We start from the raw sequence: 57,671 nt of genomic DNA on the forward strand, positions 1-57,671 counted from the left end.
TGTTTTCGCTTTTCTTTCGGCGCCTGCTTCGCTAGGAAGCTGGCTCATCAGTTCGGCGTGTTCCGCCGTGCTGGTAGGGGCGCATTATAGGGAGCCACGCTGGGATGACAAGAGGAAAACTGCAAAAAATGGCACTTTTTACAGTTTTCCGGTTCAACCGTTGTTTTATTAAACAAAAGCCCCGCATCGGCGGGGCTGTTTCGGGCAAGAAACCCTGAATACACATCACACAGCTACCTTTTCGACCAGAATTCGCGGGCAAAGCTGCGCACCTTTTCCCAATCGGTAAACTCAATGTCCTTACTGGTGTCAGTACTGCCACCGGTAATCTTCATGATCAGCTGGATGATGCGCGTCTGCCACCAGTTATAGCGGGAGTACTGCAGCGCGCCAGCAAACACGCCCAGGGTTTTCGGCTTCCAGGGAGAGAGGCGCAGGAACTTCTTCATATAAGCATTGGTTTGCGGCGTCTGCTTCTCTGGCTTGCGGGCCGTCAGGTTGACACAGAAGAAGGCCGCATTGGCCACCTCCAACTGCTCCTGATGAGCGTGAATAAAGCTGAACAGGCTGGGGTGGAAGTTGCCATAACGGATAGAGGCGCCGATCAAGACCTTGGCATACTTGCTGAGGTTGCACATCGGCAAGGTGTGCAGGTCGTGCATCACCACTTCGCATCCCGGCATCTGCTCCAGCATGACATCGACTATTTTGCGGGTTTGGCCATCCCGAGAGGAATAAAGCACCAGAATCTTGTCCATAACAACCTCAACTACGCCAGAATGCAGGAGTAAACAGTACCAGAAGCGTGAAAATTTCCAATCGGCCAAACAACATAGCCAACACCAGTACCCACTGGGCCGCCGGCGAGATATTGCCGAAGTTGGCTGATACCTCTCCCAAACCCGGGCCTACGTTGGTGAAAGCCGCAGCCACAGCGGTGAATGCGGTCACTTCGTTCAGCCCCGTCATCAGCAACAGCAGCATGAACATAAAGAAGAGAATAATATAGGTGGCGAAGTAGCCCCACACCGCCTCGACGATACGCTCGGGCACAGCCCGATTCCCCAGCTTCAAGGTATAGATGGCTCTGGGGTGAACCAACCGCTTCAACTCGCGCATCCCCTGCATGAACAGGATCATGAAACGCATCACCTTGATACCGCCGCCGGTACTGCCCGCGCAACAACCGATAAAGGCGGAGAACATCAGCAGCATGGGCAGGAACGAGGGCCAGTCGGCATAGGTCGTGGTGCTGTAGCCGGTGGTGGTACCCAGAGAGACCGCCTGGAAAAGGCCGTGGTTGAGCGCCTCTTGCCAGGTGGCGTAGTGTCCGTGGGTCAGCAAGGCGACAAAGCAGATCATCACCAGGGTCGCCTGGATGGCCAGAAACACCTTGAGTTCAGAATCGTAAAGGTAGCGCCCGAGCCGCACCGGGCGGTGGGAGAAGACGGTAAAGTGGAGCGCAAAGTTCACGCTGGCCAGCAGCAGGAACACCACGGTAATCAGGTTGATGACCGGACTGTTGAAGAAACCGATGCTGGCATCGTGAGTGGAGAAGCCACCGACCGACAGCGTCGAGAACGAATGGCAGACCGCATCGAACAGCGTCATTCCGGCGAGCCAGTAGGCCAGCGCACAGAGTGCGGTCAGCAGCAGATAGATGAACCAGAGCGCCTTGGCCGTTTCGGCGATACGCGGCGTCACCTTGGTATCCTTCACCGGCCCCGGGATCTCGGCGCGATAGAGCTGCATGCCCCCGATACCCAGCAGTGGCAGAATGGCCACCGCCAGTACGATGATCCCCATCCCCCCCAGCCACTGCAGCAGCTGGCGATAGAACAGAAACGCCTTGGGCAGATTATCGAGCCCGGTCAGTACCGTTGCTCCTGTGGTGGTCAAACCGGAAAAAGATTCGAAGAAGGCCTCCGAGACCGACATATCCGGCACATCGCTCATGATGAAGGGCACCGCCCCCACACTCCCCAGCACAGTCCAGAACAGCACCACAATCAGAAAGCCCTCTTTCGAGCGCATCTCCTTCTTGTGATAGCGATTGGGAAACCAGAGCACCACACCGAGCAGCAGGGCGATCAGAAAAGAGCTGACGAACTCGGCACCACCACCATCCCGATAGCCAAAAGCTACCAGTGCCGGCAACAGCATGGTCGAGCTGAACAGCGCAACCAGCAGGCCAACAATGCGAATAATGCTCAGAATGTGCATTACAGCTCCCTTTCCCCAATTAAAGAGCGATGGATTCTAGCCATCTAAGGGGCTGAGGGATACCCGCCCATGAGTCCGGTCGGTCAATTCACGGTCCACCTGAGCCCAAACTGAGGACTCCCACGCCACCTGCAAGGTGACCTGCTGACCGTAATCCGCCGCTAGCAATTCGCCATTATGGCTGCTGATCAGCGACTCGACCGTCCCCATGTCACCGTAATCGCAGTGAATGAGAGAGGGTGTGCGCGGCATCTTGAGCAGGGTGGGCAACTGCTTGAGGGCGGCACCGACACCGCCCCCATAGGCTTTGACCAGTCCACCGGTGCCAAGCTGGATGCCGCCGTAGTAACGCACTACCACGGCGCAGATTTCACCGAGCCCCGAGCCCATCAACTGTGCCAGGATCGGCTTGCCCGCCGTACCGGACGGTTCGCCATCATCGCTAAAGCCATAAACCTGACTATCTTGCGGCGCACCAGCCACAAACGCCCAGCAGTGATGGCGCGCGGCCGGATGTTGGCGTTTGATCGCGTTGACCCACCCCTTGGCCGCCTCGACGGTCGGGGTGTGGGCGATCAGGGTAATGAAGCGACTCTTCTTTATCTCTTCGGTCAACTCCAGCGGGGCAGCCGGAATGGAGTACGCTGCCGCCATCAGAGTCCTGCTTGTCTGGTCATGTTCTCCACCCCGTTGGCGTGCAGCACCACGTTGTCTTCGATACGGATGCCGCCGAACGGCCGCAGCGCCTCCACCTTGTTCCAGTTGACCCGTTTGCCCTGTTCGCCCTGACGCAGCGGCTCCAGCAAACTGTCGATGAAGTAGAGACCCGGCTCGATGGTGAACACCTGACCCACCTCCATCACCCGGGTGCAGCGCAGATAGGGGAACAGCTCGGGCGCCGCCAGGTGGGTGCCGCGCTCATCCTGCATGAAACCACCCGCATCGTGTACCTGCAAACCGAGGAAGTGGCCGAGGCCGTGGGGGAAGAAGACGTTGGTCACCCCGGTGTTGATCATCTCGTCCACCGACATATCCACCAACTCAGTCGCTTGCAGCAGGCGCGCCAGCTTGTGGTGCATCTGCAGGTGCAGCTCGCTGTAACGGCGACCCGGTTTGATCTCCTTGATGATTTCCTGCTGCTGCTCGTCGAGGGCTGCAATCAGATCGGCAAACTCGCCTCGCCGCCACGCCCAGGTACGGGTGATGTCGGAGGCATAACCGTGGAAATCGACACCGGCATCGATCAGGAAGGAGTGGCGCTCCGCATCGGGCACCCGCACGGCGGACAAATGGGTGTAGTGAAGGATGGCTGCATTGCGGTTGATGGCGACGATATTGCCGTAGGGCGCCTCATTGGCCCCCTGCCCGACCGCCTTCATGTAGGCCAGATTGATCTCGAACTCGCTCGCCCCCGCCATAAAGGAGTCCTTGGCGGCGATATGGCCGCGCCCCCCAATCCGGTTCGCCTCGCGCAGACACTCCAGCTCGTAGGGGGTTTTGTAGGCGCGGTGATAGTGCAGGTAGTTGAGTACCGCCTCCGGATTGGGCTGGGTCAGCCCCAGCAGCTCGGCCACTTCCAGATGACCCCCCAGATAGGCCCACTCCTGCTTGTTGGCTGGTAGATGGTCGGCCACCTGTTCCGGCCGGGTCAGGAAACGGATATCGAAGAACTCGACCCAGAAGGCATTGGGCAGATCCGCTACTTTGTGCCAGAAATCCACCGGGCGGTAGAACAGCAGGATTGGTTTGTTCACCCCGTCCACCAGCAGCCAGCAGTGGGGATTGTCCAGCACCGGCAACCAGGCCTTGAAGTGCGGGTTTACCTTGAACGGGTAATCCTGATCATCGAGAAAGATGCGGTGGGTCTGGCCGGAGTGGATGGCAAGTCCGCTGAGCCCCTGTTGTTGCAGAATGTCGCGGGTGCGCTGCTGCAAGGTATCGAGGTGCTGGGCAAAAAGTTGGCTGTAGCTGCTCATGGCGTCCTGCTCCGAGGTGAATGTGATTGCAGCATAACATCAAGCGCTTGGCGGCTCGACCCGTCAAGCTGCCGCTTCGTGAGGTAACGCATACGTTACAAACGTGTTTGTTATCAACACAAAACCAATTATTAACAAATCAAAAACAATTCAATACACTGCCGGTAGATACATGAAGTCAGGGATTACTCATGGACAACCTCTGCCTGTGGCAACCGGATCCGCTCGGGATGCAGCAATCCAACCTCTACCGTTTTATGGCGGAGGTGAACCGTTTCCACGGCTTGCAGTTGCAGAACTACCCGCAGCTTTATCAATGGTCGGTGGAGAAGACCACCCGTTTCTGGCCGCTGGTATGGCAGCACTGCGGCGTCAAAGGCGAGCTCGGCAACATAGTGGCGGAGAACCGTCAGGATATGCAGCGCACCCGCTGGTTCCCCGATAGCCGCCTCAACTTCGCCGAAAACCTGCTGCGCCGTCAGGACGAGAGCCCGGCCATCATCTCCCGTATCGAAGGGGGTCCAAGTCGCACTCTGAGCTGGGGTGAACTGGGGGAACAGGTTGCCCGGCTGGCTCAGTGGCTGCGTCATCAGGGGATTGGTCGTGGCGATGTGGTCGCCGCCTATCTGCCCAATATTCCGGAAACCGTGGTTGCCATGCTGGCAACCACCAGCCTCGGGGCGATCTGGACCTCCACCAGCCCCGACTTCGGTGAAGCCAGCGTGGTGGAGCGCTTCGGCCAGACCCAACCACGGGTGCTGTTTGCGGTGGATGGCTATCGCTACAACGGCAAAGCTATCGACATTCAACAGAAGGTCGCCAGCGTGGTGAGCCAGATCGGCAGCATAGAGCAAACGGTGATGATCCCCCTGCTCGGCAACCCGCTGCAGCTTGGCCAAAACTGGCAGCAACTGCTGGCGAGCCAGCACGATGCCCAGCTCACCTTCGAGCCGATGGCTTTCAACGACCCGCTCTATATCCTCTACTCCTCCGGCACCACCGGCAAACCCAAGTGCATCGTGCACGGCATTGGCGGCACCCTGCTGCAACATTTGAAAGAGCACCAGCTGCACTGCGACATCAAGCCGAGGGAGCGGATCTTCTACTTCACCACCTGCGGCTGGATGATGTGGAACTGGTTGGTGAGCGCCCTCGCCTCCGGCGCCACCCTGGTGCTCTATGACGGCTCGCCGTTTTACCCGGATGGCAACGTGCTGTGGGATCTCGCCCGTGACGAGCAGGTCAGCTTGTTCGGTACCTCGGCCAAGTATCTCGACGCACTGCACAAGCAGGGTTACGCCCCCATCAAGAGCCACGACTTGCCGCACTTGCGGCTGATCTGCAGCACCGGCTCTGTGCTGTCGCCGGAGGGGTTCGACTACGTCTATCAGCAGATAAAGCAGGATGTGCAGCTCAGCTCCATCTCAGGTGGCACCGATATCTGCTCCTGCTTTGTCATCGGCAACCCGCTCAGCCCTGTCTATCGCGGCGAGAGTCAGGGGCGCGGCCTCGGTCTTGCGGTGCAGGTATTCAACGAGGCGGGCCAGCCAGTGCAGGGGGAGAAGGGCGAGCTGGTCTGCACCAAGCCGTTCCCGGCCCAGCCCATCTACTTCTGGGGCGACGAGAATGGCGACAAGTACCACGCCGCCTACTTCGAACGGTTCGACAACATCTGGTGCCACGGCGACTGGATCGAGCTGACCCCGACCGGTGGCATTCTGTTCTACGGCCGCTCCGACGCCACCCTCAATCCGGGCGGCGTGCGGATCGGCACCAGCGAAATTTACCGCTATGTCGAGCAGCTCGACGAGGTGGAGGAGAGCATCGTCATCGGCCAGCAGTGGCAGCAGGACGAGCGGGTGGTGCTGTTCGTCAAGCTCAAGGCGGGTTGCAAGCTTGATGAGCCGCTGCGCGAGCGGATCCGCCAGCAAATAAAGCAACATTGCACCGCCCGCCACGTGCCCGCCCGCATCCTGCAGGTGGATGCCATCCCCCGCACCAAGTCCGGCAAGATCGTCGAACTGGCGGTGCGCGAAGTGGTACACAACCGGCCGGTCAACAATACCCATGCCCTCGCCGATCCCGAGGTGCTGAACCAGTATCGCAACCGGCCGGAACTGGCCAGTTGATAACAAACTCACATCTATCCGGGGCGCCGCAAGGCGCCTCTCTTGTACCTGTTCTGTGATGAAGAGCTTTTACTCGAGATCTGTTAAACAAATGTTTTAAATAGGTGTTGAAAATGTCTCCTTTTGGATCAATAGTGAGCCTCGCCCCCTGCTGGGGATTAAGGAGCACCACTCCCCACTGAGTGGGAACAAGGAGACACTCTCATGATCTACCAAGGCGAAACCCTGTCGGTCAGCTACCTCGAAAACGGCATCGCCGAGCTGAGGTTTGATGCCCCGGGTTCAGTCAACAAGCTGGATCGCGCTACCCTGCTCTCCCTGAGCGAAGCGATCGCCGCATTACAACAAGAACGTGAACTAAAAGGTCTGATCCTCACCTCTGGCAAAGACGCCTTTATCGTCGGTGCCGACATTACCGAATTCCTGGAACTGTTCGATCTGCCGCAAGAAGATCTGCTCGGCTGGCTGAAAAAGGCCAACGACATCTTCAATGCCATCGAAGATCTGCCGGTTCCAACCCTCTCCGCCATCAAGGGACACGCTCTGGGCGGCGGCTGCGAGACCATTCTCTCCACCGACTTCCGTCTGGCTGACACCAGCGCCAAGATTGGCTTGCCCGAGACCAAACTCGGCATCATGCCGGGCTTTGGCGGCACCGTCCGTCTGCCGCGGGTGATCGGCGCTGACAACGCGCTCGAGTGGATCACCACCGGCAAGGATTACCGTGCCGATGACGCCCTCAAGGTGGGCGCCATAGATGCCATGGTCGCACCCGACGCGCTGCAGAGCGCTGCGCTGCAGATGATTAAGGACGCCATCGCGGGCAAGCTGGACTGGCAGAGCCGCCGCGCCGCCAAGAAAGCCCCGCTGCGCCTCTCCAAACTGGAAGCCATGATGAGCTTCACCACCGCCGCCGGCATGGTTGCCGCCGTGGCGGGCAAACACTATCCGGCGCCGATGACTGCGGTGAAAACTGTCGAGGCCGCCGCAGGTATGGGCCGTGACGAGGCACTGGTCGTCGAGGCACAGGGCTTTATCAAGCTGGCCAAAACCGACGTGGCCAAGGCACTGGTCGGGATCTTCCTCAACGATCAGCACATCAAGGCACTGGCCAAGAAGGCTGCCAAGCAGGCGAGCAAGGCCACTGGCCACGCCGCCGTACTGGGTGCCGGCATCATGGGCGGCGGCATCGCCTACCAGTCTGCCAGCAAGGGCATTCCGGCGGTGATGAAAGACATCAACGAGAAGGCGCTGGCACTTGGCATGGGCGAAGCCACCAAGCTGCTCAACGGCCAGCTCGAAAAGGGCCGCATCGACGGCATCAAGATGGGCCAGGTACTCTCCGCCATTACCCCGACCCTCAGCTATGACAACGTCAAAAGCGTGGACGTAGTGGTCGAAGCCGTGGTCGAGAATCCCAAGGTGAAAGCCGCCGTACTGGGCGAAGTAGAAGGGATCATTGGTGAAGACGCCGTGCTCGCCAGCAACACCTCCACCATTCCCATCTCCCTGCTGGCCAAGGGGCTGAAGCGCCCGCAGAACTTCTGCGGCATGCACTTCTTCAACCCGGTGCACCGCATGCCACTGGTGGAGATCATCCGCGGCGAGCAGACCTCCGATGAAACCATCAACCGCGTGGTGGCCTACGCCGCCGCCATGGGCAAGTCCCCGGTAGTGGTCAACGACTGCCCGGGCTTCTTCGTCAACCGGGTGCTGTTCCCCTACTTCTTCGGCTTCAACAAGCTGGTCGCCGATGGCGCCGACTTCGCCGCCGTCGACAAGGTAATGGAGAAAGAGTTTGGCTGGCCGATGGGCCCCGCCTACCTGCTGGATGTGGTCGGCATCGACACCGGTCACCATGCCGGTGACGTGATGGCGCAGGGCTTCCCGGCGCGCATGAGCAAGGAAGGTCGCACCGCCATCGACGTGATGTACGAAGTGAACCGCTTCGGTCAGAAGAACGGCAAAGGCTTCTACGCCTACGAGCAGGACAAGAAGGGCAAGCCGAAGAAGGTGGCTGACGCAGCTAGCTACGAGCTGCTGGCCCCCATCGCCAAGCCGAAACAGGATTTCGACAAGGACGCCATCATCGCTCGCATGATGATCCCGATGATCAACGAGGTGGTGCTCTGTCTGGAAGAGGGCATAGTCGCCACGCCAGCCGAAGCCGACATCGCACTGGTCTACGGTCTGGGCTTCCCTCCCTTCCGCGGCGGCGTGTTCCGCTATCTGGACACCATTGGTCTGGATCGCTACGTGGCCATGGCCGACCAGTATGCCGACTTGGGCCCGCTCTACCGCGTCAGCGACCGCTTACGCGAGATGGCAGCCCAGGGCAAAACCTTCTACTGATTGCGGAAAGGAGATACATTCATGAAAGACATAGTCATTGTCGACTGTATCCGGACCCCGATGGGCCGGTCCAAGGGCGGCGCCTTCCGCAACGTGCGTGCAGAAGATCTGTCCGCGCACCTGATGAAATCCATCCTGCTGCGCAACCCCAACCTCGACCCGAACGAGATCGAGGATATCTACTGGGGCTGCGTGCAGCAGACCCTGGAGCAGGGCTTCAACATCGCCCGCAACGCCGCGCTGCTGGCCGGCATTCCGAAGCAGGTAGGGGCGGTCACCGTCAACCGTCTGTGCGGCTCCAGTATGCAGGCGCTGCATGACGCCTCCCGCGCCATTCAGGTGGGTGATGGGGATATCTTCATCATCGGCGGCGTCGAGCACATGGGCCACGTGCCGATGAGCCACGGCGTCGACTTCCACCCCGGCATGGCCAAGTCGGTGGCGAAAGCCTCCGGCATGATGGGACTGACCGCCGAGATGCTCGGCAAGCTGCACGGCATCAGCCGCCAGCAGCAGGACGAGTTTGCCGCCCGCTCCCACCGTCGCGCCCACGCGGCCACAGTGGAAGGGCGTTTTGCCAAGGAGATCGTCGGGCTGGAAGGCCATGACGCCAGCGGCGCGCGCTTCTTCTACGACTACGACGAGGTGATCCGCCCGGAGACCACGGTTGAAACCCTGAGCCAGCTGCGCCCGGTGTTCGACCCGGTCAACGGTACCGTCACCGCCGGCAGCTCCTCGGCCCTGTCCGATGGCGCCGCCGCCATGCTGGTGATGAGCGCGGATCGCGCCAAGGCCCTCGGCCTCACGCCGCGCGCCAAGGTACGTGCCATGGCCATCGCCGGCTGTGACGCCGCCATCATGGGTTACGGCCCGGTGCCGGCCACCCAGAAGGCGCTCAAGCGGGCCGGTCTGACTGTCGGTGATATCGACCTGTTCGAGCTGAACGAGGCGTTTGCCGCCCAGTCCCTGCCCTGCGTGAAAGATTTGGGTCTGCAGGATCAGGTGGACGAGAAGGTGAACCTCAACGGCGGCGCCATTGCGTTGGGTCACCCGCTCGGCTGCTCCGGCGCCCGCATCTCCACCACCCTCATCAATCTGATGGAGGAGAAGGATGCCACCCTGGGGGTTGCCACCATGTGTATCGGTCTGGGTCAGGGCATCGCCACCGTATTCGAACGGGTGTGATAACCAGCCGGATCGACGGGATGCACTACTGAGAGTTGTCCCTTTTCGGGGCCAGTCTGACTGGCCCCTTTTCAAGTCTGTGACGATCGCCACACGGGGTGCTCGTCAGTGGTCAGAAGCTGTCTGTTGGCCGTCCCGTTTGGGTCGGCCTTTTTTCGTTTTAATCTTATCAATAGGCTGTTATTGCCTTAAACCTCACATTAGATAGGGGGCTTGCTTGCTTTTTACTCCCCCGACAGGTTCAATCTGCACAAAAAAATGGGTGGATGCACATACATATGTCAATGAGCAAACAACTGCTGATCGTCGATGACGACCAAGAGATCCGCGAGCTGCTCAATGAGTACCTGACCCGGGCGGGCTTTCAGGTATTGACGGCGGCGGAGGGCAACGAGATGCGCCAGCAACTCGCCCAGCACAGCCCGGACCTGATTATTCTGGACATCATGATGCCCGGCGAGGACGGTTTTACCCTCTGCCAGCAGATCCGTCGTGACTCCCAGGTGCCCATCATCATGCTGACCGCCGCCTCCGACGAAGCGGATCGGGTAATCGGTCTGGAACTCGGTGCCGACGACTATATCGCCAAGCCATTCAGCCCCCGCGAACTGCAGGCACGCATCAAGGCGCTGCTGCGCCGCGCCGAATTCCGCCAGCCGGAAAAAGAGAAAGAGCCGAGCCGCCGCCTGCGTTTTGCCGAATGGACCCTCGACACCCTGAGCCACCAGCTGACCCATGACGATGGCAGCCTGCTGGACCTCTCCGGCAGCGACGCCATGCTGCTCGGCATGTTCCTGCAACAGCCCGGCGTGGTGCTGGATCGGGACACCATCTCGGATGCCACCCGCGGCCGCGAAAGCCTGCCGATGGAGCGCGGCATCGACGTACAGATCAGCCGTCTGCGCCAGAAGCTGGGCGACAACGGCAAGAGCCCGCGCATCATCAAGACCATTCGCGGCAGTGGCTACATGCTGATTGCCGAGGTGCACGAGCTGCCATGAGCAACAAGTGGTCCTGGGGGGCGCTGGTGCCCCGCTCCCTGTTGTCACGGATGATCCTGCTGTTGTTGCTGGCCATCCTGCTCTCCCAGACCATTCTGACCGGCATCTGGATGCAGCAGATCCAGAAGCGGGAGCTGGAGGGGATGCTCAGCACCACCCGCAACCTCGCCATGTCTGCCGCTTCCACCGTCAACTTCTTCAAATCCCTGCCGCTGCAGTATCGCCATATCGCGCTGGACCAGCTGCGCAACATGGGGGGCAGCCGCTTCTTCGTCTCGCTCAACGAGGAAGAGATACACATCAACGCCATCCCCGACAGCGAACGCAAGACGCAGGTGCTGGAGGAGGTTCAGGGAGTGCTGACTCGCAAGCTCTCCGACGCCATGGCGATCAAGGTGGACTTCTCCCGACCCGATGACCTCCACGTCTTCAACAACGACACCCTGCTGGCGGATCTCCCCTCCTCCTGGGCCCGCTACACCCTGTCGCTGGAGCCGCTCAATCCGCCGGTACTGGTGACCCAGATCGAGATTGAAAAGGGGGAGTGGCTCTATCTGGCGGCCCTGCTGCCCGCCCCCTACATGACCCTCGACGATACCGTGATGCCGAGCAATCAGGTGCGTTTCATCGCCCTGATGACGGTGTTCCTCTGCTTCTTCACCTTTATGCTGGTGCGCTGGCAGACTCGCCCGCTACGCCGTCTCGCCAAGGCGGCGGTGAATCTGGGCAAGGATATCGACCAGCCTTCACTCAAGGAGGAAGGAGCATCGGAAATCGTGGCGGCGACCCGCGCCTTCAACATCATGCAGCACCGCATTCGTCGCTATATCGATGATAGAGAGCGGCTGTTCAGCTCGATTTCCCACGACCTCAAGACCCCCATCACCCGACTGCGACTTCGGGTCGAACTACTCGACGACGAAGTGCAAATCGCCAAGTTCAACAAGGATCTCGACGAACTGGAGCTGATGGTGAAAGGGGCGCTGCAGACGGTCAAAGAGACCGACATTCACGAGAATATCGAGGAGATCGACATCAACGCCCTGCTGGAGCAGATGGCGGAGTCGATGAACCTGCACGACGAGCGGCTGACCATCGAAGGCCACTGCAAGTGGCCCTATCGCGGCAAGCTACTGGCGCTCAAGCGCTGCATCGGCAATCTGGTAGACAACGGCATCAAGTACGGTCAGAAGGTGCGCATCATCATCATGGATGACGAGGAGATGCTGATCCTCTTCATCATGGATGAGGGCCCCGGTCTGCCGGACGATCAGTTCGAGCGCATCTTCGAACCCTATTACCGGCTCAGCACCGATCAGGCCGGCACCGGCCTCGGCCTTGGCATCGCCCGCAACATAGCCCACGCCCACGGCGGCGATCTGGTGCTGGAAAACCGTCCGCAAGGTGGCCTGCAGGCCACGCTCTCCCTACCAAGGCAGTAACCTTATGAAGTGGTTGTCTTTTTCTGTCATCGCCCTGCTCTCTGCTCCCGTTGCAGCCTCCCAGGTGGAAGTGCTGCACTGGTGGACCTCTGGCGGCGAAGCGAAAGCGGTCGAAGTGCTCAAATCCGAGTGGACCAAACAGGGCAACCAGTGGAACGACTTTGCAGTGCAGGGCGGCGGCGGCAAGAGCGCCATGACGGTATTGAAGAGCCGGGCACTGGCGGCCAACCCGCCAGAAGCGGCCCACCTCAAGGGCTATGAGCTCAAGGAGTGGGCCGGGCTGGGCTTTTTGCGCGATCTCACCCCCATGGCCGAACACCTCGGCTGGTACAGTCAGATGCCGCCCATGGTGCGCGCCACCCTCAGCCAGAATGGCGCCCTGATGGCGGTGCCCACCGGCATCCATCGGGTCAACTGGCTGTGGCTCAACCGTAAGATCTTCGAGCGCAACAAGCTGACTCCGCCCACCGACTGGGCCCAGTTTGTCACCGTCGCCGACCAGCTTAAAAAACGGGGCATCACCCCGCTCGCCATAGGCAACGAGCCCTGGCAACTGGCGGTACTGTTTGAAACGGTGGCACTCGGTGAGGGCGGAAAAGAATTCTATCGCAAGGCGTTCCTCGAGCAGGACAGCGCCACCCTGACCGGCCCCGACATGGTGCGGGTGCTGACCCGCTTCCAGCAGCTGCGCGCCTACGTGCCGCAAAAATACGCCGGTCTGAAGTGGCATCAGGCCACCAATCTGCTGGAGAGCGGTGGCGCCGCCATGCAGCTGATGGGGGACTGGGTGAAGGGTGAACTGAGTGCCGGCAACTACCGGCCGGGTGAGGATATCGCCTGTCTGCCAAGCCCGGGCAGCGCCGGACTGTTCAGCTACAACCTCGACTCTATCGCCATGTTCAAACAGCGGGATCCGGCCCAGCTGCAGGCGCAGGGGGATCTGGCCCAGCTACTGATGACGCCGAAATTCCAGGAAGAGTTCAATCGGGTGAAGGGGTCTATTCCGGCGCTGACCAACCCCGACATGAGCAAGTTCGACCGCTGCGCCGTCCGCTCCTATCAGGATTTCCTGCTGGCGGAAAAGCAGGACAACCTGCTGCCCAGCATGGCGGAAGGGATGGCGACGCCGACCAATATGCGGCAGGCGATCCTCGATGTGCTGAGCAACTTCTTCAACGACCCCAAGGCCAACCCGGAGCAGACGGCGCTGCATCTGGAGCGGGCGATGCGCTCGACCCGCTGATCCGGGCACATTGCCAAACGGCAGAAATGACAAAGGCGGAATTGCTCCGCCTTTGTTGTTGAATCGTCATCCGATTCAGGATTGATCGTTCTCGTCCTCATCCTCGTCATAGTAATCGCTGAGCTCGATCCAGAGCCCCAACCCGACCATCACCATGGAGCCGAACCAGGTACCGGTATTCCCGATCGGGCTGCCCATCACTATCATGGCGAAGGACAAGAACCCCATGCCTGCATAGGCTTGTAATCTGCCGTAGGAGACCTGCATATTCACCTCCTTGTTGAATATGGTTCAATTTTTATATTACTCGTCCGGCGCAAGCTGGATAGGGTTGAATAACATTTCGGTTACATATGCTGGTGAATGGGTCGTTTGTTTGATTATTTTTTAGCCCTGAGTATCATTGGCAGCCGAATAGGTTGAAGGTTGATAATAGATGAGTGATTTATTCTGCGGCGCAACTCACGAGTTGGACGCAATCGGGCTTCGTTGCCCGGAACCCGTTATGATGGTTCGCAAGAAAGTGCGGCTGATGGCGGATGGCGAGACCCTGCTGGTCAGTGCCGACGATCCTTCAACCACCCGCGACATCCCCAGTTTCTGCCGCTTTATGGATCACACCCTGGTCGCCAGCGAGACAGAGCAGGCCCCCTACCGCTATCTGATCCGCAAGGGTCAATAAGCCCCCGTACCGGAGCACTCCATGACAACCATTACCCGAATCGGCACCACCCAGCGTTGGTCTGACGTCGTCATCCACAATGGCACCCTCTACGTGGTGGAAGTGCCCGTCAGCGAAGAGGCCGACATCCACCAGCAGACCCGCGAAGTGCTTGAGAGCCTGCAACGCCTGCTGGAAGCCAACGGCTCCGGCGTCGACAAGATCCTGATGGCCAATATCTATCTGAAAGACATTCAGGACATCGCTGCCTTCAACGAGCAGTGGGATGCCTGGATCCCGGCTGGCACCGCGCCGGTTCGCGCCTGCGTACAAGCCCGCTTAGCCCATGAAGGCTACAAGGTGGAAGTGCAGCTGACTGCCGCTGTCTAAGAGGCGCTTATCCCCCTCATCCCCGCCCCTTCTCCCACGAGGGGAGAAGGGAGCAAGGCGTCATTGCTCGCCACGCGCCAATAGAAAGGCCCCGCCATTACTGGCGGGGCCTTTTCGTTATCGAGACCTGAACGACTTAGGCGGTCGGGGTCAGGGTAATGGTCACGCGGCGGTTCTGGGCTTTGCCAGCGGCGGTGCTGTTGGTAGCAACCGGCTGATCCGGGCCCACGCCGGTGGTGGAGATGCGGCTGCCTGCTACGCCCTGACCAATCAGCTGGGCGGCAACGGCATCGGCACGATCGCGGGAGAGCTTCATGTTCAGATCGCGGGAACCAGTGCTGTCGGTGTGACCGACCACGTTCAGGCGGGTCTTGTCGAACTCGGCAACCACCATGGCCACACCGGAGAGGGTGTTGGCACCGGCCGCTTTCAGCTGGGAGCTGGAGCTGTCGAAGGTCACGTTGTTCGGCATGTTGAGGATCAGCTCATTGCCATTGCGGGTCACGCTGACGCCGGTGCCCTGCAGTTTCTCGCGCAGCTTGGCTTCCTGCACGTCCATGTAGTAGCCGATACCGCCACCCAGGGCCGCGCCGGCAGCAACGCCGGTCAGGATGCCCTTCTTGCGGTCACCCTTGCTGGAGGAGAGCGCACCTACGGCCGCACCGGCAGCGGCGCCAGCCAGCGCGCCCCAGGCACCTTTGGAGGTCTGGGATTCACCTGTGTAGGGGTTGGTGGTACAGCCGCTCAGGGCAACGGTCAGTGCCAGAGCTGGCACCAGGATCTTGGCTCGCATGAAAAAACCTCTGTGAAAACAATCCGGCACCATGCCGGGGGCCGGATTGTAACGCGCTGGCACGCCATTGTCTGACGCAAGCCTGAACAGATGGCGAGAGTGGTGTTTTTTTGGCCAATCGGCGGGCTGTCAGCGCGGTAACTGACACTCGGCATGGCAAGGACAGCTGACCAGATGATCGTTCACCATTCCCACCGCCTGCATAAAGGCGTAACAGATGGTGCTGCCGACGAAGTTGAAGCCGAGCTTCTTGAGCGCTTTCGACATGGCATCCGACTCCGGTGAGGTCGCCGGAATATCGCCGTTGCCCTGCCGCTGGTTGACGATGGGGGCGCCGCCAACAAAGCCCCACAGGTAGTCGGCGAAGTCGATCCCCTGCTCCTGCAACGCCAGATAAGCGCGGGCATTTCTGATGATCGACTGCACCTTGAGCCGGTTGCGGATAATGCCGCTGTCCTGCATCAATCGCTCCACATCCTGCTCGTCGAACCGGGCAATCTGCACCGGATCAAAGTCGGCATAGGCGCGGTAATAGCTTTCGGTGCGCTTGAGGATGGTGATCCACGACAGCCCAGCCTGCTGGCCGTCGAGGCAGAGCTTGGCAAACAGCTCGCGGGCGTCATAGACCGGCCTGCCCCACTGTTTGTCATGGTATTCAATGTATTCCGGGTCTTTGGTCACCCAGGCGCAGCGCAGTTCCATTTCCTCTCCCTCGTTATTTCAGCGGTTTGCCCGACCCTGCCCACTCTGCAGGCGGCACTGCTCACATCATATACCGGACATCCCGCCCGACCAGCCAGGGCGCAGCACCATCCCGCGAATCCGCTGCAATTTCGCCTATTATCCGACCATGCCAGACGGTATACTCCCTCGGTTCACATTCAGCAAATCTTGCTCTGATTTTCACTTCGCGCGAAAAAAATTATGCAAAAATTCGATGTCAAAACCTTTCAGGGCCTGATCCTGCAGCTGCAGGACTATTGGTCCCGCCAGGGCTGTACCATCATTCAGCCGCTGGATATGGAAGTGGGTGCCGGTACTTCCCACCCCATGACCTGTCTGCGTGCCCTGGGCCCGGAGCCCATCGCCTGCGCTTACGTGCAACCGTCCCGCCGTCCGACTGACGGCCGCTACGGTGAAAACCCGAACCGCCTGCAGCACTACTACCAGTTCCAGGTGATCATCAAGCCTTCCCCCGACAACATTCAGGAACTCTATCTGGGCTCCCTGAAAGAGCTGGGCATGGATCCCGAGATCCACGACATCCGCTTCGTGGAAGACAACTGGGAAAACCCGACTCTGGGTGCCTGGGGTCTGGGTTGGGAAGTGTGGCTGAACGGCATGGAAGTGACCCAGTTCACCTACTTCCAGCAGGTTGGCGGCCTCGAGTGCAAGCCGGTCACCGGCGAGATCACCTACGGTCTCGAGCGTCTGGCCATGTACATTCAGGGCGTGGACAGCGTCTACGATCTGGTCTGGTCTGACGGCCCGCTGGGCAAGACCACCTATGGCGACGTGTTCCACCAGAACGAAGTGGAGCAATCCACCTACAACTTCGAACACGCCGATGTGGAGTTCCTGTTCCACTGCTTCGAGCAGTACGAGAAGGAAGCCCAGAACCTGCTGGCACTGGAAAAACCGCTGCCGCTGCCTGCCTACGAGCGCATCCTCAAAGCTGCTCACTCCTTCAACCTGCTGGATGCCCGCAAGGCCATCTCGGTCACCGAGCGTCAGCGCTACATCCTGCGCATTCGCACCCTGACCAAGGCCGTGGCAGAGGCATACTACGCCTCCCGCGAAGCGCTGGGCTTCCCGATGTGTCAGCGCAGTGAGAACAAGCAAGGTTAAGGAACGGACATGGCACAACATACATTTCTGGTAGAGATCGGTACTGCTGAGCTGCCGCCCAAAGCCCTGCGCTCCCTGGCCGAAGCCTTTGCCGACAACTTCAAAGCCGAACTGACCAAGGCCGATCTGGCCTTCGGCGACGTCGAGTGGTTTGCCTCACCGCGCCGTCTGGCGCTGAAGGTAAGCGGGCTGGCTGGCGAACAGCCGAGCAAGAGCGTCGAGAAGCGCGGCCCGGCCGTGGCGCAGGCGTTCGATGCCGAAGGCAAGCCGACCAAGGCTGCCGAAGGCTGGGCCCGTGGCAACGGCATCACCGTTGAGCAGGCCGAGCGTCTGGTCACCGACAAGGGCGAGTGGCTAGTTCACACCGCCAAGGTCGAAGGCCGTCCGGCCAAAGAATTGCTGGGCGAACTGGTTGCCTCCGCACTGGCCAAACTGCCGATCCCGAAAATGATGCGCTGGGGCGACAAGACCATCCAGTTCGTGCGTCCGGTCTTCACCGTGACCCTGCTGCTGGATGGCGAGCTGGTTCCTGCCCACATTCTGGGTATCGACTCTGCCCGCACCCTTCGCGGTCACCGCTTTATGGGCGAGAGCGAGTTCACTATCGACAACGCCAGCCAGTACCCGCAGATCCTGCAGGAGCGCGGCATGGTGATTGCCGACTTCATGGCGCGCAAGGCCAAGATCAAGGCTGACGTCGAAGCGGCCGCTGCCGCCTTCGGTGGCGTGGCCGATCTGGACGATGCCCTGCTGGAAGAAGTGACCGCACTGGTCGAGTGGCCGGTGGTGCTGACCGCCAACTTCGAAGAGAAGTTCCTGGCCGTGCCGGCTGAAGCGCTGGTTCACACCATGAAAGGTGACCAGAAGTACTTCCCGGTCTACGACAAGAACGGCAAGCTGCTGCCGAAGTTCATCTTCGTCACCAACATCGAGTCCAAAGACCCGAGCCAGATCATCAGCGGCAACGAGAAGGTGGTTCGCCCCCGTCTCTCTGACGCCGAGTTCTTCTTCAAGACCGACCTCAAGCAGACTCTGGCCTCCCGCCTGCCGCGCCTTGAAACCGTGCTGTTCCAGCAACAGCTGGGCACCGTCAAGGCCAAGGTCGAGCGTATCGAGACCGTTGCCGGCTTTATCGCCGAGCGTATCGGCGCCGATGTGGCTCAGGCCAAGCGTGCCGGTCTGCTCTCCAAGTGTGACCTGATGACCAACATGGTCGGCGAGTTCACCGACACCCAGGGTGTCATGGGAATGCACTACGCCCGTCACGATGGCGAAGACGAAGCGGTCGCCGTGGCCCTCAACGAGCAGTACATGCCGCGCTTTGCCGGTGATGCCCTGCCGTCCGGTCTGGTTGCCTGCGCCGTCGCGCTGGCCGACAAGTTCGACACCCTGGCCGGTATCTTCGGCATCGGCATGCTGCCGAAGGGTGACAAGGACCCGTTCGCCCTGCGTCGCGCCGCCATCGGTGCCCTGCGCATCATGACCGAGAAGCAGCTGGATCTGGATCTGGTTGAACTGGTTGAAGAAGCGGTACGCGTCTACGGTGACAAGCTGACCAACAAAACCGTCGTTACCGACGTGGTCGACTTTATGCTGGGCCGCTTCCGCGCCGCCTATCAGGACGAAGGCATCGGTGCCGACGTGGTGCTGGCCGTACTGGCTCGCCGCCCGACCCGTCCGCTCGACTTCGATCGCCGCGTCAAGGCCGTCAGCCACTTCCGCACCCTGGATGCCGCACTGGCACTGGCTGCCGCCAACAAGCGCGTGAGCAACATTCTGGCCAAGGTCGAAGGCGAACTGCCGACCGCCGTCAAACCGGAACTGCTGGTCGATGCCGCCGAGAAGGCGCTGGCTACCCAGGTTGCCGAACTGCAAGCCGAACTGGCCCCGCTGTTCGCCGCCGGTGACTATCAGGCTGCCCTCACCCGTCTGGCCGCCCTGCGCGAGCCGGTCGACACCTTCTTCAACGAGGTAATGGTGATGGCCGACGACGAAGCCCTCAAGGCCAACCGTCTGGCTCTGCTGAACAACCTGCGCAACCTGTTCCTGCAAGTCGCGGATATCTCGCTGCTGCAGTGATTTTGGTTGGGTTGATTGATATTAAAAACGGCGCCATTGAGGCGCCGTTTTTTTATAAATGATTTTAGGTAGATCGACTTCACATCCACAGAAACTAAATCTGACAATACTGTAAGTGTCTTGCCATTTCCTTTATATTGATTCTCTAATGAGACTTACCATGTAGAGATAAGAATGGCGAACAAGAGCAACAGTTTTGAGCTTTTCAGATACCAAATATTACCTGTCGACAGATTTTTCCAACGTGACATGTTTACTGACTTCAGTTCTATTGAAGATTTGCTCACTAACAAAAATACTATATTTAAAGAATCATTATTATCACAAAATGACTTTTCTAATAAAAAACATTATACCGTCGTAAAAAAACAGTTCGATGACGGGGAGTTTTTCCTATTCAAAATAGCGCACAACAAAATAATAAATAGAGAGACAAAAGAATTCAAAAACGAGAGGATTGATAACTGGCCATCAATTCTCGTCGCATTATGGAATCACCCAGAAAAACAGTTGATAGCCGTCCAAAAAAGAACAACCGCATTTCACAACTGCCGTAAAGTTGTTGAATTGATTTTAGAAAAACTCGCCCCCCAATTAACACATTCTAACCTGAGGGTTATCTACGAGCCCCTATTTGAAAAACAGTATTTCTGGGATCTTTTAAAACTTCATCAAGGTAAAATAAAGTCAGTTGACTTTGAATTTATTACGCCTAACATGGCTAATATATCCGGATGCTTATCTGAAGATTTAAAGTCCTTTGCAAAAACGACAAACTCAACTAGAAACAATCTAAGAATTGAGTCTGAACCAGACTCCACACTTCGATTAGATAAAGATAATCCGACTTTAGAAAGTATGGTAAACTATACTGGAGATGGCGGTGGAAATATAACATTGAAGGTTGGTGGAATAAAGAAAAGCATTCAAACATCCAGAACTGTAAAAGAAATAGTTTTGAGTGACATAGAAATGACAGGGGAGGCTAACATGATCGTTAATGCGATGAAAGAGCTACTAAAATGACCACTGTCGTAAAGACTACTTTTTTCTCCCTCGGAATAGGATTTATTACTGAGGTTATTAACGTATGGCTTAACTCTTCCTTTTTACATAAATTTCTTGAGGCTAACCTCGTCACAATTTTAATTGCACTATTAGCGATCAATGCTGCCACCATGGGAATAGTGCTGACTAAAGTCATGGACATAGTGGAAAAAAACAATGGTGTTGGCATTAGTTGTTTTTCAAAAACAAAAAATCAAATGCTCATTTCTATCAAAGAGCAAATTGTTATAATCGTCCTTGCAATTGCGTTGCTAATTTTAAAAAACTCTCCCATCGTACTTAATATTGAAAACTCAGAGTTGTTATTGAACTCGTCTATTACTGCTTGTTTCATATATTCTTTATCTATTTTGTATGACACTGCAAAAGGCATTCTTGTTATTATTAATTACAGTGATGATAATTGATATTTTACCTTATACAGCCAGCCCGTAGGTTCGATTAGCCGTCAGGCGTAATCGGACGTTCGCGTAAATGGATTCTCTCGCCATAACGGCCAGCCGCACTTCCCCCTCCAGCTGGCCGATCCTGTTTCACGGCAACAACCGTAATCAAAGCCTCTCGATCGTTCGATTACGCTGCGCTAATCGAACCTACAGGGGGGTAATGAGCTGTTATCATTTGAGACAGTGCCCAGCGCCGCCACGCCCAAGAGGAAAGTCATGGATATACCTGCCGCCCCATCCCCCGCCATCTGCCAGCTGTGTCAGGAGAAAGCCGATCTCGACTTCGACTTCACCATGGCCTTTCAGCCCATCGTCGATTGCAGCAAGCGCACCATCTTCGGCTACGAGGCGCTGGTGCGAGGGCTCAACAACGAGCCGGCGCAGAGCGTGATTGCCAGGGTCAACGATGGCAATCGCTACCGCTTCGACCAGCTGTGCCGGATCAAGGCCATCGCGCTGGCGGCACAGCTCGGTATGAAGGGGATGCTGAGCATCAACTTTCTGCCCAATGCGGTCTATCGCCCGGAGCGCTGCATTCGCACCACCCTGCAGGCGGCCCGCGAGCACCTCTTCCCCATCGAGCAGATCATGTTCGAGCTGACCGAGGTGGAGCAGGTGCAGGATAGCCAGCATCTTCGCGGCATCGTCGATCACTATCAGGCGCTCGGCTTCAAGACGGCGATCGATGACTTTGGCGCCGGTTACTCAGGCCTCAACCTGCTGGCCGATTTTCACCCCAATATCGTCAAGCTCGATATGCACCTGCTGCGCGGCATCGACCATGACCCGACCCGGCAAGCCATAGTGCGCCACTGTCTGGCGCTGTTTGCCGAGTTGCAGATCACCCCGCTGGCAGAGGGGATCGAGACCCGCGAAGAGATGGCCTGCCTGCGGGAGATGGGCATCAACCTGATGCAGGGCTATCTGTTTGCCCGCCCCGGCTTTGAAAGCCTGCCCGAAGTGGATTTCGCCAGCCTGTAAGCCATATCAACCGCGGCTGTGCAAACATCCGGCTCCATTGCGCTGGATGACAAGCGGTTTAGCCTGCGCCACTGCTATGATGCTGGCACCTGTTCATCAACGACCGAGATATCATGAAGCGCAAAACCATGGCCCTGCTGCTGGGCACCCATCTGCTGGTCGCGGCGGCAGGCTTTGCCGCCGGTGTCTACACCCTGCCGATCCTGATCGCGCCACCCGCACCTGATACCGAGCAGGTAGCGGCCAGCCAGCAGCAAGCGAGATTCCACGGCACCTTTTGCCGGGATCTGCAAGACAGCGATCGGCTGCACTGGGGGGAAGGCAAGGTGAGCATAGGGCCGGATGCCGTCAGCCTGATGGGCAAGCTGGCCCCCGGGCCGGACTACCAGCTCTACCTCTCCCCCGAGTTTGTCGAGACCGAAGCCGATTTTGCCCGCCTCAAGGATCAGATGGTGCGAGTCGGGCCGGTGAAGACCTTCGACAACTTTATCGTGCCGCTGCCCGCCACGATCGATCCGGCCCGCTTCAGCAGCGTGATCGTCTGGTGTGAAACCTTCGGCCAGTTCATCACCGCCGCCCGTTATCAGGATCTGCGTCCGGAACAGTAACCTCGCCCCAGACCCGCACCATGAAAAAGGGCTGACATCGCTGTCAGCCCTTTGGCTATCCGATCCGCTCGTCATTAACGCTCCGGCTTGGTCATCTCCTGCAGCAGCTGATCGATGCAGCCCACTACCTGCTCTGAGTTCTGCTCGATCTCGCGGTAGAGCGCCTCCGCCTCTTCATGCTTGTGCTGATTTTTCAGCTCGATAATCTGCTGGATCACCTGATGCAGCCTGGCATGCGGGGCGGCCATCGCCCTGAAGGCGGGTTGATCGCCGCAGCATGTCTGCCCTTCGCTGAAGTACCAGTGGCCAAGGCGGCACTCCTTGTCACTGACCGCCTCGCTGCGCGACAGCCCCTCCTGCCCATCCAGATAGGCGCGCACCCGAGTCTTCCAGCCCATGTGAGCGGCGCGGGCGCGACTCAGCACCATCCGCACGTTGGAACCATCCTGGAACTGCCCGGCCAGATCCCCCAGCTTGTCCACCAGGGTCGCCACATGGCTGGCGATATGAGCGGTATCCCGCGCCACCAGCGTGGTGGCCTGGGAGATCTCGTGGACGCTGACGATATTGCGGGTGATCTCGTCGCTCACCGAAGATTGCTCCTCCGAGGCGGCGGCGATCTGGGTGTTCATGTCGCGAATGCTGTTGACCGCCCCCTTGATCCGGCCGAGGGCTTCCCCCGCCTGATTGGCCCGCTCCACCGACTCCCCCGCCCGCGAGACGCTGTGTTCGATCATGGTTACCGTGGTGCTCACCGCCCGTTGCAACTGCTCGATAGTGCCGCGGATCTCTGCGGTGGAGTGCTGGGTGCGCCCGGCCAACGAACGCACCTCGTCGGCCACCACCGCAAAACCACGCCCCTGTTCACCGGCCCGGGCCGCCTCGATGGCAGCGTTGAGGGCCAGCAGGTTGGTTTGCTCGGCGATGGACTGGATCACCGCCAGCACCGAGCCAATCTGCTCGCTGGCCTTGGCCACCTCTTTCACTGTGTTGCCCGCGCTGGCGATCTCCTCCGCCAGCTGTTCGATCATGTTGACGCTCTGCTGCACCACCTCATCGCCGGTGACCGCCTGATTGTCCGCTTCGTTGGCCGCTTCGGCCGCCTGCGCCGTGTTGTTGGCCACCTCGTGTACCGTGCTGGTCATCTCGGTCATGGCGGTGGCGAGCTGGGTGGTTTGCTCCTGCTGGCGCGTCATGTTGCCAAGGTTGCCCGCCGCACTGCGCGACAACCGCTCACTCTCGCCAGCCAGTTCGCCCAGAGTGGCGGTGAGCTGGCTGATGGTGTCGCGGATCTTGCCGACAAAAGCATTGAACGCCGCGCCGAGGCGGCGGGTCTCCTCCGGCCCGGCAACCGGCAGCTTGCTGCCGAGATCGCCGGAGCCATTGGCCAGCGCCTCCAGCGCCCTGACGCTCTCCTGCAGCGGACGGTTGAGACGGCCCAGCAACCACACCAACGCCAGCGCAATCAGGACGGTGCCAAACAGGGCGATCATCACCATCTGCCAGCTCTGGCGCGCCAGTGCAGCGGCAACCACGCTGTGATCCCGCGCCAGCTCAATGATGCCGACCGCCTTGCCGGAGAAGTCGCGCAGCGGCGCCGCCATCACCAGAAAATCGCTCCCCTGCTGCTTGATGGTGGTGAAGTGGCTCTCTCCCGCCAATACCTCCTGATACCAGTCCACCGACTCACCAAGCATGGAGGTACCAGTCAGCATAACGGGTTTACCCTGTTCAAACAGATAGATGGCTAGGCGACTGTCCTTGCCCAGCAGATCGGCAAACAGCGAGGTGTCGAGGGCGCGGCCAAACTCCACCGAGCCGACCGACTGGCCATTGAAAGTGACCGGCACTACGCCGCGGATCCCGGTGCCACCCTGACCGGTCTCCAACCCGCCGACCGGTTGATGATTGCGGTTCACCTCGACCACAGCCAACCGTGTAGTAGAGAGGTCGTCGCCATGATTTGCGGGCTTGTGTACCCGATAAAGGGAAATAGCCGGGGGAATGTGAAAGTGAAACTGCTGGATCCCCTGCGCCTTGAGGGCGGGCCAGAGCGGCTCAAACAGATTGGCGAGGGTCTGCCAATCCTTGTCGGCCACAGCCCTGGCTGCATCCGGCCGCTGGGCGATCAGGGTTGCTGCCAGCACGGTTTCATGGCTGGTGTTTTTGATCACCGCTTCCACATTCTGGAGCTGGCTCCGCAGTGCAGCCTGCTCGGCCGCGAGCGCCCGCTGGCGATTTTCAAACAGATTAAAGGTAAGCAGCACCACGGCGAGCAATACGATGCCGCCGATTGCCAGCAGCGTGATCTGGTGACCCAGCTTGCGAGGGGGGAACATAAGACACCATCCTTGACAGTCATACCCAACCTACAGGATGGAACGGTTAAGTCGGGAGTCCATCAGAACTTAACCCTTTGTTGATATTGATCAAACGATTAACAGGCAAAATGCGAGGCAGCTCAAACGGGGGGAATATCCACCAGATAGAGGGCCATTCCCTGCTTCGTGAGAGACCCTGCATCCAGCCAATAACCAACCCGCAGGCTGGCGAGCGGATTAACGAAAACGGTGCAGATGGTAGTCGACATGGTAGTCGTTACCATTGCGGAACATGATGGAGTAGTTGAGAAACTCTCCGCTCTCGCTGTATGAGAGCGAGGTGAGCCGCAGGATAGGGGCCCCCTGCTCGATATGGAGCAGCTCGGCAGTAACCCGATCCGCCAGCACGGCACTGAAGCACTCATAGTTGCCCGCAATCGCGATGCCGCACTCCCGTTCGATGTAGTCGAATTTGGACCCTTCCAGATGGGCGACCGACAGATTGCGAAACAGTCTGACCGGCATATAGCTCTCTTCCAGCAGCAGAGCCCGACCATCCACCGAGCGGATCCGGCTGGAGTAATAGACGGGTTCATTCACCTTCACCCTCAGCTGACTGGCGATGGCCGGTGGCGCAGGCATGGTGCGAAATTCCAACACCTGACTGGTCAACGTGCGCCCCTGCTCGCGCATCAGTTCGGTAAACCCGCTCAGCCCTTTGGTCTCATGCTGGACATCCTTTTTCGTCACATAGGTGCCGCTGCCGTGGCGCCGCTCGACCAATCCCCACTCGATCAACATGTCTACCGCTTTGCGAATGGTCATGCGGGAGACACCATACTGTTCTGCCAGCGCTTTTTCGCCCGGCAACACATCTCCCACCCGGCACTCGGCACCGTTTACCCTGATCCTGAGTCGATCAGCCACCGATTTATAGATCACTGCTAGACATCTCCTGTGGTCACAACGCCAACCATCTTATTCTCAATAAAGTGGCTAAATTGCTTAAAAACAATAACTTAACTTTCAACTAAAGCTGCAAGAACATCACGAAACCAAGAGGTACAACAATATCGCAAAAGTTAGACATCTTTGTCTAAATAACTGTATGCGTCAGATCACATTATTCCAAGATATTTCATGAGGTCTCTTTTTATCGTTGCTAATTTGCATCTGGCAACACCGGCAAGGATTCGATTAGCTATTTCAACCAAGGGACAATATATGCTCAGTCAAATTCAACGTTTTGGCGGAGCAATGTTCACTCCTGTACTGCTTTTTCCTTTTGCAGGTATGGTAGTAGGCATTGCAATTATGCTGAAAAACCCGATGTTTGTCGGTGAATCACTGGCAAACCCACAAGGATTATTCTTCCAGATCATCCATATTATTGAAGAGGGTGGCTGGACAGTATTCAGAAATATGCCGCTCATATTTGCGATTGGCCTGCCAATCGGTCTGGCAAATAAGGCACAAGCCAGAGCTTGTCTGGCTGTATTGGTCAGTTTCATGACCTGGAACTATTTTATCAACGCTATGGGCATGACCTGGAGCAGTTATTTCGGGGTCGACTTCAGTCAGAATGTGGGGGGGGAAAGTGGCCTCGCCATGGTGGCGGGGATCAAGACCCTGGATACCAGCATCATAGGGGCCATCGTCATCTCCGGCATCGTGACGGCACTGCACAACCGCCTGTTTGATCGCCAACTGCCGGTCTTTCTCGGCATCTTTCAGGGCAGCTCCTTTGTCACCATTGTCGCCTTCTTCGTGATGATCCCCTGCGCCTGGCTGACCCTGCTTGGCTGGCCAAAAGTACAGATGGGCATCGCCTCCCTGCAGAATTTCATGCTGGTCTCGGGTCCGGTCGGGGTGTGGGTATACACCTTCCTCGAGCGGATTTTGATCCCGACCGGCCTGCATCACTTTATCTACGGCCCCTTCATCTTCGGTCCAGCGGCAGTAGAGGGGGGCATTCAGCTCTATTGGGCACAGCACATGCTGGAGTTCAGCCAGAGCACTCGCCCGCTGATTGAACAGTTCCCTCAGGGTGGCTTTGCCCTGCACGGCAACTCGAAGATTTTCGGTGCCATGGGGATTGCTCTGGCCATCTATGCCACGGCAGCCAAAGAGAACAAGGCCAAGGTGGCAGGCCTGCTGATCCCGGCCACCCTGACCGCCATTCTGGTCGGCATCACCGAGCCGCTGGAGTTCACCTTCCTCTTCATCTCGCCGCTGCTGTTTGCCATCCACGCTCTGCTGGCAGCCACCATGTCGACTGTGATGTACCTGTTTGGTGTGGTCGGCAACATGGGTGGAGGTCTACTCGACCAGTTCCTGCCGCAGAACTGGATACCCATGTTCCACAACCATGCGGGAATGATGTTCACCCAGATCGCCATCGGATTGGTCTTTACCGGCATCTGGTTCCTGATATTCCGCGCGCTGATTATCAGACTCAATCTTAAAACACCTGGCCGGGAAGACAGTGAAATAAAGCTTTATTCCAAGTCAGATTATCAGGCAGCCAAAAACCAGCGTGGAAGTGATAGTGCAACACAAATCATCGAAGCGCTTGGTGGAGTCAAAAATATACGCAGTCTGAATAATTGTGCCACCCGCTTAAGAATATCGTTGGTTAACAGCAAGCTGGCAGCAGCAGATGAGGAGTTTATTAAATTGGGTGCCCATGGGGTCGTCCGCCATGGCGATAGTATCCAGGTAATTATCGGTCTGCATGTACCTCAGGTACGTGAAAATATGGAATCGATTATGAACAACAGTCATCAACAATCGTCTTTAGTAATGGAGTCATGATCATGAAAAAATTCTCTGTAGTCATTGCCGGTGGTGGCAGCACTTTTACTCCTGGTATCGTTCTGATGTTGCTGGAAAATCAACATCGCTTCCCGCTCAAGGAGATCAAATTCTACGACAACGATAGTGCCCGTCAGGAGATCATCGCCGAAGCCTGCAAAATCCTGCTGAAAGAGAAGGCTCCCGAGATCGCCTTCAGCTATGGCACCGACCCCAAAGCAGCGTTTAGCGATGTAGATTTCGTCATGGCCCATATCCGGGTTGGCAAATATCCGATGCGCGAGCTGGACGAGAAGATCCCGCTGCGTCATGGTGTGGTCGGTCAGGAGACCTGCGGCCCGGGCGGTATCGCCTATGGCATGCGCTCCATCGGCGGAGTGCTGGAGCTGGTCGACTATATGGAGCAGTACTCACCCAATGCCTGGATGCTCAACTACTCCAACCCGGCCGCCATTGTGGCCGAAGCGACCCGTCGCCTGCGTCCCAACGCCAAAATCCTCAACATCTGCGACATGCCGATCGGGATCGAGGGGCGCATGGCCCAGATTGCCGGTCTCAAATCCCGCAAAGAGATGCGGGTGCGCTATTACGGCCTCAACCACTTTGGCTGGTGGACCCGCATCGAAGATCTGGAAGGCAACGACCTGATGCCGAAGATCAAGGAGCACGTCGCCCGCCACGGCTATGTGCCCAATAGCGCCAGCCATGCCGAAGCAAGCTGGAACGATACCTTCGCCAAGGCAAAGGATGTATGGGCGCTCGACCCGGATACCCTGCCCAACACCTATCTGAAGTACTACCTCTACCCGGACTATGTGGTGGCCCACTCCAACCCGGAACACACCCGCGCCAACGAGGTGATGGAGCACCGCGAGAAGCAGGTCTTCACCGCCTGTACCGACATCGTCAAGGCAGGCAATTCAGCAGCGGGCGAGCTGGAGATCGATGAACACGCCTCCTATATCGTTGACCTGGCAACCGCCATCGCCTTCAACACTCAGGAGCGGATGCTGCTGATCGTTCCCAATCGCGGCGCCATCCCCAACTTTGACCCGGAAGCCATGGTCGAGATCCCCTGCCTGGTCGGCAGCAGCGGACCAGAGCCGCTGCAGGTGGGCAGCATCCCGCTATTCCAGCAGGGCATGATGGGCCAGCAGGTCGCGGTCGAGAAACTGGTGGTCGAAGCCTGGGTTGAGCACTCTTACCAGAAACTGTGGCAAGCCATCACCCTCTCCAAGACAGTGCCCAGTGCATCGGTGGCCAAGTCCATTCTCGATGACTTGATAGAGGCCAACAAAGCCTACTGGCCGGAACTGAAATAAACCGCCCATAAACAAAAACCCCCTCGTGATAGAGGGGGTTTTTCGTGTTGGCAACGGGTGCGGATTAACGCAACGGTTTGACCGAGCGACGGACAATCAGCTCGGGCTGTACCGTCATCGACTCCACTTCCAGCTCCTTGTTGCGGATCCGGCTGACCAGATGCTTCACCGCCAGCTGGCCCAGTTCGGCCTTAGGGTGACGGATGGTGGTCAGCGGCGGGCTGGAGAAGCGCGCCATCTCCACATCGTCGTAGCCGATGATGGAGATATCGTCCGGCACCTTGACTCCCGCTTCCCAGGCAGCGCAAATCGCGCCGATCGCCATGGGATCGTCGAAGGCAAAGACCGCGGTCGGACGAGGCTGCAGGGCCAGAATGCGCTGCATGGCATCGAAGCCACTCTGGCTCTCGTAATCCCCTTCAAAGACCTGTTCATCTTTGAGGGTCAGACCTTGTTCGCCCAGCGCATCACGTACTCCGTCCAGTCGCTGCTGGGTGGTCGGCTTGGAGAGCTGGCCAGTGATGCAGACGATGTCGCGGTGCCCCAGCTCCAGCAGATGGCGAACGGCCATGCGGGCGCCGATGCGGGCGTTGTCGTTGATGACGTTGGCGAAATCGCACTCCGTGCCCCAATCCAGTACCACCTGTGGCACGTTCTTGTGGATGCGCAGCATGTCGCGCAACGGGGTGTCGATATCGGTACCCAATACCAGCAGGCCATCCACCCGTTTTTCCATCAGCATTCTCAGGTAATGCTGTTGGCGAGGCGGCTGGTTTTCGGTGTTGCAGAGGATCAGGCTGTAGCCCTGTTCGAAGCAGTACGCTTCAACCCCTTGCACCACTTCTGCGAAGAAGGGGTTTACGCTGGTGGTCACCAGCATACCAATGGTCTTGGTCGAATTTATTTTAAGACTGCGCGCTACCGAGTTGGGCGCGTAGTTGAGTTCTGCCACCGCCTCAATCACTTTCTGGGTCGCGTCTTCGCTGACCCGCCGAGTGTGGTTGAGCACATGTGAGACGGTGGAGATGGATACGCCTGCGCGCGAGGCGACATCCTTGATAGTGGCCATCTCTGTCTCCTGACTGTCAAAGGCGGAACATTAGCAGATTTCCCGAATAAAGGCTTGGTTTTAACGAGCTCTGCCACGGAATTGTCAATGCCGGCTAATTTAGGCGCTCATTTCTGTTTGCGCAAATGGATTCTGGTCAAAATGGGAGCGTTGTCAGAGTAAAATATCGCCAGATTAATCCTCTGGTGTTTGTCAGAATCGCCTCTCGTTACCAAGATGCTAAGTCAACAAATCAAAATTAAGCTCTGATTAACCGAAAATAACAGGTCATTTATTTCAAAATCCACCCATCTAACCCCCTCTGGTTAGTATCTTTAACAGCTTGTTATTGCCCCGTGAGGAATGATAGAACCATACCTATAGCCGGATGCACGGGATGTAGATCCGGAATGGCACACGGAAATGAAACAATCCACTGATTAAGGGACGAATCAATGCATAAGTTGAGCAAAATCACAGTTGGCGCAGCGGTTTCTTTGGCTCTGTTTGGATCGATCTCCATCGCTCACGCGGCAGACACCATCAAGATCGGTATCGCAGGCCCGGTCACCGGTCCGGTCGCCCAGTACGGGGACATGCAGTTCACCGGCGGCAAGATGGCGGTCGAGCAGATCAACAAGGCTGGCGGCATTAATGGCAAGCAGATCGAAGCGGTCGTCTATGACGATGCCTGCGATCCCAAGCAGGCGGTGGCCGTTGCGAACAAGGTGGTGAACGATGGCGTCAAGTTCGTGGTCGGTCACCTCTGCTCCGACAACACCCTGCCCGCCTCCGACATCTATGAAGACGAGGGGATCCTGATGGTCACCCCCGCCTCCACCAACCCCAAGATCACCGAGCGCGGTTACCAGCTGACCCTGCGCACCATCGGCCTGGATAGCGATCAGGGCCCGACTGCCGCCAAATACATCATCGAGCAGGTCAAACCCCAGCGCGTGGCCGTTATCCACGACAAGAAGCAGTATGGCGAAGGGATCGCTTCCAGCGTCAAAGCTGCGCTCGACAAGGCTGGCGTGAAAGTGGTGGCCTTTGAAGGGATCACCGCCGGTGACAAGGACTTCTCCGCCCTGATCGCCAAGCTGCAGAAAGAGAACGTCGATTTCGTCTACTACGGCGGCTATCACCCTGAGCTGGGTCTGATCCTGCGTCAGGCTGGCGAGAAGGGGCTGAAAGCCAAGTTCATGGGCCCGGAAGGGGTGGGTAACAAGGATATCTCCGCCATCGGCGGCCCGGCTTCCGAAGGCCTGCTGGTGACCCTGCCGAACAAATACGATCTGGTGCCTGCCAACGCCCCGCTGGTCGCGGCGTTCAAGGCCAAGGGTCAGGACTCCTCCGGCCCGTTCGTCTGGACTACCTATGCCGCGGTGCAAACCCTGGCAGCCGGTATCGCCAAGGCGGGTGAAGATGACCCGGCCGCCGTTGCCGCCGCCATCAAGGCTGCGCCGATCGATACCGTGATGGGCCCCCTGACCTGGGCACCGAACGGTGACCTGAAAGGCTTCGAATTCGGTGTGTTCCAGTGGCACGCTGACGGTACTTCCAGCCAAGTCAAATAATCTGCCGATCGGGGGTGAGTACGCTCACCCCCCTCCTCTCTTTGCGGGCAAGTACAGGGAACGCAGTATGTCCGAACACCTCCTCTATCTGGTTCAGCAACTGCTGAACGGATTAACCATAGGCAGCACCTATGCGTTGATCGCCATTGGCTACACCATGGTCTATGGCATCATCGGCATGATCAACTTCGCCCACGGCGAGGTGTACATGATCGGCTCCTATGTCGCTTTTATGGTGATGGCGGGGCTCATGATGATGGGCATCGACAGCACCTTTCTACTGCTGGGAGGCGCCTTCCTGGTCAGTATCATCATCACCGGCACTTATGGCTGGAGCATCGAGCGGGTCGCCTACCGGCCACTGCGTGGTGGCAACCGGCTGATCCCCCTCATCTCCGCCATCGGCATGTCGATCTTCCTGCAGAACATGATGCGGATGGCACAGGGCTCACGGGATATCGCCATGCCCAGCCTGATCTCAGGTGGCTGGACCCTGGGCGGCGAGGATGGTTTTCAGGCCAGCCTCTCCTATATGCAGCTGATCATCTTCGTGGTGACTTTCATCACCATGCTGGCGCTGACCCAGTTCATCGGCCGCTCCCGCATGGGCCGCGCCTGCCGCGCCTGTTCGGAAGATATCAAGATGGCCAACCTGTTAGGGATAGACACCCACGTGGTCATCTCCATCACCTTCGTGCTGGGAGCCGCGCTGGCCGCCGTCGCCGGGGTGCTGCTCGGCATGTATTACGGCGTCATCAACCCCTACCTCGGCTTTATGGCCGGTCTGAAGGCCTTCACTGCCGCAGTGCTGGGCGGTATCGGCAGCATTCCGGGCGCCGTACTGGGCGGCCTGCTGCTCGGCGTGGTTGAAGCGCTCACCGCCGGTTATCTCAGCACCGAGTACAAAGATGTGATGGCGTTTGCCCTGCTCATTTTTGTGCTGCTCTTTATGCCTACTGGCATTCTGGGTCGTCCGGAAGTGGAGAAAGTGTGATGAAACATCAATTTATCCACGCCTGTATCGCCAGCCTGGTGCTGCTGGTGCTCTCCTTCTGGCTGCTCGGCTTCAAGCTGGAGACCGATGGCTCCAGCCTGCAGGTGGTGAGCCGCCTTGATGTGTCGCTGGCCTGGCTGCTGGGGGGAGCCACCATTGTTTTCTGGTTCCAGATGCTGCGCGGCCAGATCGCCAAGCTGTTTCAGGCCTCCATCAGCGGCTTCTCGGTCGGCTTTACCAAGCTGGTGCTGCCGAGCCCGGAAGAGGCGCCCAAGCTCTATAACCTCACCGCCGTGCTGGTGCTGCTGTTCGCGGTGAGCTGGCCCTTTATGGCTTCTCGCGGCGCCATCGATCTCGCCACCCTCACCCTGATTTACATCATGCTGGGGCTGGGGCTGAACGTGGTGGTCGGCCTCGCCGGTCTGCTCGATCTCGGCTATGTCGGCTTCTACGCGGTCGGTGCCTACAGCTATGCCCTGCTCAACACCTACTTCGGGCTGAGCTTCTGGGAGTGCCTGCCCATCGCCGGGCTGATGGCCGCCACCTTCGGCTTCCTGCTCGGTTTCCCGGTGCTGCGGCTGCGGGGGGACTATCTGGCCATCGTCACTCTGGGTTTTGGCGAGATCATCCGCATCCTGCTCAACAACATGACCACCCTGACCGGCGGCCCGAACGGCATATCCGGCATCCCCAAGCCAACGCTGGGGGGGCTGGAATTCAACCGCACCGTCAAGGATGGGGGCTTTGATACCTTCCACAACTTCTTCGGCATTACCTACAACGCCAACCACAAGGTGATCTTCCTCTACCTGATGGCGCTGGTGTTGGTGGTGGTGACCCTGTTCGTCATCAACCGCCTGCTGCGGATGCCCCTTGGCCGCGCCTGGGAAGCGCTGCGGGAGGACGAGATCGCCTGCAAATCGCTGGGGCTCAACCCCACCATCATCAAGCTGACCGCCTTCACCATAGGCGCTACCTTCGCGGGCTTTGCCGGCAGCTTCTTTGCCTCGCGGCAGGGCTTTATCAGCCCGGAATCCTTCGTCTTTATCGAGTCGGCCATCGTGCTGGCGATTGTGGTGCTGGGTGGCATGGGCTCCCAGATCGGGGTGGTGCTGGCTGCCATCGTGATGACGGTGCTGCCGGAGCTGGCCCGCGAATTCAACGAGTACCGCATGCTGATGTTCGGCCTCTTGATGGTGTTCATGATGATCTGGCGGCCACAGGGATTGCTGCCGATGACCCGTCCGCATCTGGAGTTGAAGAAATGAGTACACATCAGAAGTTAATGGAAGTCTCTGATCTGTCGATGCGCTTTGGCGGCCTGCTGGCCGTCAACGGGGTCAAGCTGGATATCGACAAGGGCGAGGTGATCTCCATCATCGGCCCCAACGGCGCGGGCAAGACCACCATCTTCAACTGCCTGACCGGTTTCTACTGTCCGAGCGGCGGCACCATCCGCTACAAGGGTGAGGAGATCCAGGGGCTGCCCGGCCACCTCATCGCCCGCAAGGGGATTGTGCGTACCTTCCAGCACGTGCGGCTGTTCAAGGAGATGACAGCGGTGGAGAACCTGCTGGTTGCCCAGCACCAGCACCTCAACACCAGCTTTATCGCCGGTCTGTTCAAGACCCCGGCCTTCCGCCGGGCGGAGCAGGAGGGGCTGGAGCGGGCCGCCTTCTGGCTGGATAAAGTGGGCCTCAAGGATCTCGCCAACCGCGCCGCCGGTAATCTGGCCTATGGTCAGCAGCGCAGACTCGAGATCGCCCGCTGCATGGCGACTCGTCCCGAGCTGCTGATGCTGGACGAACCGGCTGCCGGCCTCAACCCGAAGGAGACCGACGAGCTGGACGAGCTGATCATGAGCCTGCGGGACGAGTTCGGGGTCTCGGTGCTGCTGATCGAGCACGATATGAAGCTGGTGATGGGCATATCCAACCGCATCTTCGTGGTCAGCCAGGGCACCCCGCTGGCCCATGGCAAGCCGGATGAGATCCGTAACAACCCGGCAGTGATCAAGGCCTATCTGGGCGAGTCGTAAGGAAAACAAGATGTTAGAACTTCGCAACGTATCGACCCACTACGGCAAAATTCAGGCGCTGCACGATGTCAGCGTCGAGGTGAAAGAGGGGGAAATCGTCACCCTGATCGGCGCCAACGGCGCGGGCAAGACTACCCTGCTGATGACCCTCTGCGGCGAGCCCAAGCCCAGCAGCGGCTCCATCTGGTTTGAGGGGGAACAGATCAGCTCCCTCACCACCGCCCGCATCATGCGCAAGGATATCGCCGTGGTGCCGGAGGGGCGCCGTATCTTCGCCCGCCTGACGGTGGAGGAGAACCTGCTGATGGGCGCCTTCTTCGTCGACAAGGCTGAACAGCACGGGTTGCTGGACCAGGTGTTCACCCTGTTCCCGCGCCTGCATGAGCGACTGGAGCAGCGCGCAGGCACCATGTCCGGCGGCGAGCAACAGATGCTGGCCATCGGCCGCGCCCTGATGAGCAAACCGCGCCTGCTGCTGCTGGATGAACCCTCGCTGGGGCTGGCCCCCATCGTCATCCAGCAGATCTTCGACACCATAGAGCAGCTGCGCCAGAAGGGGATGACCATCTTTCTGGTGGAGCAGAACGCCAACCAAGCGCTCAAGCTGGCCGACCGCGGTTATGTGCTGGAGAACGGCCACGTGGTGCTGCAAGACACGGGCGCCGCCCTGCTGGCCAACCCGGCCGTGCGGCAGGCCTATCTGGGCGGTTAACCCACTGACACGCATGCCATATCAACAAGGGAGCCGCTGGCTCCCTTATCTTTTGTGGGGTTAGTTTGCGCCCAAGCTTGCGGTACACTGGCCCGTAATCAACCTATTCGCAGGACATCCCGATGGACCAGTTTGCCCATATCAATGCCCATGATGCCCACCAGAAACTGAGCGCGGGTGAAGCCCGTCTGGTGGATATTCGCGACCCGCAATCCTTTGAAGCGGCCCACGCGGTCGGCGCCTTCCATCTCACCAACGGCACCCTGGTGCGCTTTATGAACGAAGTGGATTTCGATACCCCGGTCATCGTGATGTGCTATCACGGCAACAGCAGTCAGGGGGCGGCCCAATACCTGCTGCAACAGGGTTATGACGAGGTCTACAGTCTGGATGGCGGTTTCGAGGCGTGGCGCCGGGAGTTTCCCATCGAGGCAGGCGAGGCATGATCCAGCTGCTGGTGCTCGACAACGCCCGCATGGCGCAGGCGCTGGTGGACTATCTGGCGACCCTGGGCATCTCCTGCGAGCTGACCCAGTCCGAGCTGGGGGTCACCATCTGGTTGGCGGACGAGCTACGCCTCGCTCAGGCCCAGCTGGAGGTGAAGCGCTTTCTGGCCGAGCCGGCCCACCCTCGCTACATGGAGGCCTCCTGGCAATCCGGCCGCGCCGATGCCCGCATCGACTACAGCAAGGGGATGACGGACCCCATCACCGACTTCCTCCATCAGGCGGGGCCACTGACGCTGGTGGTCATCATCGCCTGTCTCGCCATCTACGGGATCGAGGCCATCGGCCTGCCCATCTACGATGAACTGGCATTCCACCCGACGCTGGCCCAGTTCACCGACTGGCAGGCATGGCGCTATTTCACCCCCGCCCTGATCCATTTCTCGGTGCTCCATCTGGTGTTCAACTTGCTGTGGTGGTGGTATCTGGGGGGCCAGATAGAGCAGCGCCTCGGCAGCGGCAAGCTGCTGATCCTGCTGCTGGTGGGCGCCGCCCTGCCCAATATCGCCGAGTTCTTTGCCAGCGGCCCGCTGTTTGGCGGCCTCTCCGGCGTGGTCTATGCCCTGCTCGGCTACTGCTGGCTGCGCAGCAAGCTGCAACCGGCCTGCGGCCTGACTCTGCCGCCGGCGCTGATGGGCTTTATGCTGTTCTGGATGGTGCTCGGCTTCTTCGACATGCTCGGCACCAGCACCGCCAACATCGCCCACCTGACCGGTCTGCTGGTCGGCCTGCTGCAAGGCTGGCTTGATCGCAACCACCAGCCGGGCTGATTTTTCAGCAGCCGCAGAAACGAGAACGCCGCCCCGAAGGGCGGCGTTTTTTTACGCGATAGGCAGTTACTGCTTGATCAGGGTGTCATCGGTTACCTTGACCGCCGCACCGCCACTCATAAAGAAGCTGGCGAACTGGGTCTGGATCTCGGTGGTGACCGCGCCAACCTGATCGAAGTTCTCGTCAGGAGCCAGCAGCGAGCTATGGCCCCCTTTCAGGAAGCGCGCAGCATGGTGACCCGCCGGGAGCACGCCGGACCCTTTCAGCTCTTGCAAACCCAACACCCGGAACAGCGGCTCGGTGCCACCCAGCGGCGCAGAGGCGATGCTGTTGGGGATCACCTGATCCGGCAGATTGAGGGCGCCATCACCAACAATTTCGGTGGCGAACAGCGGGAAGCTCTTGGCGACGCCACTGCCCAGATTGATCGGGTCGGCAGAGTCCAGCACTGACTGGGCGGCAAAGGTATAGCTCTGCAAGGTGCTCGCCGCACCCGCCTGCGTGGCCGCATCCAGACTGGGCAGGAACTCGTTGACGAAGCAAGTGGCGGCAGCCGTTTTGCAATTCGGTGCATAGGCGGTAAAGCCCGCTTTCAGCGCCGGACTGCCCGAGGTAAGCACGCTCATCTTGATGGTCGGCCCGAAGCTCGGCGAGTTGAGCAACAACGGCGCGATGCCGCCACCCGGCATCGCCAGACCACCGGTATCGAACTTGAACAGGGCATCAGCCTGAGCACTGCCGGTGGTCTGGTTGGCGACAGCCAGCAGATTGGCCCCGGTAATGGCGCCGAGAGAGTGACCGAGGAAGTGTACCTTGATATTGCCGACACTGCCGATCACGTTACTGCTGTTGGCCAGACCCACAGCCAGGCGCAGACCCAGCAGGTCGGCCACGCTCTGTTTCAGGTTGTCCCGCGCCACCGTCAGATAACCCAGATTGAGGTAAGGGGTCGGGTTTTCCGAGGTGGTTACTGTCGCCATGCTGTTGCTCAGGGCATAGCCACGCTCACCATGCAGCGGATGATCGATCACCACCACAGCGACCTTTTTACCAACCCCCATACCCGCGCCAATTTGGCTCAGCGCCAGGGCATAGGCGTTCTCCTTGATGGAGGTAACACCGTGCTGATAGATGATCACATCGGTGATGGTATTAAGAGCATCTTTGGCAAAGATTCGCATCGGCACGGATTGCACTTCGGTCAATGCTGGCAGGGGGTTGAAGCGGCCGATATTGTGCTCGCTATCCAGCGGCTTGCCACCGGAGGTGAGGGTCACCCCGATCAACTTGCTCGCCTCGGTTAGCAGCTCGCTCTGGCGGGTCGGATCAGCGATCAGTGTGGCCAGCAGAGTCGGATCCACTCCGGCGCCAACCAGTCCGCCAATCACTTCACTATCACCCGCCTTCAGAGCATTGGCGATGGCATAGAGGCTGGGGATGGCACCATGCCAGGACTGGGTCTTGGCCTTGTCCCATGACCCGGCTACTGACGGTGTAGAGAGGAAGTAAGGGAGTTTGACGGTGCCGGTATAAACCTTGGTCGCCGCTGCGACTCCGTTGAGGATGCCATTAGCCGCCACAGCGGCAGCAATCGCATCACGATCTTTCTGCGGCAAGAATGGCTCATTCGCCAGCTGGGTCAGAAAATCCACCCCGCCATTAAGACCGTTGATGGTATAGGTTGCTGGCAGGCTGGTGTTGCCCTTGGCATCCTGTTTCCAGACGAACGCAGCATCCAGACCATTTTCGACTACCTTCGCTGCTGCCCCCTTCACCGCCAGCAGCACATCGGCACCAGATTGGGTGGCAAACCAGTCGGAGAAGATCACCCGATCGCTGGTGATCCCGGTGGCCACCTTGAACAGACCTTCCTGCAGCGAGATCAGGCCGTTGATGGTCTGCTCCTGAGTAGTTGCGCCAGCTGTCGATTTGAAGCTGCTGTAATCGCCGCCCGCCTTGAGCGGTGTGCCGCGACTGTCCTTGAGGGCATCGGTCGCCACGATCATGTAGTAAGAAGAGGGATTGAGCGGCTTGAGCGGAACCAGATTGAGCTTGCCGTCCCCGCCAGTGACCACAAAGTCGGTCCCATAAACCAGTGGCTTGCCGCCCTTGACTCCGTTGGGTTGCAGAGTGACAGGATCCAGCGTGAGCTCGAGCAGGTAGAGGGGTGCAACGGCAGAGGCATACTCGCTGGCCGCCGGTGCCGGCACAGAGACACCGGTCACGGTCGCCGGTACCAGCTGGATGGGTTGGGTGGTTGACCAACCATCCAGAGTGGAGAGGGCAGATACCGGGTTCGACAGATCAGCAGTTTCTGTCGAAAACTTCAGGGTACCGTCGCTGGCACGGGGGGCCAACACGCTCGGTCGAATACCGCTGGCGCCACTCAAGGCATAATCGAGGGAGCTGGTGGTGTCTCCCTTGTTGTCATCTCCACCACATCCGGCCAGCAGGGCGCTGACAACAGCTGCATAAATTAGCTTCTTCTTCATTTTTTATTCTCTTTTTATAGGGTTGTTATCCATCACAAGCCAACGGGGTCATCACGACCTCGACTGCAAAACGTTAACATAAAACCAACACAAAATAAGACTCATGCCGGACAGTTCTGGCTCAGCTTTGTGGTACATGTCATGGTTTCAGGTTAACAAAGGGGCGCAAGGGTAGCAGTTGTAGCCCCATCACCAGACCCGACCAGCCAGCGGGCACCATCACGACTAAAAAGCCGCCGCGATCTCGGCAAAGTGAGGGAATTGTCGGTAGAATGTCCGCCAACGCTTAAGGAGGACATCATGATCGACCCGAAGAAACTGGAAGAGATCGCCAAGCAGGTGCACAACTCCCTGCCGCCCGGCATTCGCAGCATGGGTGAAGAGGCCGAGAAGAAGATGCGTCAGGTACTGCAAGCCCAGTTGGGCAAGCTGGATCTGGTCAGCCGCGAAGAGTTCGACGTACAGACCAAGGTGCTGCTGCGTACCCGTGAAAAACTGGCCGCCCTCGAAAGCAAGCTGGCTCAGCTCGAGCAGCAGCTCGGCGCCAAAGGCGAATAACGAAAACCCCAGCTCGGCTGGGGTTTTTGCTTTGTATTGAACCTGTAAAAAACATCACACCTGAAGCAGATACCAGGCCCGCTTGCCGCGTGCCTTGGCCTCATACATGGCCCTGTCGGCCACCTCCAGCGCCTGTCGGAAGCTCAATGGCTCCTCCTCCCACAGGGCGATGCCGATACTCAGCCCCACCCGTTGCGGGCAACCGGGTTTGGGCACATAGCCGTGCATCCGGCTGATCAGGGCGTCAGCCAGCTGCGCCAGGCCATGGCTCGACACATCCCGGTGCAGATGCACTACAAACTCGTCGCCGCCGTAACGGCCACATAGCGCCGAGCCAGGCATAATGAGGCGCAGCCAGTCCGCCATCTGCTGCAACACCAGATCGCCGCAGGCGTGGCCCAGCTGGTCGTTGATCCCCTTGAAATCATCCAGATCGATAAAGAGCAGCGCCCCCGCTCCTTGCGGCTGCAGCTGGGCAAACGCCTTGCCAAACCCCTGCCGGTTGAGCAAACCGGTCAGCGCGTCGCTGTTGGCACGCTCCGCCAGTCGCTGCTCATAAGCCTTGCGCTGGGTGATATCGATATGGGAGCCCATGATCCGCAGCGGCTTGCCATCGCCATCCCGATCGACGACCCGTCCCCTATCCCACAGCCAGGTGACCTCGCCTTGCGGATTGATGGTGCGGTATTCGGCTTCGTAGAAGGGGGTTTTCCCCTCAAGGTGGGCAAAGTAGCTGCCCATGGCATGGGCGCGATCGTCGGGATGGAGCTTGGCGCTCCACTGATCGAAATGAGGGGCCATGTCACCGGCCTGAAAGTTCTGTAGATTGAAGACCCGCAGCTCGCCGGTAGGAATAGTGCCCTGCCAGAGACAGATGCCGGTGCCATCGAGGGCGGCATTGAGCTTCTCCTGCAACAGGCAGTTTTCATGCTGCAAAGCGGCGATCTCTGCCTGCAAACGGGCCATTTCACCGCCATGAGGGGACGGGATCAGCGTTGCGACCCGCTCGACAGAGCCGGTCTCTCCCCTGTCATCCTCCGCAGATGCCCTGCCCTCTTCACTCAACACTGCGCCTCCTTGTGCTTGCTCTATGGATGATCTTGTCAATCCCTCACAAAGATGCCATCAGCTACGTTTGATTAGTAGCCATTCATAGTCAAAATATTGAAAAATAATGGGATAACGCCGCGATAATCCAACCATTCAGGGCGATCCGGTACTGCGGCAGCCACAAAAAAAAAGCCCCCGGCAAAACCGGGGGCTGCGTCATCCAAGCGGGGATCCCGTCAGATAAATTCGTAGGCGTCACCAAAGATGCGCTCCGGCTCGGCGCCGAGGATCTTGAACTCCTCACGCGCGGCACCCGCCATCTCGAAACGGCCGGCGACATAGATGTCGTAGTCGTGGAGGCTGACGAAGTCATCCATGATCGCCTTGTGCACCAGCCCGCTCTTGCCGGTCCAGTCAGCCTCAGGCTCCTGCACCACCGGAATAAAGGTGAGCGGCGCGTAGTCACGCTCCCACTGCTGCATCTGCTCCAGTTCGTAGAGCCAATGAGCCTGACGCACACCCCAGTAGAAGAACACCGGACGCTTGCTGCCCGTGTCGATCAGGTACTCCAGAATGGAGCGGGCGTAAGAGAAACCGGTGCCGCCCGCCATCAGGATCAGTGGACGGGGGGATTCATCGCGCAGGAACGCCTTGCCAGCCGGCAATTCGACCTCGATCTCCCCCTGCTCGCGCATGCGGGCCAGCACCTGACCGGCGTAGGCGTTCTCGGGAGTAGCACCGATTTGCAGCTCCAGCACGCCCGGGCGGGTCGGCGAGTTGGCGATGGAGAAGGGGCGCTTGTCCGAATCGCTCATCACCACCAGCAGATACTGGCCCGGCTTGAAGCTGATCGCTTGCTGCGGCGTCAAGGCCACATGCCAGATGGTGTCGACATATTCGCGCAGTTCCTCTACGCGGCATTTGATACGTTGCATTCTTGTCCTTGTGGCGGGCTCGCTCGGCCCGCTTCGCTCATTGTTTCACTATGGAGTGACGACCAGCAGCCCTGGCCCCGTCAGTCGAGAATACTCAAATCAGTGCGGATCGCATCACTTTTTGCAGCAAAGCTGTCATGTTTGCCTCATCCGAGGATATTGAGCTCATCCCAGATGGCATCGACCTTCTGCTTCACCGCCTCATCCTGAACTATAGGCTGACCCCACTCCCGATTGGTCTCGCCCGGCCACTTGTTGGTGGCATCCAGCCCCATTTTGGAGCCGAGGCCGGAGACCGGCGAGGCGAAGTCCAGATAGTCGATCGGGGTATGCTCGATCAAGGTGGTGTCCCGTGCCGGGTCCATCCGGGTGGTGATGGCCCAGATCACATCCTTCCAGTCGCGGGCGTTGACGTCATCGTCACACACCACCACGAACTTGGTGTACATGAACTGGCGCAGGAAGGACCAGACCCCCAGCATCACCCGCTTGGCGTGGCCCGGGTAACGCTTCTTGATGGTCACCACCGCCATCCGGTAGGAGCACCCCTCCGGCGGCAGATAGAAGTCCACAATCTCGGGGAACTGCTTCTGCAGCAGCGGCACGAACACCTCGTTCAGCGCCAGACCCAGCACCGCCGGTTCATCGGGCGGACGGCCGGTGTAGGTGCTGTGATAGATGGCATCGCGCCGCTTGGTGATGTGGGTGATGGTGAAGACCGGGAACTCGTCCACCTCGTTGTAGTAGCCGGTGTGGTCGCCATAAGGGCCTTCTGGCGCCATCTCACCCGGCTCAAGATAGCCTTCCAGCACGATCTCGGCGCTGGCGGGCACCTCCAGATCGCAGCTGATGGCCTTTATCACCTCGGTACGGCTGCCGCGCAGCAGACCGGCAAAGGCATATTCGGAGAGAGTATCCGGCACCGGCGTCACCGCGCCGAGAATGGTCGCGGGATCGGCGCCAAGTGCCACCACCACCGGGAAGCGCTCACCGGGATGGGCCTCCTGCCACTCGCGAAAATCGATGGCACCGCCACGGTGATCAAGCCAGCGCATGATCAGCTTGTTTTTGGCGATCTTCTGCTGGCGATAGATGCCGAGGTTCTGGCGCTTCTTGTAGGGGCCACGGGTGATGGTGAGGCCCCAGGTGACCAGCGGTGCCACATCGCCGGGCCAGCAGTGCTGGATCGGGATCTGGTCGAGATCGACCGCATCGCCCTCCTGTACCACCTGCTGGCAGGGGGCAGAAGAGAGGCGTTTAGTCGGCATGTTGAGCACCTGCTTGAAGATCGGCAGCTTCTCCATCAGCTCCTTGAATCCCTTGGGCGGCTCGGGCTCCTTGAGATAGGAGAGCCAGACCCCGACCTGACGCAGGGCGCCCACATCGGGCTGGCCCATGCCCATGGCAACCCGATCCGGGGTACCGAACAGGTTGGTCAGCACCGGCATGGTGTAGCCTTTGGGATTTTCGAACAGCAGAGCCGGGCCACCCGCACGCAGGGTGCGATCGCTGATCTCGGTCATCTCCAGATAGGGATCTATCTCGCGGGTGATGCGCTTGAGTTGTCCGTTTTGTTCCAGCTGCGCGATGAAATCACGCAAATCCTTGTATTTCATGCAAGTTCCCAACCGGGTTCAGGAGGTCACGCATTATAACCCTGGCTGCCCATCGGGTGTACCCGAATCGGGCAGCAGACTCGGTGCAATGGGTGGCATGTCACGCTGGCCGAGGCGTCTGGCTAGCGCAGAGAGCAGCTGGGGCTCGTCCACCTCCATCAACAGACCGGCCACCAGCGCCCCGTATTGACGTTTGGAGAGTTCCGCCAGCAGGTATTTCTGGGCTTGCGGCGGCAAGGGCGAGAGCGCGCTCAGCTGACGCAGGGCGGCCCCCTTCAACCCTTCGTTGCCACTGGCGGCAATCAGCAGATCGCTGGCAGCGCTGCCGTGATGGAAGCGGTTGATGGTAGAGAGTGCACGCAGCGCATCCTGATCTGCCGGCCGCCGCCACAGCATGCTATAGAGCGCCGGTTCGCCGGTGCGCTGCAACAGATGGAACAACAAATGATTGTCGGGCAGATAGATATTCTGGCTGGCCAGCGCTTGCGCCTCCCGCATCCAGATCGGTTGCGGCAAGCTGTCGAGGGCCAACAACAGGGCTTGCTGCTGCATGGCGAGATCGGGGTTACTGCTGTAGTAAATGGACTTTAGCTGGAAGCTGCCCTGGGCAAGCTGCTGCCGATAGCGCTGCATCAGTGATTGCAGCTGCCACGCCCCCAGCAACTGACGGGCCTGCGCGGCAAAATCATAGACAGGTTGCTGCACCAGAAAACCGTCGACCTGCTGCTCCATGAGCCACTCGGGGGCCTTGTCGGCCTGAGCCTCGACCCACTGTTGCAACGCAGGGGATGCAGGGGTGGTCGCGGGAATATCCCGCAGCAGCTGCAACAGCAGGAACTCCCGCCGCTCGCGACTCAGGGTCGCCAGCAGAGAGTCGATGGCTGCGAATTGCCCCTCCTGCAGACGGCCCGCCAGATAGCGCTGGTGAGTCTGCAACGTCTCGGCTGTCACCGCGACCGGTGCACTTTGCGCGCAGGCTGGCATTGCACTCAGCAACACCAGCAATAACCAGAAAACAGGCTTCATGACGTCTCCATCCATGTGACATCGGGATCTCATACTACTAGGGCGACCGGAAAACAGATAAACAAAAACCGCGACCAGGGCCGCGGTTTCGTCATTTTCTGACCGGACTTACTTCTGCTGGCGCCGCATGGCGTCGAAGAACTCGTCGTTGGTCTTGGTCATCGCCAGCTTGTCGATGAGGAACTCGATACCGTCGATCTCGCCCATCGGGTGGACAATCTTGCGCAGGATCCACATCTTCTGCAGCTCGTCACCTGAGGTGAGCAGCTCTTCTTTACGAGTACCTGAGCGGGTGATGTCGATGGCCGGGTAAACACGCTTCTCGGCAATCTTGCGCGAGAGGTGCAGTTCCATGTTGCCGGTACCCTTGAACTCTTCGTAGATAACCTCGTCCATTTTGGAGCCGGTATCGATCAGCGCGGTGGCGATGATGGTCAGGCTGCCGCCCTCTTCAACATTACGCGCGGCGCCGAAGAAGCGCTTGGGACGGTGCAGGGCGTTGGCATCCACACCACCGGTCAGTACCTTGCCGGATGACGGGATAACGGTGTTGTAGGCGCGAGCAAGACGGGTGATGGAGTCCAGCAGGATCACCACATCTTTCTTGTGCTCGACCAGACGCTTGGCCTTCTCGATCACCATTTCGGCAACCTGAACGTGACGGGAAGCAGGTTCGTCAAAGGTGGAAGCGATCACTTCACCTTTCACCATCCGCTGCATCTCGGTCACTTCTTCCGGACGCTCGTCGATCAGCAGAACGATCAGTTCACAGTCCGGGTGGTTGTAGGCGATGCTCTGGGCGATGTTCTGCAGCAGCATGGTCTTACCGGCCTTGGGCGGCGCTACGATCAGGCCACGCTGGCCTTTACCGATGGGGGAAGCCAGATCCAGTACACGGGCGGTGATATCTTCAGTAGAGCCATTACCCCGTTCCATACGCAGACGTTCGTTGGCATGCAGGGGGGTAAGGTTTTCAAACAGGATCTTGTTGCGGGAGTTTTCCGGACGGTCGTAGTTGACCTCATTGACCTTGAGCAGTGCGAAGTAGCGTTCGCCCTCTTTCGGTGGCCGGATCTTGCCGGAGATGGTATCGCCGGTACGCAGGTTGAAGCGGCGGATCTGGCTCGGGGAGACGTAGATATCGTCAGGGCCTGCCAGATAGGAGCCGTCTGCACTGCGCAGGAAGCCGAAACCATCGGTCAGGATTTCCAGCACACCGTCGCCAAAGATATCTTCACCACCCTTGGCGTGCGCCTTGAGGATTGCAAAAATAATATCTTTCTTGTGCGCCCGAGCCAGATTTTCCAACCCCATGGATTCGCCAAGCTTGACCAGCTCGGACACAGGAGTGTTCTTTAATTCAGTCAGATTCATAGTGGTGAAAGTCTGTAAGCAAGGATTGAAATGAGGAGACAGTCTGCTGGATTGATGCTGATCGGATTTGATTGCCAGGCTGTGGTTAGCAAAGAGTCAGGCAAAAAGGTTAGCAAACGAGCGATAAACTAGCACCAATCGGGATGAGCGTCTAGGTGATAAAACACAAGGAGCGCATTATTGCAATGCGCTCCTCTTTAATTATTACAGGTTGCCGTCCAGGAACTCTTTCAGCTGAGTCTTGGACAGTGCACCGACCTTGGTCGCTGCCACTTCGCCATTCTTGAACAGCAAGAGGGTCGGGATACCACGAATGCCGTACTTGGGCGGAGTATCAGAGTTATGGTCGATGTTCAGTTTGGCTACGGTCACGCGACCTTCGTACTCTTGGGCAACTTCTTCCAGGATCGGGGCAATCATCTTGCACGGACCACACCACTCGGCCCAGAAGTCGACCAGAACGGCGCCATCGGCTTTGATTACATCTGCCTCGAAGCTGGCATCGCTCAGCTGAACAATCTTGTCACTCATCTCCAACTCCAGTCAGTAATTAAGGCTTTATTGACATATCAACAAAGGCAATAGTTGCCCTATTTGAAATGATCCTGTTTATTATTGCAAGCCTAACCTGATAACCTACCGCCATGAGCAAAACACACTTAACGACCGACAAATTCGCCCAAATGGGCCTCGAACCCGAAGTTCTGGCTGGTCTGGAATCAAAGGGATTTCACTATTGCACGCCCATCCAGGCACTGTCTCTGCCACTGCTGGTAGAAGGTCATGACCTCGCCGGTCAGGCCCAGACAGGAACCGGCAAGACCATTGCCTTCCTGGCCGCGACATTCAACTATTTGCTGACTCACCCGCTGACCAAGCCCCGTCTGGTTAACCAACCCAGAGCCATCATCATGGCACCCACCCGGGAACTGGCAGTACAGATCTATAACGATGCCGACAGCATCGCCGCTTCTACCGGCCTGAAACTCGGCCTCGCCTACGGTGGCGAAGGTTACGACAAGCAGCTGGCCGTGCTGGAGCAGGGCGTCGACATCCTGATCGGCACAACTGGCCGCATCATCGACTACTTCAAGTCCAAGGTGATCGATCTGAGCAACATTCAGGTCGTGGTACTGGACGAAGCGGATCGCATGTTCGATCTGGGCTTCATCAAGGACATCCGCTTCCTGTTCCGCCGCATGCCGCCCGCGACCGAGCGTCTGAGCATGCTGTTCTCCGCCACCCTCTCCCTGCGTGTGCAGGAGCTGGCCTACGAACACATGAACCACCCGGAACATGTGCAGGTAGAGCCGGAGCAGATGACCGGCGTGCGGATCAAGGAGGAGCTGTTCTACCCCTCCAACGAAGACAAGATGTTGCTGCTGCTCTCCCTGATGGAAGAGGAGTGGCCGGAAAAAGCGATCGTCTTCGCCAACACCAAGCACGTCTGTGAAGACGTCCATGCCTGGCTGGAAAACGACGGCCACCGCGTCGGTCTGCTGACCGGTGACGTGCCGCAGAAAAAGCGGATGAAGATCCTCGAGGATTTCACCAAGGGTGCGCTCGATATTCTGGTCGCCACCGACGTGGCCGCCCGTGGTCTGCACATCCCTGACGTGACCCACGTCTTCAACTATGACCTGCCCGACGACGCCGAAGACTATGTACACCGTATCGGTCGTACCGGTCGTGCCGGCAAGAGCGGTCACTCCATCAGCCTGGCCTGTGAAGACTATGCCTTCAACCTGCCGGCCATCGAGGAGTACATCCACCACGCCATTCCGGTCAGCAAGTACGACCGTGAAGCGCTGCTGGATGACGTGACCCCGCCGAAACGGGTGTTCCGCAACCGTCAGCCGGTGAACCGCAACATGCGGGATCGTCAGGGCGGTGGCAACAGCAACAACCGTCGTCGTCCGCCGCGCAAGAGCTAAGGACAGGCCCGTTGCACAACTCGCCTCTCTATGCCGCTATCGACCTCGGCTCCAACAGCTTTCATATGCTGGTGGTGCGCGAGGTCGCCGGTGCCCTGCGCACCGTCGCCAAGGTCAAGCGCAAGGTTCGCCTCGCAGCCGGGCTCGATCCGGAATTTCGTCTCAGCCGTGCCGCCATGGAACGAGGCTGGGACTGTTTGCGTCTCTTCTCCGAACAGTTGCAGGACATTCCGGCCGACAACATCCGGGTGGTGGGCACCGCAACCTTGCGGCTTGCCACCAACGTCGACGAGTTCCTCAGCGAAGCGGAACGGGTACTCAACCACAGCATCGAGATCATCTCGGGCGAGGAAGAGGCCAAGACCATCTATGAAGGGGTCTCCTGGACCTCCGCCGGGGAAGGCAACCGGCTGGTGATCGACATCGGCGGTGCCAGCACCGAACTGGTGATCGGCGAACATAGCGAAGCAAAACTGCTCAACAGCCTGCACATGGGCTGCGTCACCTGGCTCAACAATCACTTTGGTGATGGTGAGCTCTCCGAAGCTCGTTTCGAGCAGGCGATTGCCGCCGCCAAGGCGGTGCTGGAGAAGGTGGCGGAAGATTACCGCGCCCTCGGCTGGCGCACCTGCGTCGGCGCCTCCGGCACGGTACAGGCGCTGCAAGAGATCATGCTGGCGCAAGGGAAGAGCGAGCGGGTCACCCTGCCGAAGTTGCAGGAGTTGATGGGTCAGGCCATCGCCTGCGGCAAGCTCGACCGGCTGCAACTGGAAGGGCTGGCGGCCGAGCGGCTGACCGTGTTCCCCTCCGGCCTCGCCATCCTGATCGCCATCTTCGAAACACTCGATATCGAGAGCATGACCCTCGCGGGGGGCGCCCTGCGTGAAGGACTGATCTACGGTCTGCTGGGCAACAATCACGACTGTGATGCCCGGGATCGTACCGCCGACAGCCTGATCAGCCGCTATCAGCTGGATAAAGAGCACGCCGAACGGGTGCGCGATACCGCCGTCGAGGCGTTCAACCAGCTGCAACCGGCCTGGCGACTCTCCAAACGCTACGGTCGCCCGATCTTGCGTTATGCCGCCCTGCTGCACGAGATCGGCCTCTGTATCGAGTACAAGAAGGCGCCGCAACACGCCGCCTACATCATCGACAACATCGACATGCCGGGCTTTACCCCTGCGCAAAAGAAGCTGTTGTCGGCCCTGCTGTTCAACCAGCGGGACGAATTCAAGCTGGAACCACTGGAGAAACAGGGGGCCGTCACCGGTCGTCAGGCGATCCGGCTGGCCCGTATCCTGCGCATCGCGCTGATCCTCTGCATGCGCCGTACCCAGGGCACAGTGCCCAGCTTCACCCTGCAGGCAGAAGAGGAGTCACTGACCCTGACCCTGCCCAAGGGCTGGATGGATGAACACTACCTGCGCGCAAGCGAGCTGCGCTTTGAAGTGGAACGCCAGCAGAAGATGGGCTGGCCGACCCGCGTACAGGAAGCCTGACTCAGCAACCTGCCCGTTTTGGAGCCGATCATGCCGGATTATCAACCCATCAGCTGCTATCTCTACGACTGGCTCGAAATTGCTGCCAGCTGGCAACTGCCGGTGACCCTCACCAGCCGCGATGGTCGCCAATGGGATGACAAGCTCCGCACTATCGAAGCCAGAGAAGGGGTCGAGTATCTGCTGCTGCACAGTGGCGAGCGGCTCAGTCTGGCAGAACTGGCGACCCTGCGCCTGAACTGGCAAGGGGAAGAGAAGCTGATCCGCTTCGCGCCAACCAACTGAATCTATTACGAAAAAGGAGGGCCAACATGATGTTGGCCCTCCTTTTTGCATCTGCGGCTCACACCGGCCGTTAACCCGCCGCCAGCGCCGCCATCACGTAGACATCGAAGCGGTTGCTCTTGGTCTCGATGGCCATGCTGGGCTTCTGTTCATTGAGCCAGCCGGCGTAGTCGGGGCGTTTCACCACAACCCGCTTCTCAGCCATCTTGAGCGCGGCAGGCAACAAGGCATCCGCATCGAGATCCGGACCCACCAGCGACTGGAACACCCGCATCTCTTTTTTCACCAGCGCCGACTTCTGCTTGTGCGGGAACATGGGGTCGAGGTAGATCACCTCTGGCCGCTCCGGCAGCGCCAGCAGGTTGGCCACCGCCGGGCCTTGCAGCAGGAGCATCCGCTCGCTGACCCAGGGGCCAATCTCGGGATCCTGTGCCGCCCGCGCCAGCCCGTCCTGCAACAGAGCGGCCACCACAGGGCTGCGTTCGATCAGGGTCACCTTGCAACCGAGGGAGGCGAGCACGAAGGCATCGCGTCCCAGCCCGGCCGTGGCATCGACCACGGTCGGAGTCGCCCCCGACTTGAGCCCCACCGCCTTGGCGATAGACTGACCGCGACCGCCGCCAAACTTGCGGCGATGTGCCACCGCCCCTTCCACGAAGTCCACATAGACGGCTCCCAGCTTGGGCTCATCCAGCTTGCGCAGTTCCAACCTTTCCGGGGTAAACACCAGGGCAAACTGGGGAAGGTCGAGCTGGGCAAGCTGGCTGGCCAGCGCGTCTGCCAGCGCGGCCTTGGCGGGGTCTTCGAGGATGATTTGCATGGTCTTTGGATGCGTTCTAAGTTCAGTGAACCGAGTGTACCACAGCCCCTTCAAGTCGCTGTAGGGAGGAAATCCCATGAACCTGTTCATTGCCCTGCTCCTCGCCGCCCAGAGCGGCACAAACCTGAAGGTCTGCGGCGTAGACTGGCCTCCCTTTTCCTATGCCGAACAGGGCAACCTGAAAGAGGGCATTTCGGTGGAGATCCATCAAGAGGTGGCGCGCCGCCTTGGCATGAACCTCACCCTGCTTGAACTGCCTTGGGGACGCTGCGAGCAATATGTCAGCACCCAGCTGGCGGATGGCATTCTCGACAATGCCCCTCTCCCCGGTTGCTATCACTCTGACCTTGCCACCGCCTTCTATCCTCTGGCCGCCTATGTGCGTACCGACAGTCCGTTACAGAACTTCTCGTGGGAGATGGCCAAGGGGCTGAAAGTAGGAATGGTCAGGGGGTATGACTATACGGCCAAGATCAGGAACTTCACCGGCTGGGAGCCCATCAAGGTTCACTCCGACAAACAGCTGCTACTGATGCTGGAAAAGAGCCGGGTCGATATGATCATCCTGGACTACTTCTCTGCCCCCATTCTGTCGAGGGAGCAGGACGTCAGGATCCGCGCCCTCACCCCCTTTATCGATTCGACGCCGCTCTACCTCTGTTTTGGCAAACAGAAGGCTGACCTGCTGCCTGCCTACAACAAGGCGCTGCAAGAGATGCAGGATGAGGGAGTACTGGATCGCATCTATTTGCGCTATCTCGGCGAGGATTACCGGACATTGAAAACCAAACAGGAACAGATGACATCGCAGGAGTAAGCACCACTAGCTGATCTGCAGAAACATCCCTTTGTCATTGAGCTGCAGATATTCGGTGAGATCGTCATAGGCCAGCGGGCGGCTGAGCAGATAACCCTGGGTGAAGGCACACCCCTTCTGGCAGAGGAAGTTGAGCTGCTCGCGGGTCTCTACCCCCTCGATCACCACCTGCATGCCGAGGTTGTGTACTATGTTGATGATGCCGTCGAGCAGCATCCTATCCTGCTCGTTGAAGGGGATATGGCGCACGAAGGAGCGGTCGATCTTGACCAGATCTACCGGGAAGGTGCGCAGATAGTTGAGGGCCGAGTAGCCGGTACCGAAATCGTCGATGGCCAACTTGCACCCCGCCTCGCGCAGGGCATCGATCCGCACCCTGTGCTGATCACTGCTCTCCATCAGCAGAGATTCGGTGATTTCGATGACGATGTCGGCAGGATCGAGCCCGAAGTGCTGGATCACCTTGAGCCACTCACTCGCCTCGGGGTCGATGGTCTGGAACTCCATGGTGGAACGGTTGATCGACATCTGCAGATCAGGGAAGCCGGATTGCTGCAACCGCGCCAGATCCCGGCACGATTGCCACAATACCAGCGCACCCAGCCCCTGAATCAATCCCGCCTCTTCCGCCAGCGGAATAAACTCGGCAGGGGAGACCTGTCCCCAGTGGGGGTGATACCAGCGCACCAGCGCTTCCAGCTTGGCGACCCGTCCGCTGCGATTGTCCCAGATGGGCTGGTAGGCCATGGTCAGCTGCTCCAGCTTGATCGCTTCGGCCAAATCCTGCTGCATCTGGTGGCGCTGGCGCACCTCTTCCCGCATGGATGAGCAGTATGCACCGAGCAACCGTCCCTGTCGCTTGGCCGCAAACAGCGCCTGTTCGGCATTGCGCAGCAGCTCGTCGCTCTCGCTGCCATCGACCGGACAGAGAGTCATGCCGATGGTCGCGGTCACATAGAGGTGCTGGTTGGCCAGCATAAAGGGGCGGGCGAAGCTGCCGATCACCTGCTTGGCAAACACCTCGGCCTGACGGCGGGTGACGATGCCGGGCACCAGGAACGCGAACTCATCGCCACCGATACGGGCCACCAAATCTTCGGTGCGCACCCGGCTCACCAGTCGATCCGACACCTCCCGCAACAGGGCATCGCCAGCATGGTGATCCATGCTGTTGTTGACCGCCTTGAAGTTGTTGAGGTCGAGCACCATGAGCGCGAAGCGCTCGCCCCGCTCGCAGAAGCGGGTAAGGCAGCGGCCAAACAGCCAGCGGTTGGGCAGGCTGGTAAGGTTGTCGTAGTTGGCCTGGGTCGCGATCTTCTGCTCTGCCACCTTGGTCTGGGAAAGATCGCTGAAAATGGCGATATATTGCTGGATTTCGCCTGCTTCACGCAGGGTGCTGATCATCAGCTGCTGCGGATAGAGCTTGCCGTTCTTGCGCTTGTTCCACACTTCGCCACGCCACACCCCCACCCGCTCCAGCGCGTGGTACATGTCGGCATAGAAGGTCTGATCGTGCAGCCCGGACTTGAGCATGCTGGGACGTTGGCCCCGCACCTCGTCGCTGCTGTAGCCGGTGATCTGCTCGAAGGCCGGGTTGACCGAGATGATGCGACTGTCGGCATCGCACACCAGAATCGCTTCGGAGAGGTTGTCGTAGACCCGGTGAGAGAGCTTGAGCTGCTCCGCATGACGCTTGAGGGGATCGATATTCTCCAGCAGCACCATCAGGTAGTCCGGCTGCTGCTGCTCGTCGCGGATCAGGGTGACCGTTACCCGCCCCCACAGGATCTCGCCCCCCTTGCAGAAGTAGCGCTTCTCCTGGGTGAAACTGCTGCGATCCCCGCGCCGGATCTCTTCGTAGCACTCAAGGCTGCGCTGCCAATCCTCCGGGTGATTGATATCGGAGATGGAGCGATGAAGCAGCTCGTCGAGGGGATAACCCAGCATCTTCTCGATGGCCGGGTTGGCCCAGAGAATGTGGCCGGTGAGATCGAGCTTGCCGATCCCCACCGGGGCCTGAAACAGCATGCTCTGCAGCACATGAGGGGTATCAGGCAAGAGCAGTGGCAGCTGGCGTTGCAGCATCAGCGCCAGTTCGCGACCGGCCAGCGGCCCCAGCAACCGGAGCAGCCCCATCACCTTGGTCATATTGGCCTGCGGCTGACGATAGAGCAGGCAGCAGATGCCTATGGTCTCGCCATCCGCATCCTTGAGGGCGATCCCGGCGTAGGCCTGGGCCTGCCACGCATCGGCAAGCGGCATCGCGGGGAACAGCTGCAACAGACGATCGCTGAACCAGGCTTCCCCCTCCTGCCAGGTAATGGCATCGGGAGAGTCAGTCAGTGGCAGCGTCAGGGTTTCGGGGTCAAGAGAGGAGGGATGGGCAGCCTGAACAGTCAGGTGGGTAGCATTTGATTCCCTGCTGGCGATCAGGACGACATCAGCCATCACAGCAGCGGCGATTTCACTCACAAAGGTATCGAAATATCCCTGGCCGCTCGAATGAGCCAGACTGGAGATGATTTGATAGACGGAATCGAGTGCTCGCCTCATGGCAAGTGGCTTTCTCTCCTTGAAGGTTAGAACACGACTCTACTGAAGAGCCGTGGGCAGTGCAAATATGCAATCAGCAAGATATTAAAAAGCCTTGAAAAAAGGGACCAAAAGGTCCCTTTTTGTCGCAGAAATCACGACTCGATCCCACTATGCCGCAAAACAGTGTACCTGCTTGAAGCTCACACAGGCGGCGGTTCAGGAATCTCAGGCAGCGATCCCGCTATGTCGCAGCAGTGCATCCACCTTGGGCTCACGGCCACGGAAGGCTCGGAACAGCTCCATCGGCTCCTTCGAGCCCCCCTTCTCCAGAATATTCTTCAGGAAGGATTGGCCGGTCGCCGGGTTGAAGATCCCCTCCTCCTCGAAGCGGGAGAAGGCATCGGCAGAGAGCACCTCGGCCCACTTGTAGCTGTAGTAGCCCGCCGCATAGCCGCCCGCGAAGATGTGGGAGAAGCTGTGCTGGAAGCGATTGAACGCCGGTGGCGTCATCACTGCTACCTGACTGCGTACCTCATCCAGCAGCACCGGGAGCTGTGCCGGATTGGTCGGGTCAAACTCCTGATGGAGACGGAAGTCGAACAGGGCGAACTCCAGCTGACGCAGCATCTGCATGGCCGCCTGGAAGTTGCGGGCGGTCAGCATCTTCTCCAGCAGATCGGCAGGCAGCGGCTCGCCGGTCTCGTAGTGGCCGGAGATAAAGGCCAGCGCCTCGGACTCCCAGCACCAGTTCTCGAGGAACTGGCTCGGCAGCTCCACCGCATCCCAGGCCACGCCGTTGATACCGGCGACACCGGCCACATCGATGCGGGTCAGCATATGGTGAATGCCGTGGCCAAACTCGTGGAACAGGGTGACCACTTCGTTGTGGGTGAACAGCGCAGGCTTGCCATCCACCGGGCCGTTGAAATTGCAGGTCAGGTAGGCCACCGGTTTTTGCAGCGAGCCATCCTGACGGTAGCGACGACCCAGACAGACATCCATCCAGGCCCCGCCCTGCTTGTGCTCGCGGGCATAGAGGTCGAGATAGAAGCTGCCGCGCAGCTCGTCGTCGGCATCGAAGATATCGTAGAAGCGCACGTCCGGGTGCCAGGTGTCGATGCCGAGACGCTCGCGCACCTTCATGCCGAACACCCGCTTCACCACTTCGAACAGCCCTTTCACCACCTTGCTGGCGGGGAAATAGGGGCGCAGCTGCTCGTCGGAGATGGAGAACTTGTGCTGCTTGAGCTTCTCGGCGTAGTAGGCGAGATCCCAGGCGGCCAGCTCGGTCTGACCATGCTGCTCGGCGGCGAAGGCGCGGATCTCCTCCAGCTCGGCCTTGCCTTGCGGCAGAGATTTGGCCGCCAGATCGGTGAGGAAGCTCACCACCTGTTCGGTCTTGTCCGCCATCTTGGTGGCCAGGGAGAGCTCGGCATAGTTGGCAAAGCCCAGCAACTGAGCCAGTTCGCGGCGCAGGGTGAGCAGCTCGTTCATGATGGCGGAGTTGTCCCACTTGCCCGCATTGGGGCCCTGATCGGAGGCGCGGGTGGTGAAGGCCTCATACATCTCGGCGCGCAGTTCGCGGTTGTCCGCGTACATCATCACCGGCAGGTAGGAAGGGATATCCAGCGTGAACAGCCAGCCCTCTTTGCCTTTAAGTTCAGCCATCTGACGGGCAGCGGCACGCACGCTGTCGGGCAGACCGGCCAATTCAGCTTCATCGGCCACCAGCTTGTGCCAGCCCTGGGTGGCATCCAGCACGTTGTTGCTGAAACGGGAGGCCAGCTCGGAGAGGCGGGCCTGAATTTCGCCGTAACGCTGCTGCGCCTCGGCAGGCAGACCGATGCCGGAGAGGCGGAAGTCACGCAGGGTATTCTGGATCTCCTTGCGCTGGGCGCCGCTGAGCAGCGGGAAATCATCGCTCTGGGAGAGGGCCAGATAGGCCTGATAGAGCCCTTCATGCTGACCGACATAGGTCTGGAATTCGGAGAGCAGCGGCAGGCAGGCATCATGGGCCTCGCGCAGCGCTTCGCTGTTGAGTACGGAGTTGAGGTGGCTGACCGGTGACCAGATCCGTGACAGACGGTCATTTACCTCTTCCAGCGGGGCAATCAGGCTATCCCAGGTATGGGGATCACGCTGGGCCAGCACATCGCTGATCTTCTGCTTGCAGTCAGCAATCGCCTGAATCACGGCAGGCTGAACCTGCTCCGGCTTGATCTGGCTGAAAGGGGGCAGCGAATCCATTGTCAGCAAAGGGTTATTCATCCCGGTTACCTCTTGTTTGGTCTTGAACAGACCGCTTTAGCAGCTCTGTATGGCTTTCTAACATGTGGCCAAGCCACGCAATAATCAAGCGGGAATCCGCCGCAACCCTGTACTTTTCCAGCCATTGCGACCCGGATCTCTGCCGTTGCTGCAGTTTTGCTATCAACAGCCAGTAACAGAATGAATCTGTGGGCCTTTTTTGGCTCTTGCCGCTACTTTCAAGGGGCAAAAAGTCGCCATTTACCGGCGCCACAGCTGCCAGCCAAGTACCGTCATGTTCAATCATGGAAACGGACAAAATGTGGTAACCGTAACAAATTATCAATATTTTTCAGTTAATTAGAATCAAAACCAACTATTGATTAATTTATTTTCAAGCATCTATCATAGGCAACCTGCCATGCAGGTCACTTGATTCTCTGTGCTGCACAGAAATCGGGTGAAAAAGGCAAAGTGACCCGAAAGGGCGCGACGCAAAGCCACCGGTCTAAGGGAAAACACCTATGACAGCGGGGCTGCCCCCGGGGACGTCCGGTCACAACCGACGCCCCATTTGCACCGTACGGAGAGACGATGAACAAACTCAAATTATCCCTGCTTGGCTGCCTGCTCGGCATGGGCGCCCCCATGACATATGCCACCAGTGCCGGTCAGGCGATGGTCAACCCCCAGTCCGGCGTAGTGGTCGGCTACTGGCACAACTGGTGTGACGGCTCGGGCTACAAGGGCGGTATCGCCCCCTGCGTCAAGCTCGATCAGGTCAACCCACAATACAACGTGGTCGATGTCTCCTTCATGAAGGTCTATGGAAGCGATCCCATCCCCACTTTCAAACTCGACCCGGCCATCGGCATGAGCGAAAGCCAGTTTATCGAGCAGATCGCCGAGCTGAACCGTCAGGGCCGTGCCGTGCTGCTGGCGCTGGGCGGTGCCGATGCGCACATCGAGCTGCGCAAAGGTCAGGAGCAGGCCTTTGCCGACGAGATCATCCGTCTGGTGGAGACCTATGGCTTCGACGGGCTGGATATCGACCTGGAACAGGCCGCCATCACTGCCGCCGACAACCAGACCGTGATCCCGGCGGCTCTGCGTCTGGTCAAGAATCACTACCGCGCCCAGGGGAAAAACTTCCTCATCACCATGGCGCCGGAGTTCCCCTATCTGACCCAGACTGGCGCCTACATCCCCTATATCCGCAATCTGGAAGGGTACTACGACTGGATCAACCCCCAGTTCTACAACCAGGGTGGCGACGGTATCTACATCGATGGGATCGGCTGGATTGCCCAGAACAACGATGCCCTGAAAGAAGAGTTCATCTACTACATGGCGGATTCGCTGAGCAACGGTACCCGCGGCTTCTACAAGATCCCCCATGACAAGCTGGTGTTCGGCATTCCGACCAACATCGACGCCGCCGCCACCGGCTATGTGCAGGATCCGCAGAAGCTCTACAACGCCTTCAACCGCCTGAAGAGCGAGGGGCAACCGCTGCGTGGCGTGATGACCTGGTCCATCAACTGGGACATGGGTCGTAACGCGGCCGGTCAGGCCTACAACGAAGCCTTCATCAAGAGCTACGGCCCCTTCATCCACGATCAGAACATCACCCCGCCGGACGAAAACGGCAAGCCGATGTTCAGTGGCCTGAGCGATTCCCGCGTCAAGCACGGCACCCGCTTTGACCCGCTGGCCGGCGTCAGCGCCAGCGACAAGGAAGATGGCGATCTGACCGGTCAGATCCAGGTGGAAGGGAGCGTCGATACCCAGCGCATCGGTCTCTATCCCCTCACCTACAAGGTGAGCGATCGCGACAATAACGTCACCGAACAGGTGCGTACCGTCGAGGTCTACAGCATGAAGCCGGTGTTCAGCGGTGTTACCGACACCACGCTGGAACTGGGTACCGCTTTCGATCCGATGACAGGCGT

At 59.0% G+C, this 57,671-nt stretch carries 50 protein-coding genes and 1 riboswitch (1 of these 51 running past the window's edge); of the genes, 29 read left to right on the forward strand and 21 right to left on the reverse strand.

Going from position 1 to position 57,671, the window contains the following annotated elements; genetic code table 11:
* Positions 1–233: 233 nt before the first annotated feature.
* From hemG to pepQ, 4 genes are read right to left on the reverse strand one after another with little or no spacing between them, the layout of a single operon-like run.
* Complete coding sequence (gene hemG / locus AB5Y71_RS02430; protein WP_005339483.1) at positions 234–758, reverse strand: menaquinone-dependent protoporphyrinogen IX dehydrogenase; 525 nt, start codon at positions 756–758, stop codon at positions 234–236.
* 7 nt (positions 759–765) lie between these two features.
* Positions 766–2,223 carry a TrkH family potassium uptake protein gene (locus tag AB5Y71_RS02435; protein ID WP_005339482.1) on the reverse strand — a complete coding sequence of 486 codons (1,458 nt, stop codon included), beginning with the start codon at positions 2,221–2,223 and terminating at the stop codon, positions 766–768.
* A 36-nt stretch (positions 2,224–2,259) separates the two neighbouring features.
* Positions 2,260–2,877: a YigZ family protein gene (locus AB5Y71_RS02440; protein WP_368170908.1), complete on the reverse strand. Its 618-nt coding sequence runs from the start codon at positions 2,875–2,877 to the stop codon at positions 2,260–2,262.
* A complete protein-coding gene (pepQ, locus tag AB5Y71_RS02445) occupies positions 2,877–4,199 on the reverse strand; it encodes a Xaa-Pro dipeptidase (protein WP_368170909.1) in 1,323 nt (440 codons plus the stop codon). The genes AB5Y71_RS02440 and pepQ overlap by 1 nt, the downstream gene beginning before the upstream one ends.
* Positions 4,200–4,390: 191 nt before the next feature.
* Between pepQ and AB5Y71_RS02450 the strand changes: the two genes are divergently transcribed.
* The 6 genes from AB5Y71_RS02450 to AB5Y71_RS02475 all read left to right on the forward strand — a co-directional run bounded on the left by AB5Y71_RS02450 (position 4,391) and on the right by AB5Y71_RS02475 (position 13,551).
* Positions 4,391–6,328: an acetoacetate--CoA ligase gene (locus AB5Y71_RS02450; protein WP_368170910.1), complete on the forward strand. Its 1,938-nt coding sequence runs from the start codon at positions 4,391–4,393 to the stop codon at positions 6,326–6,328.
* A gap of 204 nt (positions 6,329–6,532) precedes the next feature.
* Positions 6,533–8,680: a fatty acid oxidation complex subunit alpha FadB gene (gene fadB, locus AB5Y71_RS02455; protein ID WP_368170911.1), complete on the forward strand. Its 2,148-nt coding sequence runs from the start codon at positions 6,533–6,535 to the stop codon at positions 8,678–8,680.
* Between the two features lie 21 nt (positions 8,681–8,701).
* Positions 8,702–9,865, forward strand: coding sequence for an acetyl-CoA C-acyltransferase FadA (gene fadA / locus AB5Y71_RS02460; RefSeq protein WP_368170912.1), 1,164 nt, complete (start codon positions 8,702–8,704; stop codon positions 9,863–9,865).
* Positions 9,866–10,143: 278 nt separating this feature from the next.
* Positions 10,144–10,866: a response regulator gene (locus tag AB5Y71_RS02465; RefSeq protein WP_005339475.1), complete on the forward strand. Its 723-nt coding sequence runs from the start codon at positions 10,144–10,146 to the stop codon at positions 10,864–10,866.
* A complete protein-coding gene (locus AB5Y71_RS02470) occupies positions 10,863–12,308 on the forward strand; it encodes an ATP-binding protein (protein ID WP_005357365.1) in 1,446 nt (481 codons plus the stop codon). Before AB5Y71_RS02465 ends, AB5Y71_RS02470 begins: the two co-directional genes overlap by 4 nt.
* A 4-nt stretch (positions 12,309–12,312) precedes the next feature.
* On the forward strand, positions 12,313–13,551 hold the full coding sequence (locus AB5Y71_RS02475) for an ABC transporter substrate-binding protein (protein ID WP_368170913.1): 1,239 nt from the start codon (positions 12,313–12,315) through the stop codon (positions 13,549–13,551).
* Between the two features lie 75 nt (positions 13,552–13,626).
* Here the strand turns inward: AB5Y71_RS02475 and AB5Y71_RS02480 are convergent, their stop codons facing one another.
* Positions 13,627–13,818, reverse strand: a complete 192-nt coding sequence (locus AB5Y71_RS02480; RefSeq protein ID WP_005339471.1) for a hypothetical protein — start codon at positions 13,816–13,818, stop codon at positions 13,627–13,629.
* A 169-nt stretch (positions 13,819–13,987) separates the two neighbouring features.
* On the opposite strand from AB5Y71_RS02480, the gene tusA reads away from it, so the two are divergent.
* Positions 13,988–14,233 (forward strand): sulfurtransferase TusA, encoded by a 246-nt coding sequence (gene tusA / locus AB5Y71_RS02485; RefSeq protein ID WP_005339470.1) that lies wholly within the window; start codon positions 13,988–13,990, stop codon positions 14,231–14,233.
* 21 nt (positions 14,234–14,254) lie between these two features.
* The gene (locus AB5Y71_RS02490; RefSeq protein WP_019446300.1) at positions 14,255–14,602 is read left to right on the forward strand and encodes a RidA family protein; all 348 of its coding nucleotides are present in this window, start codon (positions 14,255–14,257) and stop codon (positions 14,600–14,602) included.
* Positions 14,603–14,738: 136 nt separating this feature from the next.
* Here the strand turns inward: AB5Y71_RS02490 and AB5Y71_RS02495 are convergent, their stop codons facing one another.
* On the reverse strand, positions 14,739–15,395 hold the full coding sequence (locus AB5Y71_RS02495) for an OmpA family lipoprotein (protein ID WP_005339468.1): 657 nt from the start codon (positions 15,393–15,395) through the stop codon (positions 14,739–14,741).
* Between the two features lie 129 nt (positions 15,396–15,524).
* Entirely contained in the window at positions 15,525–16,097 is a 573-nt protein-coding gene (locus tag AB5Y71_RS02500; RefSeq protein WP_005339466.1) for a DNA-3-methyladenine glycosylase I, read from the reverse strand.
* Between the two features lie 222 nt (positions 16,098–16,319).
* On the opposite strand from AB5Y71_RS02500, the gene glyQ reads away from it, so the two are divergent.
* The 6 genes from glyQ to AB5Y71_RS02530 all read left to right on the forward strand — a co-directional run bounded on the left by glyQ (position 16,320) and on the right by AB5Y71_RS02530 (position 22,425).
* Positions 16,320–17,243, forward strand: coding sequence for a glycine--tRNA ligase subunit alpha (glyQ, locus tag AB5Y71_RS02505; RefSeq protein WP_005339464.1), 924 nt, complete (start codon positions 16,320–16,322; stop codon positions 17,241–17,243).
* Between the two features lie 9 nt (positions 17,244–17,252).
* On the forward strand, positions 17,253–19,322 hold the full coding sequence (glyS, locus tag AB5Y71_RS02510; RefSeq protein ID WP_368170914.1) for a glycine--tRNA ligase subunit beta: 2,070 nt from the start codon (positions 17,253–17,255) through the stop codon (positions 19,320–19,322).
* Positions 19,323–19,496: 174 nt separating this feature from the next.
* Positions 19,497–20,348, forward strand: a complete 852-nt coding sequence (locus AB5Y71_RS02515) for a hypothetical protein (RefSeq protein WP_368170915.1) — start codon at positions 19,497–19,499, stop codon at positions 20,346–20,348.
* The gene (locus AB5Y71_RS02520; RefSeq protein WP_159142803.1) at positions 20,345–20,797 is read left to right on the forward strand and encodes a hypothetical protein; all 453 of its coding nucleotides are present in this window, start codon (positions 20,345–20,347) and stop codon (positions 20,795–20,797) included. The genes AB5Y71_RS02515 and AB5Y71_RS02520 overlap by 4 nt, the downstream gene beginning before the upstream one ends.
* A 255-nt stretch (positions 20,798–21,052) precedes the next feature.
* Positions 21,053–21,817, forward strand: a complete 765-nt coding sequence (locus tag AB5Y71_RS02525) for an EAL domain-containing protein (protein WP_368170916.1) — start codon at positions 21,053–21,055, stop codon at positions 21,815–21,817.
* A gap of 113 nt (positions 21,818–21,930) precedes the next feature.
* Entirely contained in the window at positions 21,931–22,425 is a 495-nt protein-coding gene (locus AB5Y71_RS02530) for a DM13 domain-containing protein (RefSeq protein ID WP_368170917.1), read from the forward strand.
* A gap of 74 nt (positions 22,426–22,499) precedes the next feature.
* Here AB5Y71_RS02530 and AB5Y71_RS02535 read toward each other — a convergent pair whose 3' ends face one another.
* On the reverse strand, positions 22,500–24,764 hold the full coding sequence (locus AB5Y71_RS02535; RefSeq protein WP_368170918.1) for a methyl-accepting chemotaxis protein: 2,265 nt from the start codon (positions 24,762–24,764) through the stop codon (positions 22,500–22,502).
* A 219-nt stretch (positions 24,765–24,983) separates the two neighbouring features.
* Positions 24,984–25,688 (reverse strand): GntR family transcriptional regulator, encoded by a 705-nt coding sequence (locus AB5Y71_RS02540; protein ID WP_005357335.1) that lies wholly within the window; start codon positions 25,686–25,688, stop codon positions 24,984–24,986.
* Positions 25,689–25,970: 282 nt separating this feature from the next.
* On the opposite strand from AB5Y71_RS02540, the gene AB5Y71_RS02545 reads away from it, so the two are divergent.
* Both AB5Y71_RS02545 and AB5Y71_RS02550 read left to right on the forward strand, forming a co-directional pair.
* Positions 25,971–27,560, forward strand: a complete 1,590-nt coding sequence (locus AB5Y71_RS02545) for an alpha-glucoside-specific PTS transporter subunit IIBC (RefSeq protein WP_368170929.1) — start codon at positions 25,971–25,973, stop codon at positions 27,558–27,560.
* A complete protein-coding gene (locus AB5Y71_RS02550) occupies positions 27,557–28,882 on the forward strand; it encodes a 6-phospho-alpha-glucosidase (protein ID WP_216959997.1) in 1,326 nt (441 codons plus the stop codon). The genes AB5Y71_RS02545 and AB5Y71_RS02550 overlap by 4 nt, the downstream gene beginning before the upstream one ends.
* 64 nt (positions 28,883–28,946) lie before the next feature.
* On the opposite strand, the gene AB5Y71_RS02555 is transcribed toward AB5Y71_RS02550, so the two are convergent.
* Complete coding sequence (locus tag AB5Y71_RS02555; RefSeq protein WP_005357328.1) at positions 28,947–29,951, reverse strand: substrate-binding domain-containing protein; 1,005 nt, start codon at positions 29,949–29,951, stop codon at positions 28,947–28,949.
* A 434-nt stretch (positions 29,952–30,385) separates the two neighbouring features.
* Here AB5Y71_RS02555 and AB5Y71_RS02560 point away from each other — a divergent pair, with 434 nt between their 5' ends.
* The 7 genes from AB5Y71_RS02560 (at position 30,386) to glpG (ending at position 36,527) form a co-directional block, all read left to right on the forward strand.
* On the forward strand, positions 30,386–31,507 hold the full coding sequence (locus tag AB5Y71_RS02560) for a branched-chain amino acid ABC transporter substrate-binding protein (protein ID WP_005339442.1): 1,122 nt from the start codon (positions 30,386–30,388) through the stop codon (positions 31,505–31,507).
* Positions 31,508–31,574: 67 nt separating this feature from the next.
* The gene (gene livH / locus AB5Y71_RS02565) at positions 31,575–32,501 is read left to right on the forward strand and encodes a high-affinity branched-chain amino acid ABC transporter permease LivH (RefSeq protein ID WP_005339439.1); all 927 of its coding nucleotides are present in this window, start codon (positions 31,575–31,577) and stop codon (positions 32,499–32,501) included.
* On the forward strand, positions 32,501–33,769 hold the full coding sequence (locus tag AB5Y71_RS02570; protein WP_043825923.1) for a high-affinity branched-chain amino acid ABC transporter permease LivM: 1,269 nt from the start codon (positions 32,501–32,503) through the stop codon (positions 33,767–33,769). The genes livH and AB5Y71_RS02570 overlap by 1 nt, the downstream gene beginning before the upstream one ends.
* Positions 33,766–34,539 (forward strand): high-affinity branched-chain amino acid ABC transporter ATP-binding protein LivG, encoded by a 774-nt coding sequence (livG, locus tag AB5Y71_RS02575; RefSeq protein WP_005339435.1) that lies wholly within the window; start codon positions 33,766–33,768, stop codon positions 34,537–34,539. The genes AB5Y71_RS02570 and livG overlap by 4 nt, the downstream gene beginning before the upstream one ends.
* A 10-nt stretch (positions 34,540–34,549) precedes the next feature.
* Positions 34,550–35,251, forward strand: a complete 702-nt coding sequence (locus AB5Y71_RS02580) for an ABC transporter ATP-binding protein (RefSeq protein ID WP_005339433.1) — start codon at positions 34,550–34,552, stop codon at positions 35,249–35,251.
* A gap of 122 nt (positions 35,252–35,373) precedes the next feature.
* Positions 35,374–35,697, forward strand: a complete 324-nt coding sequence (gene glpE / locus AB5Y71_RS02585) for a thiosulfate sulfurtransferase GlpE (protein WP_005355913.1) — start codon at positions 35,374–35,376, stop codon at positions 35,695–35,697.
* Positions 35,694–36,527 (forward strand): rhomboid family intramembrane serine protease GlpG, encoded by an 834-nt coding sequence (glpG, locus tag AB5Y71_RS02590; RefSeq protein WP_368170919.1) that lies wholly within the window; start codon positions 35,694–35,696, stop codon positions 36,525–36,527. Before glpE ends, glpG begins: the two co-directional genes overlap by 4 nt.
* 66 nt (positions 36,528–36,593) lie before the next feature.
* Here glpG and AB5Y71_RS02595 read toward each other — a convergent pair whose 3' ends face one another.
* Positions 36,594–39,020 carry a VolA/Pla-1 family phospholipase gene (locus tag AB5Y71_RS02595; RefSeq protein ID WP_368170920.1) on the reverse strand — a complete coding sequence of 809 codons (2,427 nt, stop codon included), beginning with the start codon at positions 39,018–39,020 and terminating at the stop codon, positions 36,594–36,596.
* Between the two features lie 300 nt (positions 39,021–39,320).
* Here AB5Y71_RS02595 and AB5Y71_RS02600 point away from each other — a divergent pair, with 300 nt between their 5' ends.
* The gene (locus AB5Y71_RS02600; RefSeq protein ID WP_005339429.1) at positions 39,321–39,578 is read left to right on the forward strand and encodes an accessory factor UbiK family protein; all 258 of its coding nucleotides are present in this window, start codon (positions 39,321–39,323) and stop codon (positions 39,576–39,578) included.
* 54 nt (positions 39,579–39,632) lie between these two features.
* Here AB5Y71_RS02600 and AB5Y71_RS02605 read toward each other — a convergent pair whose 3' ends face one another.
* The 7 genes from AB5Y71_RS02605 to trxA form a co-directional block, all read right to left on the reverse strand.
* On the reverse strand, positions 39,633–40,646 hold the full coding sequence (locus AB5Y71_RS02605) for a sensor domain-containing diguanylate cyclase (protein WP_201993482.1): 1,014 nt from the start codon (positions 40,644–40,646) through the stop codon (positions 39,633–39,635).
* 71 nt (positions 40,647–40,717) lie between these two features.
* A complete protein-coding gene (locus AB5Y71_RS02610; RefSeq protein ID WP_265177449.1) occupies positions 40,718–40,852 on the reverse strand; it encodes a hypothetical protein in 135 nt (44 codons plus the stop codon).
* Between the two features lie 12 nt (positions 40,853–40,864).
* A complete protein-coding gene (fre, locus tag AB5Y71_RS02615) occupies positions 40,865–41,563 on the reverse strand; it encodes an NAD(P)H-flavin reductase (RefSeq protein ID WP_005339423.1) in 699 nt (232 codons plus the stop codon).
* A gap of 146 nt (positions 41,564–41,709) precedes the next feature.
* On the reverse strand, positions 41,710–43,179 hold the full coding sequence (gene ubiD / locus AB5Y71_RS02620) for a 4-hydroxy-3-polyprenylbenzoate decarboxylase (protein ID WP_005339421.1): 1,470 nt from the start codon (positions 43,177–43,179) through the stop codon (positions 41,710–41,712).
* A 33-nt stretch (positions 43,180–43,212) separates the two neighbouring features.
* A complete protein-coding gene (locus AB5Y71_RS02625) occupies positions 43,213–44,205 on the reverse strand; it encodes a hypothetical protein (protein ID WP_201993484.1) in 993 nt (330 codons plus the stop codon).
* Positions 44,206–44,313: 108 nt separating this feature from the next.
* Positions 44,314–45,579, reverse strand: coding sequence for a transcription termination factor Rho (gene rho / locus AB5Y71_RS02630; protein WP_005339417.1), 1,266 nt, complete (start codon positions 45,577–45,579; stop codon positions 44,314–44,316).
* A 204-nt stretch (positions 45,580–45,783) separates the two neighbouring features.
* On the reverse strand, positions 45,784–46,110 hold the full coding sequence (trxA, locus tag AB5Y71_RS02635) for a thioredoxin TrxA (protein WP_005339416.1): 327 nt from the start codon (positions 46,108–46,110) through the stop codon (positions 45,784–45,786).
* Positions 46,111–46,223: 113 nt separating this feature from the next.
* Here trxA and rhlB point away from each other — a divergent pair, with 113 nt between their 5' ends.
* The 3 genes from rhlB to AB5Y71_RS02650 are packed head-to-tail and all read left to right on the forward strand — an operon-like array spanning position 46,224 to position 49,300.
* Positions 46,224–47,513 (forward strand): ATP-dependent RNA helicase RhlB, encoded by a 1,290-nt coding sequence (gene rhlB, locus AB5Y71_RS02640; RefSeq protein WP_005339414.1) that lies wholly within the window; start codon positions 46,224–46,226, stop codon positions 47,511–47,513.
* Between the two features lie 11 nt (positions 47,514–47,524).
* Positions 47,525–49,015: a guanosine-5'-triphosphate,3'-diphosphate diphosphatase gene (gppA, locus tag AB5Y71_RS02645; RefSeq protein ID WP_005355894.1), complete on the forward strand. Its 1,491-nt coding sequence runs from the start codon at positions 47,525–47,527 to the stop codon at positions 49,013–49,015.
* A 30-nt stretch (positions 49,016–49,045) separates the two neighbouring features.
* A complete protein-coding gene (locus tag AB5Y71_RS02650; protein WP_368170921.1) occupies positions 49,046–49,300 on the forward strand; it encodes a Rho-binding antiterminator in 255 nt (84 codons plus the stop codon).
* 70 nt (positions 49,301–49,370) lie between these two features.
* On the opposite strand, the gene AB5Y71_RS02655 is transcribed toward AB5Y71_RS02650, so the two are convergent.
* Positions 49,371–50,120 carry a class I SAM-dependent methyltransferase gene (locus tag AB5Y71_RS02655; protein WP_368170922.1) on the reverse strand — a complete coding sequence of 250 codons (750 nt, stop codon included), beginning with the start codon at positions 50,118–50,120 and terminating at the stop codon, positions 49,371–49,373.
* Between the two features lie 76 nt (positions 50,121–50,196).
* Between AB5Y71_RS02655 and AB5Y71_RS02660 the strand changes: the two genes are divergently transcribed.
* Positions 50,197–50,937 (forward strand): ABC transporter substrate-binding protein, encoded by a 741-nt coding sequence (locus AB5Y71_RS02660; protein WP_076493765.1) that lies wholly within the window; start codon positions 50,197–50,199, stop codon positions 50,935–50,937.
* 6 nt (positions 50,938–50,943) lie between these two features.
* Here AB5Y71_RS02660 and AB5Y71_RS02665 read toward each other — a convergent pair whose 3' ends face one another.
* On the reverse strand, positions 50,944–53,490 hold the full coding sequence (locus AB5Y71_RS02665; protein WP_368170923.1) for a putative bifunctional diguanylate cyclase/phosphodiesterase: 2,547 nt from the start codon (positions 53,488–53,490) through the stop codon (positions 50,944–50,946).
* 207 nt (positions 53,491–53,697) lie between these two features.
* Entirely contained in the window at positions 53,698–55,740 is a 2,043-nt protein-coding gene (gene prlC, locus AB5Y71_RS02670) for an oligopeptidase A (RefSeq protein ID WP_368170924.1), read from the reverse strand.
* 437 nt (positions 55,741–56,177) lie between these two features.
* Positions 56,178–56,263, forward strand: a riboswitch (cyclic di-GMP riboswitch).
* A gap of 50 nt (positions 56,264–56,313) precedes the next feature.
* Here prlC and AB5Y71_RS02675 point away from each other — a divergent pair.
* Positions 56,314–57,671, forward strand: partial view of an immunoglobulin-like domain-containing protein gene (locus AB5Y71_RS02675; protein ID WP_368170925.1) — the 5' portion only. 832 nt of this gene lie beyond the right edge of the window; the window shows 1,358 of its 2,190 coding nt (coding positions 1–1,358); the start codon lies at positions 56,314–56,316; the stop codon falls past the right edge of the window.

Source organism: Aeromonas sp. R9-2, assembly GCF_040908025.1.
GTDB classification, from domain to species: Bacteria; Pseudomonadota; Gammaproteobacteria; order Enterobacterales; family Aeromonadaceae; genus Aeromonas; species Aeromonas veronii.

Bases quoted from the DNA above. Each gene is read 5' to 3' on its own strand.
- hemG (WP_005339483.1), bottom strand. From the start codon at position 758: ATGGACAAGATTCTGGTGCTTTATTCCTCTCGGGATGGCCAAACCCGC.
- AB5Y71_RS02435 (WP_005339482.1), bottom strand. From the start codon at position 2,223: ATGCACATTCTGAGCATTATTCGCATTGTTGGCCTGCTGGTTGCGCTG.
- AB5Y71_RS02440 (WP_368170908.1), bottom strand. From the start codon at position 2,877: ATGGCGGCAGCGTACTCCATTCCGGCTGCCCCGCTGGAGTTGACCGAA.
- pepQ (WP_368170909.1), bottom strand. From the start codon at position 4,199: ATGAGCAGCTACAGCCAACTTTTTGCCCAGCACCTCGATACCTTGCAG.
- AB5Y71_RS02450 (WP_368170910.1), top strand. From the start codon at position 4,391: ATGGACAACCTCTGCCTGTGGCAACCGGATCCGCTCGGGATGCAGCAA.
- fadB (WP_368170911.1), top strand. From the start codon at position 6,533: ATGATCTACCAAGGCGAAACCCTGTCGGTCAGCTACCTCGAAAACGGC.
- fadA (WP_368170912.1), top strand. From the start codon at position 8,702: ATGAAAGACATAGTCATTGTCGACTGTATCCGGACCCCGATGGGCCGG.
- AB5Y71_RS02465 (WP_005339475.1), top strand. From the start codon at position 10,144: ATGTCAATGAGCAAACAACTGCTGATCGTCGATGACGACCAAGAGATC.
- AB5Y71_RS02470 (WP_005357365.1), top strand. From the start codon at position 10,863: ATGAGCAACAAGTGGTCCTGGGGGGCGCTGGTGCCCCGCTCCCTGTTG.
- AB5Y71_RS02475 (WP_368170913.1), top strand. From the start codon at position 12,313: ATGAAGTGGTTGTCTTTTTCTGTCATCGCCCTGCTCTCTGCTCCCGTT.
- AB5Y71_RS02480 (WP_005339471.1), bottom strand. From the start codon at position 13,818: ATGCAGGTCTCCTACGGCAGATTACAAGCCTATGCAGGCATGGGGTTC.
- tusA (WP_005339470.1), top strand. From the start codon at position 13,988: ATGAGTGATTTATTCTGCGGCGCAACTCACGAGTTGGACGCAATCGGG.
- AB5Y71_RS02490 (WP_019446300.1), top strand. From the start codon at position 14,255: ATGACAACCATTACCCGAATCGGCACCACCCAGCGTTGGTCTGACGTC.
- AB5Y71_RS02495 (WP_005339468.1), bottom strand. From the start codon at position 15,395: ATGCGAGCCAAGATCCTGGTGCCAGCTCTGGCACTGACCGTTGCCCTG.
- AB5Y71_RS02500 (WP_005339466.1), bottom strand. From the start codon at position 16,097: ATGGAACTGCGCTGCGCCTGGGTGACCAAAGACCCGGAATACATTGAA.
- glyQ (WP_005339464.1), top strand. From the start codon at position 16,320: ATGCAAAAATTCGATGTCAAAACCTTTCAGGGCCTGATCCTGCAGCTG.
- glyS (WP_368170914.1), top strand. From the start codon at position 17,253: ATGGCACAACATACATTTCTGGTAGAGATCGGTACTGCTGAGCTGCCG.
- AB5Y71_RS02515 (WP_368170915.1), top strand. From the start codon at position 19,497: ATGGCGAACAAGAGCAACAGTTTTGAGCTTTTCAGATACCAAATATTA.
- AB5Y71_RS02520 (WP_159142803.1), top strand. From the start codon at position 20,345: ATGACCACTGTCGTAAAGACTACTTTTTTCTCCCTCGGAATAGGATTT.
- AB5Y71_RS02525 (WP_368170916.1), top strand. From the start codon at position 21,053: ATGGATATACCTGCCGCCCCATCCCCCGCCATCTGCCAGCTGTGTCAG.
- AB5Y71_RS02530 (WP_368170917.1), top strand. From the start codon at position 21,931: ATGAAGCGCAAAACCATGGCCCTGCTGCTGGGCACCCATCTGCTGGTC.
- AB5Y71_RS02535 (WP_368170918.1), bottom strand. From the start codon at position 24,764: ATGTTCCCCCCTCGCAAGCTGGGTCACCAGATCACGCTGCTGGCAATC.
- AB5Y71_RS02545 (WP_368170929.1), top strand. From the start codon at position 25,971: ATGCTCAGTCAAATTCAACGTTTTGGCGGAGCAATGTTCACTCCTGTA.
- AB5Y71_RS02550 (WP_216959997.1), top strand. From the start codon at position 27,557: ATGATCATGAAAAAATTCTCTGTAGTCATTGCCGGTGGTGGCAGCACT.
- AB5Y71_RS02555 (WP_005357328.1), bottom strand. From the start codon at position 29,951: ATGGCCACTATCAAGGATGTCGCCTCGCGCGCAGGCGTATCCATCTCC.
- AB5Y71_RS02560 (WP_005339442.1), top strand. From the start codon at position 30,386: ATGCATAAGTTGAGCAAAATCACAGTTGGCGCAGCGGTTTCTTTGGCT.
- livH (WP_005339439.1), top strand. From the start codon at position 31,575: ATGTCCGAACACCTCCTCTATCTGGTTCAGCAACTGCTGAACGGATTA.
- AB5Y71_RS02570 (WP_043825923.1), top strand. From the start codon at position 32,501: ATGAAACATCAATTTATCCACGCCTGTATCGCCAGCCTGGTGCTGCTG.
- livG (WP_005339435.1), top strand. From the start codon at position 33,766: ATGAGTACACATCAGAAGTTAATGGAAGTCTCTGATCTGTCGATGCGC.
- AB5Y71_RS02580 (WP_005339433.1), top strand. From the start codon at position 34,550: ATGTTAGAACTTCGCAACGTATCGACCCACTACGGCAAAATTCAGGCG.
- glpE (WP_005355913.1), top strand. From the start codon at position 35,374: ATGGACCAGTTTGCCCATATCAATGCCCATGATGCCCACCAGAAACTG.
- glpG (WP_368170919.1), top strand. From the start codon at position 35,694: ATGATCCAGCTGCTGGTGCTCGACAACGCCCGCATGGCGCAGGCGCTG.
- AB5Y71_RS02595 (WP_368170920.1), bottom strand. From the start codon at position 39,020: ATGAAGAAGAAGCTAATTTATGCAGCTGTTGTCAGCGCCCTGCTGGCC.
- AB5Y71_RS02600 (WP_005339429.1), top strand. From the start codon at position 39,321: ATGATCGACCCGAAGAAACTGGAAGAGATCGCCAAGCAGGTGCACAAC.
- fre (WP_005339423.1), bottom strand. From the start codon at position 41,563: ATGCAACGTATCAAATGCCGCGTAGAGGAACTGCGCGAATATGTCGAC.
- ubiD (WP_005339421.1), bottom strand. From the start codon at position 43,179: ATGAAATACAAGGATTTGCGTGATTTCATCGCGCAGCTGGAACAAAAC.
- AB5Y71_RS02625 (WP_201993484.1), bottom strand. From the start codon at position 44,205: ATGAAGCCTGTTTTCTGGTTATTGCTGGTGTTGCTGAGTGCAATGCCA.
- rho (WP_005339417.1), bottom strand. From the start codon at position 45,579: ATGAATCTGACTGAATTAAAGAACACTCCTGTGTCCGAGCTGGTCAAG.
- trxA (WP_005339416.1), bottom strand. From the start codon at position 46,110: ATGAGTGACAAGATTGTTCAGCTGAGCGATGCCAGCTTCGAGGCAGAT.
- rhlB (WP_005339414.1), top strand. From the start codon at position 46,224: ATGAGCAAAACACACTTAACGACCGACAAATTCGCCCAAATGGGCCTC.
- AB5Y71_RS02650 (WP_368170921.1), top strand. From the start codon at position 49,046: ATGCCGGATTATCAACCCATCAGCTGCTATCTCTACGACTGGCTCGAA.
- AB5Y71_RS02655 (WP_368170922.1), bottom strand. From the start codon at position 50,120: ATGCAAATCATCCTCGAAGACCCCGCCAAGGCCGCGCTGGCAGACGCG.
- AB5Y71_RS02660 (WP_076493765.1), top strand. From the start codon at position 50,197: ATGAACCTGTTCATTGCCCTGCTCCTCGCCGCCCAGAGCGGCACAAAC.
- AB5Y71_RS02665 (WP_368170923.1), bottom strand. From the start codon at position 53,490: ATGAGGCGAGCACTCGATTCCGTCTATCAAATCATCTCCAGTCTGGCT.
- prlC (WP_368170924.1), bottom strand. From the start codon at position 55,740: ATGAATAACCCTTTGCTGACAATGGATTCGCTGCCCCCTTTCAGCCAG.